At 43.3% G+C, this 57,671-nt stretch carries 47 protein-coding genes and 1 pseudogene (1 of these 48 running past the window's edge); 19 read left to right on the top strand and 29 right to left on the bottom strand.

Features of this window, described 5'->3' with window-relative positions:
• From DFP82_RS14810 to hppD, 4 genes and pseudogenes are all read right to left on the bottom strand, one after another.
• Positions 1 to 158: pseudogene (locus DFP82_RS14810) on the bottom strand (Na+/H+ antiporter NhaC); the annotation flags it as partial.
• 58 nt (positions 159 to 216) lie between these two features.
• Positions 217 to 555, bottom strand: a complete 339-nt coding sequence (locus tag DFP82_RS06145; protein ID WP_110922858.1) for a 4a-hydroxytetrahydrobiopterin dehydratase — start codon at positions 553 to 555, stop codon at positions 217 to 219.
• A gap of 107 nt (positions 556 to 662) precedes the next feature.
• Positions 663 to 1,598, bottom strand: a complete 936-nt coding sequence (gene phhA, locus DFP82_RS06150; protein WP_110922859.1) for a phenylalanine 4-monooxygenase — start codon at positions 1,596 to 1,598, stop codon at positions 663 to 665.
• A gap of 156 nt (positions 1,599 to 1,754) precedes the next feature.
• A complete protein-coding gene (gene hppD / locus DFP82_RS06155; RefSeq protein ID WP_110922860.1) occupies positions 1,755 to 2,855 on the bottom strand; it encodes a 4-hydroxyphenylpyruvate dioxygenase in 1,101 nt (366 codons plus the stop codon).
• A gap of 161 nt (positions 2,856 to 3,016) precedes the next feature.
• On the opposite strand from hppD, the gene DFP82_RS06160 reads away from it, so the two are divergent.
• The 5 genes from DFP82_RS06160 (at position 3,017) to DFP82_RS06180 (ending at position 8,857) form a co-directional block, all read left to right on the top strand.
• Positions 3,017 to 3,946 (top strand): LysR family transcriptional regulator, encoded by a 930-nt coding sequence (locus DFP82_RS06160; RefSeq protein WP_110923089.1) that lies wholly within the window; start codon positions 3,017 to 3,019, stop codon positions 3,944 to 3,946.
• 271 nt (positions 3,947 to 4,217) lie between these two features.
• Positions 4,218 to 5,414, top strand: coding sequence for an amino acid aminotransferase (locus DFP82_RS06165; RefSeq protein WP_110922861.1), 1,197 nt, complete (start codon positions 4,218 to 4,220; stop codon positions 5,412 to 5,414).
• Positions 5,415 to 5,674: 260 nt separating this feature from the next.
• Positions 5,675 to 6,964, top strand: a complete 1,290-nt coding sequence (gene fahA, locus DFP82_RS06170) for a fumarylacetoacetase (protein WP_110922862.1) — start codon at positions 5,675 to 5,677, stop codon at positions 6,962 to 6,964.
• A 124-nt stretch (positions 6,965 to 7,088) separates the two neighbouring features.
• The gene (locus DFP82_RS06175; RefSeq protein WP_110922863.1) at positions 7,089 to 7,664 is read left to right on the top strand and encodes a VOC family protein; all 576 of its coding nucleotides are present in this window, start codon (positions 7,089 to 7,091) and stop codon (positions 7,662 to 7,664) included.
• A gap of 140 nt (positions 7,665 to 7,804) precedes the next feature.
• On the top strand, positions 7,805 to 8,857 hold the full coding sequence (locus DFP82_RS06180) for a TRAP transporter substrate-binding protein (RefSeq protein ID WP_110922864.1): 1,053 nt from the start codon (positions 7,805 to 7,807) through the stop codon (positions 8,855 to 8,857).
• Between the two features lie 79 nt (positions 8,858 to 8,936).
• Here DFP82_RS06180 and DFP82_RS06185 read toward each other — a convergent pair whose 3' ends face one another.
• Positions 8,937 to 9,785: an IclR family transcriptional regulator gene (locus tag DFP82_RS06185; protein WP_110922865.1), complete on the bottom strand. Its 849-nt coding sequence runs from the start codon at positions 9,783 to 9,785 to the stop codon at positions 8,937 to 8,939.
• A gap of 165 nt (positions 9,786 to 9,950) precedes the next feature.
• Here DFP82_RS06185 and maiA point away from each other — a divergent pair, with 165 nt between their 5' ends.
• Both maiA and DFP82_RS06195 read left to right on the top strand, forming a co-directional pair.
• Entirely contained in the window at positions 9,951 to 10,598 is a 648-nt protein-coding gene (maiA, locus tag DFP82_RS06190) for a maleylacetoacetate isomerase (protein WP_220034722.1), read from the top strand.
• 210 nt (positions 10,599 to 10,808) lie between these two features.
• The gene (locus DFP82_RS06195; RefSeq protein WP_110922867.1) at positions 10,809 to 11,990 is read left to right on the top strand and encodes an acyl-CoA dehydrogenase family protein; all 1,182 of its coding nucleotides are present in this window, start codon (positions 10,809 to 10,811) and stop codon (positions 11,988 to 11,990) included.
• A 283-nt stretch (positions 11,991 to 12,273) separates the two neighbouring features.
• Here the strand turns inward: DFP82_RS06195 and DFP82_RS06200 are convergent, their stop codons facing one another.
• From DFP82_RS06200 to DFP82_RS06210, 3 genes are all read right to left on the bottom strand, one after another.
• Positions 12,274 to 17,631 (bottom strand): YadA-like family protein, encoded by a 5,358-nt coding sequence (locus tag DFP82_RS06200; protein ID WP_110922868.1) that lies wholly within the window; start codon positions 17,629 to 17,631, stop codon positions 12,274 to 12,276.
• A gap of 520 nt (positions 17,632 to 18,151) precedes the next feature.
• On the bottom strand, positions 18,152 to 19,789 hold the full coding sequence (locus DFP82_RS06205; RefSeq protein ID WP_110922869.1) for an ATP-binding protein: 1,638 nt from the start codon (positions 19,787 to 19,789) through the stop codon (positions 18,152 to 18,154).
• A gap of 14 nt (positions 19,790 to 19,803) precedes the next feature.
• Positions 19,804 to 20,490 (bottom strand): response regulator transcription factor, encoded by a 687-nt coding sequence (locus DFP82_RS06210; RefSeq protein ID WP_110922870.1) that lies wholly within the window; start codon positions 20,488 to 20,490, stop codon positions 19,804 to 19,806.
• 237 nt (positions 20,491 to 20,727) lie between these two features.
• Between DFP82_RS06210 and DFP82_RS06215 the strand changes: the two genes are divergently transcribed.
• Positions 20,728 to 21,279, top strand: a complete 552-nt coding sequence (locus tag DFP82_RS06215) for a Spy/CpxP family protein refolding chaperone (RefSeq protein WP_110922871.1) — start codon at positions 20,728 to 20,730, stop codon at positions 21,277 to 21,279.
• Between the two features lie 109 nt (positions 21,280 to 21,388).
• Here the strand turns inward: DFP82_RS06215 and DFP82_RS06220 are convergent, their stop codons facing one another.
• From DFP82_RS06220 to DFP82_RS06230, 3 genes are read right to left on the bottom strand one after another with little or no spacing between them, the layout of a single operon-like run.
• On the bottom strand, positions 21,389 to 22,273 hold the full coding sequence (locus DFP82_RS06220; RefSeq protein ID WP_181416257.1) for an exonuclease domain-containing protein: 885 nt from the start codon (positions 22,271 to 22,273) through the stop codon (positions 21,389 to 21,391).
• A gap of 53 nt (positions 22,274 to 22,326) precedes the next feature.
• On the bottom strand, positions 22,327 to 23,898 hold the full coding sequence (locus tag DFP82_RS06225) for a hypothetical protein (RefSeq protein ID WP_110922873.1): 1,572 nt from the start codon (positions 23,896 to 23,898) through the stop codon (positions 22,327 to 22,329).
• 52 nt (positions 23,899 to 23,950) lie between these two features.
• On the bottom strand, positions 23,951 to 25,996 hold the full coding sequence (locus DFP82_RS06230) for a hypothetical protein (RefSeq protein ID WP_110922874.1): 2,046 nt from the start codon (positions 25,994 to 25,996) through the stop codon (positions 23,951 to 23,953).
• Positions 25,997 to 26,387: 391 nt separating this feature from the next.
• Here DFP82_RS06230 and ggt point away from each other — a divergent pair, with 391 nt between their 5' ends.
• The 5 genes from ggt to cysE all read left to right on the top strand — a co-directional run bounded on the left by ggt (position 26,388) and on the right by cysE (position 35,076).
• The gene (ggt, locus tag DFP82_RS06235) at positions 26,388 to 28,355 is read left to right on the top strand and encodes a gamma-glutamyltransferase (protein WP_110922875.1); all 1,968 of its coding nucleotides are present in this window, start codon (positions 26,388 to 26,390) and stop codon (positions 28,353 to 28,355) included.
• 294 nt (positions 28,356 to 28,649) lie between these two features.
• Positions 28,650 to 32,348 (top strand): DNA polymerase III subunit alpha, encoded by a 3,699-nt coding sequence (gene dnaE, locus DFP82_RS06240; RefSeq protein WP_110922876.1) that lies wholly within the window; start codon positions 28,650 to 28,652, stop codon positions 32,346 to 32,348.
• 178 nt (positions 32,349 to 32,526) lie between these two features.
• Positions 32,527 to 32,904: an Hpt domain-containing protein gene (locus DFP82_RS06245; RefSeq protein WP_110922877.1), complete on the top strand. Its 378-nt coding sequence runs from the start codon at positions 32,527 to 32,529 to the stop codon at positions 32,902 to 32,904.
• Positions 32,905 to 33,774: an RNA methyltransferase gene (locus DFP82_RS06250; RefSeq protein ID WP_110922878.1), complete on the top strand. Its 870-nt coding sequence runs from the start codon at positions 32,905 to 32,907 to the stop codon at positions 33,772 to 33,774.
• Between the two features lie 462 nt (positions 33,775 to 34,236).
• On the top strand, positions 34,237 to 35,076 hold the full coding sequence (cysE, locus tag DFP82_RS06255; protein ID WP_425450595.1) for a serine O-acetyltransferase: 840 nt from the start codon (positions 34,237 to 34,239) through the stop codon (positions 35,074 to 35,076).
• A 7-nt stretch (positions 35,077 to 35,083) separates the two neighbouring features.
• On the opposite strand, the gene DFP82_RS14685 is transcribed toward cysE, so the two are convergent.
• The 13 genes from DFP82_RS14685 to pheA all read right to left on the bottom strand — a co-directional run bounded on the left by DFP82_RS14685 (position 35,084) and on the right by pheA (position 45,659).
• Positions 35,084 to 35,227, bottom strand: coding sequence for a hypothetical protein (locus tag DFP82_RS14685; RefSeq protein WP_181416258.1), 144 nt, complete (start codon positions 35,225 to 35,227; stop codon positions 35,084 to 35,086).
• Entirely contained in the window at positions 35,227 to 35,727 is a 501-nt protein-coding gene (locus tag DFP82_RS06260; RefSeq protein WP_110922880.1) for a hypothetical protein, read from the bottom strand. Before DFP82_RS06260 ends, DFP82_RS14685 begins: the two co-directional genes overlap by 1 nt.
• The gene (locus DFP82_RS06265) at positions 35,727 to 36,221 is read right to left on the bottom strand and encodes a hypothetical protein (RefSeq protein WP_110922881.1); all 495 of its coding nucleotides are present in this window, start codon (positions 36,219 to 36,221) and stop codon (positions 35,727 to 35,729) included. The genes DFP82_RS06260 and DFP82_RS06265 overlap by 1 nt, the downstream gene beginning before the upstream one ends.
• A gap of 39 nt (positions 36,222 to 36,260) precedes the next feature.
• Complete coding sequence (locus tag DFP82_RS06270) at positions 36,261 to 36,728, bottom strand: hypothetical protein (RefSeq protein WP_110922882.1); 468 nt, start codon at positions 36,726 to 36,728, stop codon at positions 36,261 to 36,263.
• A gap of 489 nt (positions 36,729 to 37,217) precedes the next feature.
• A complete protein-coding gene (locus DFP82_RS14690; protein WP_181416259.1) occupies positions 37,218 to 37,364 on the bottom strand; it encodes a hypothetical protein in 147 nt (48 codons plus the stop codon).
• A gap of 6 nt (positions 37,365 to 37,370) precedes the next feature.
• Positions 37,371 to 38,033 carry a hypothetical protein gene (locus DFP82_RS06275; RefSeq protein WP_110922883.1) on the bottom strand — a complete coding sequence of 221 codons (663 nt, stop codon included), beginning with the start codon at positions 38,031 to 38,033 and terminating at the stop codon, positions 37,371 to 37,373.
• Positions 38,034 to 38,139: 106 nt separating this feature from the next.
• Positions 38,140 to 38,328: a hypothetical protein gene (locus tag DFP82_RS14635; protein WP_146221328.1), complete on the bottom strand. Its 189-nt coding sequence runs from the start codon at positions 38,326 to 38,328 to the stop codon at positions 38,140 to 38,142.
• Between the two features lie 221 nt (positions 38,329 to 38,549).
• Positions 38,550 to 39,101 carry a 2-amino-4-hydroxy-6-hydroxymethyldihydropteridine diphosphokinase gene (locus tag DFP82_RS06280; protein WP_245905657.1) on the bottom strand — a complete coding sequence of 184 codons (552 nt, stop codon included), beginning with the start codon at positions 39,099 to 39,101 and terminating at the stop codon, positions 38,550 to 38,552.
• Positions 39,076 to 39,513, bottom strand: a complete 438-nt coding sequence (gene folB / locus DFP82_RS06285) for a dihydroneopterin aldolase (RefSeq protein WP_110922884.1) — start codon at positions 39,511 to 39,513, stop codon at positions 39,076 to 39,078. Before folB ends, DFP82_RS06280 begins: the two co-directional genes overlap by 26 nt.
• A 51-nt stretch (positions 39,514 to 39,564) precedes the next feature.
• Positions 39,565 to 40,527, bottom strand: coding sequence for an EamA family transporter RarD (gene rarD, locus DFP82_RS06290; protein WP_110923091.1), 963 nt, complete (start codon positions 40,525 to 40,527; stop codon positions 39,565 to 39,567).
• 205 nt (positions 40,528 to 40,732) lie between these two features.
• Positions 40,733 to 43,087, bottom strand: a complete 2,355-nt coding sequence (locus DFP82_RS06295) for a bifunctional prephenate dehydrogenase/3-phosphoshikimate 1-carboxyvinyltransferase (RefSeq protein ID WP_342767468.1) — start codon at positions 43,085 to 43,087, stop codon at positions 40,733 to 40,735.
• Between the two features lie 112 nt (positions 43,088 to 43,199).
• Positions 43,200 to 44,342 carry a histidinol-phosphate transaminase gene (gene hisC, locus DFP82_RS06300; RefSeq protein ID WP_110922885.1) on the bottom strand — a complete coding sequence of 381 codons (1,143 nt, stop codon included), beginning with the start codon at positions 44,340 to 44,342 and terminating at the stop codon, positions 43,200 to 43,202.
• A 135-nt stretch (positions 44,343 to 44,477) separates the two neighbouring features.
• The gene (gene pheA / locus DFP82_RS06305) at positions 44,478 to 45,659 is read right to left on the bottom strand and encodes a prephenate dehydratase (RefSeq protein WP_110922886.1); all 1,182 of its coding nucleotides are present in this window, start codon (positions 45,657 to 45,659) and stop codon (positions 44,478 to 44,480) included.
• A 520-nt stretch (positions 45,660 to 46,179) separates the two neighbouring features.
• On the opposite strand from pheA, the gene DFP82_RS06310 reads away from it, so the two are divergent.
• Both DFP82_RS06310 and DFP82_RS06315 read left to right on the top strand, forming a co-directional pair.
• Positions 46,180 to 47,121 carry a transaldolase gene (locus DFP82_RS06310; protein ID WP_110922887.1) on the top strand — a complete coding sequence of 314 codons (942 nt, stop codon included), beginning with the start codon at positions 46,180 to 46,182 and terminating at the stop codon, positions 47,119 to 47,121.
• A gap of 163 nt (positions 47,122 to 47,284) precedes the next feature.
• The gene (locus DFP82_RS06315) at positions 47,285 to 47,782 is read left to right on the top strand and encodes a hypothetical protein (RefSeq protein ID WP_110922888.1); all 498 of its coding nucleotides are present in this window, start codon (positions 47,285 to 47,287) and stop codon (positions 47,780 to 47,782) included.
• Between the two features lie 82 nt (positions 47,783 to 47,864).
• On the opposite strand, the gene DFP82_RS06320 is transcribed toward DFP82_RS06315, so the two are convergent.
• On the bottom strand, positions 47,865 to 48,380 hold the full coding sequence (locus tag DFP82_RS06320; RefSeq protein ID WP_425450596.1) for an adenine phosphoribosyltransferase: 516 nt from the start codon (positions 48,378 to 48,380) through the stop codon (positions 47,865 to 47,867).
• A gap of 405 nt (positions 48,381 to 48,785) precedes the next feature.
• Between DFP82_RS06320 and DFP82_RS06325 the strand changes: the two genes are divergently transcribed.
• Together DFP82_RS06325 and DFP82_RS06330 are read left to right on the top strand one after the other, a co-directional pair.
• A complete protein-coding gene (locus tag DFP82_RS06325; RefSeq protein ID WP_110922890.1) occupies positions 48,786 to 48,950 on the top strand; it encodes a rubredoxin in 165 nt (54 codons plus the stop codon).
• A gap of 27 nt (positions 48,951 to 48,977) precedes the next feature.
• The gene (locus DFP82_RS06330) at positions 48,978 to 50,027 is read left to right on the top strand and encodes an alpha/beta fold hydrolase (RefSeq protein WP_110922891.1); all 1,050 of its coding nucleotides are present in this window, start codon (positions 48,978 to 48,980) and stop codon (positions 50,025 to 50,027) included.
• A gap of 313 nt (positions 50,028 to 50,340) precedes the next feature.
• Here the strand turns inward: DFP82_RS06330 and DFP82_RS06335 are convergent, their stop codons facing one another.
• Positions 50,341 to 51,366, bottom strand: a complete 1,026-nt coding sequence (locus DFP82_RS06335) for a WG repeat-containing protein (protein WP_110922892.1) — start codon at positions 51,364 to 51,366, stop codon at positions 50,341 to 50,343.
• A 449-nt stretch (positions 51,367 to 51,815) separates the two neighbouring features.
• On the opposite strand from DFP82_RS06335, the gene DFP82_RS06340 reads away from it, so the two are divergent.
• On the top strand, positions 51,816 to 52,748 hold the full coding sequence (locus tag DFP82_RS06340) for a DMT family transporter (RefSeq protein ID WP_110922893.1): 933 nt from the start codon (positions 51,816 to 51,818) through the stop codon (positions 52,746 to 52,748).
• 109 nt (positions 52,749 to 52,857) lie between these two features.
• Here the strand turns inward: DFP82_RS06340 and DFP82_RS06345 are convergent, their stop codons facing one another.
• On the bottom strand, positions 52,858 to 54,207 hold the full coding sequence (locus DFP82_RS06345; RefSeq protein ID WP_425450597.1) for a solute carrier family 23 protein: 1,350 nt from the start codon (positions 54,205 to 54,207) through the stop codon (positions 52,858 to 52,860).
• A 738-nt stretch (positions 54,208 to 54,945) separates the two neighbouring features.
• Between DFP82_RS06345 and DFP82_RS06350 the strand changes: the two genes are divergently transcribed.
• A complete protein-coding gene (locus DFP82_RS06350) occupies positions 54,946 to 56,379 on the top strand; it encodes an L-serine ammonia-lyase (RefSeq protein WP_110922895.1) in 1,434 nt (477 codons plus the stop codon).
• A 117-nt stretch (positions 56,380 to 56,496) separates the two neighbouring features.
• Here DFP82_RS06350 and DFP82_RS06355 read toward each other — a convergent pair whose 3' ends face one another.
• A complete protein-coding gene (locus DFP82_RS06355; protein WP_110922896.1) occupies positions 56,497 to 56,889 on the bottom strand; it encodes a DUF4377 domain-containing protein in 393 nt (130 codons plus the stop codon).
• A 406-nt stretch (positions 56,890 to 57,295) separates the two neighbouring features.
• Positions 57,296 to 57,671, bottom strand: partial view of a bifunctional glutamate N-acetyltransferase/amino-acid acetyltransferase ArgJ gene (gene argJ, locus DFP82_RS06360; RefSeq protein WP_110922897.1) — the 3' portion only. 848 nt of this gene lie beyond the right edge of the window; the window shows 376 of its 1,224 coding nt (coding positions 849-1,224); the start codon falls outside the window, past its right edge; its stop codon occupies positions 57,296 to 57,298.

The raw sequence follows: 57,671 nt of genomic DNA on the forward strand, positions 1-57,671 counted from the left end.
AAGGCGCCAATGCCTAATAAGACACAGATGGCGAGTATCAATGAGAGATGCGGCACCCAACCAAAGCCGATCATGGTAACACCCATGATGGCGATAACGATGGCTGATATGATGAAGGCTTGCTGAGGGGAGATATGGGTGAGAATTCTTGGAGGCATCACACATCCTTATGTTGCCAGTTAAATTTAGTTTTCGAATTGACGAGTCGTTTTACGCTCAATCTAGCAAGCGATCGGTCTTAGCCGCCATGACAAAATCATTGCGATGTAGACCTTTGATACTATGCGACCACCAAGTGACGGTCACCTTGCCCCACTCTACCAGCATGCCCGGATGATGCCCCTCTGCTTCTGCAATGTCTGCCAACTGATTGGCAAATGCCATTGCCGTGACGAAGTTTTTGAATTTATATTGACGTTGTAATTGCTTGATACCATCCACTTCAATCAACGACCAATCAGGAATCTGCTGCAACAGCTCATGCGCCTTAGCATCGTCGACTTTCGGTGCGCCGATACGACAAGCTTCGCAGCTGTCTTGTGATAATGTCGTCATTATTATGTCCTTTTATATTAATTAAGAAATGTACGTCCATGTTGACGCTTATACTTCACTACTTCATTTTATATCGTATAAAAACTATCTTTAACACCATAAATCAATCAGGCATTTTTTATAGGATAACTTGGCTCAAACAGACCCATTGACATGGCCTTTTTGACCACTCCCATGATATCGCTATCGACGATGTCAAATAGCGTATCCAAATCATCAATCACATAGTAAATTGGTTGGATATGGTCGATTCGATAAGGGGTGCGGAGTACGTCGAGTAAATCAAACGCACGATGCTCTGGTTGGCGCTCTACTTGATGTAGGCTTTCACCTTGCTGATCAGAATGCTCTCTAAGCGCATAGACTGTTTCAGATGGTGAGCTTAAAATGCCGCCGCCATAGATTCGGCGATTATCTTGAGTTTGTCCGACCAGACCAAACTCGATGGTAAACCAGTAGAGCCGTGCCAGAAACCATCTTTCTTCTTTGCTGGCATTCAGACCCAACTTGCCATACGTCTCATTAAATGTCGCAAACGCAGGATGTGTCAACAGTGGGCAATGTCCGACGATTTCATGAAAGATATCAGGCTCTTCGATATAGTCCATGTCATCGAATCGACGAATAAAAGTCGCCACAGGAAACGATTTGTTGGCCAGTAATTTGAAGAATTTTCCAAAGCTGATTAAGGCAGGAACAGCAGCCGTTTGCCAGCCAGTGGTCGCTTGCAGAACGTCGTCGATATCATGCAGTTGTGGAATGCGACTGGGGGGCAAATTCAGCTTTTTCAAGCCTTCTAGATATGCAGGACAAGCGCGATTGGGTATATGCTGAGCTTGACGCGCTAGCAACGCTTGCCACATCGCATTCTCATCATCACTATAGTGAATATGACCATTACTATCTGGCTGGTGCGAGATATACGGCTGTTTTTTATTCGTCGCGTTAGGACGACTGGGCGCATCGTCGCTTTGCTTGTTAGTTGCAACGCTATTGGTACCGATGGCTGTATTGAGAGGGTCTATATGTGATAGGCGTTCCATGCCTGCATTCCTTTTATCGCAATCCGTACGTTACCTTTGCACTTGTGACATTTGTACTCGTGCTTTTAAGTAACGTACCTATTGAAGAGTACATGAGGACAAGCCAAACTCCTTTTGTCTTGTCCAGTTGTTGAATTTTTTGAGTGTAGAGTGGTTTTATGGTGTTTCAGTCTCTGGCTGACCAACCGTGCCGCGACGTACTTGATCGCGTTCTATCGACTCAAACAATGCCTTAAAATTACCTTCACCAAAGCCGTCTTCATAATCGCCTTTGCGTTGGATAAACTCAAAAAACACTGGGCTACCTAAGATGGTTTCAGAAAAAATCTGGAGCAGTAGACGCGGTGTGCCACCTTCAGTCGTGCCATCTAATAAAATGCCACGCGTTTGCAATTCAGCCACATTTTCGCCATGGTTTGGCAAGCGCTCACTCAACATTTCATAGTAAGCAGCAGTTGGTGCGGTCATGAGCGGAATGCCAGCCGCTTTTAGCTTATCGATACTGGCAAATAAATCGTCGCAAGCCAGCGCAATATGTTGGATGCCTTCGCCATTGAAATGCATCAAATACTCTTCGATTTGGCCACCGCCCTGTTTGGCTTCTTCATTTAGCGGAATACGAATTTTGCCATCAGGAGCCGTCATGGCTTTACTGGTCAGCCCTGTGTATTCACCTTTGATATCAAAGAAACGGATTTCACGGAAATTAAAGATGCGCTCATAAAAGTTTGCCCAATACGCCATACGCCCACGGTAGACGTTATGGGTTAAATGGTCGATGACTTTGAAACCATACCCGACAGGGTTTCTATCGATGTCTGCAAAAAACTCAAAATCGACATCATAGATAGACTCGCCATCTTTATAACGGTCAATCAAATAAATCAATGAACCACCAATGCCTTTGATAGCAGGTAGTCTCAGCTCCATCACGCCAGTTGGCACCTCTACTGGCTGCGCGCCCATTTCGATAGCACGCTCATAAGCTTTTTGGGAGTTTTGTACGCGAAAACCCATACTACAAGCACCAGCACCATGCTCTTCAACGAAGTAACTGGCTTGGCTTTTTGGCTCACGGTTTAGGATAAGATTGATGTCACCTTGACGGTATAGCGCAACGTCCTTTGAGCGATGGTTGGCCACATGTGTAAAGCCAAGCTGTTTGAACAATGCCTCGACAGCATCAGGTTGAGGTGAGGCGAATTCAACAAAATCAAACCCATTCAGGCCCATTGGGTTTTCAAATAAATCTGCCATTGTAATCATCCTTAATTTCAATTGGTGGTAAAAAGTCGGTTAGTAGTAAAAGTCCATAAAACGATTGATAATCAATCTTTATTGTTGACGTTGTATTTATATTAGATTAGGTTTATTTATAAGACTAATTGTTTTTTATGATTTATTTATCAGGTTTACTTATGAATATCAGCATTCGCCAACTCACCGCATTTATCCAAGTCGCTGACAATGGCAGTTTCACTCGTGCCAGCGATCAGATGCATTTGACACAATCTGCCGTTAGTGGTTTGATTAAAGAATTAGAGTCTAGCCTCGGTATCGTGTTATTCGACCGTACGACGCGCCAGCTGTCTTTGTCCGCAGTCGGACGGCATCTATTGCCACAAGCACGGCGCATCTTGAATGAGATGCAACTGTTTGAAAATGAAGCGAGTAGCTTGACCAGCCTAGCGCAAGGTCAAGTGCGACTGGCCGTTTCCCAGTTCGCAGCTTCCTCTATGCCAGCAGTGATCGCTCAGTTTGCCAAAAAACATCCCGAGATTAGCGTGTCGTTGGTAGATTGCTCTGCAGAGAACTTACTGAGACATATCCAAGATATCGAAGTAGATTTAGGAGTCGGTACCGAGCTTGACTTTACGGAGACGGAGGATAACATCAGGGCAGATTTGTTATATCAGTTGCCATTTTGCGTGGTCATGCCAGATAGCCATGCATTGGCACAAAAGAGTGAAATTACATGGCAGGATTTATTAGACATTCCACTCATCACGCTGCAAGGGCCATTTATAGAGCAAGTGACCGCGGAACTGGACGAGCGTATCACCACTCATATCCAGCAAGCGCGCTATAAAGTCAATTTTATGTCCACGGCGCTTGAGATGACCCGTCAAGGATTTGGCATTACGCTGTGCCTGCCCTACATGCCCGAAGTTATCGACTGGGTAAGTGCCAACGGTTTACAAATGCGACCACTGGCACAGCCTGTTAGAATGCGTCAGTTCTTTATCTATCAACGGGCGTCTCGTGCTTTGTCACCAGCGACCATCGCGTTTAAGATGTTTTTGCAAACGTATTTTTCGAGCCACTTTAACGATTTACAGCGTATTTGAGTATTATTGTTGGGCGACTCAGAAAATGAGCAAGGTAAAGCAAATGATAAGATGACGCAGATAATATCGAAACGCTAACTGGCTATTTGATGCTGTTTGGCAAGATTTGATCATTTTTAACCCATCTAGCTGGCCATTGATTGAGTTGAGGGCATTCCTTCGTTAATTATTTTATAAATTCACCAGAATAACTGAATCTGATATTGAGTTAACGGCCGATTTGCTCTATTCTTTTTAACGCCTCAATTTATATCTCTTGTAAGGAAAAAAAATGTTTGAACGTATCGATTATTATGCGGGTGATCCAATCCTAGGATTGATGGACAAGTTTGCAGCAGACAACAACCCGGATAAAGTAAATTTAGGCGTGGGCGTCTATTATGATGAGGATGGCAAGTTGCCAGTACTCGAGTGTGTAAAAATCGCTGAGCAGCGTATTGCAGACCCAGTATCTCCTCGTCCATACTTACCGATGGCTGGCTTACCAGGACACCGTAAAGGCTGTCAAGAATTGCTGTTTGGTAAAGACGCTCAAATCTTAAAAGACGATTTGGTTGCGACCATCGCGACTATCGGCGGTTCTGGTGCGTTGAAAGTAGGTGCAGAGTTCATGCATCAATGGTTCCCACAAGCCAAGTGCTACGTGAGTGATCCAACGTGGGGCAACCACATTGCTATCTTTGAAGGCTCTGATGTTGAAGTCGGTAAATATCCGTACTACGACAAAACAACTAGTAGCATCAAATTTGACGAGATGATTGCGTTTTTTGAAACGTTGAACAAAAACGACGTCATATTATTACACCCTTGCTGCCACAACCCAACCGGTATGGACTTGACCCGTGAGCAGTGGGATACCGTGCTAAACGTCATCCAAGCTCGTGAATTGATTCCATTCATGGACATTGCTTACCAAGGTTTTGGCGAAGACATGGACAGCGATGCTTACGCTATCCGTAAAGCCGTAGATATGGGGCTGCCACTATTTGTGAGCAACTCATTCTCTAAAAACTTATCGCTATACGGTGAGCGTGTCGGCGGTCTATCTGTCGTTTGCCCAACAGCAGATGAAGCCAAACGCGTCTTCGGTCAGCTAAATGCGACTGTACGCCGCATCTACTCAAGCCCACCATCACATGGTGGTCGTGTCGTCGATATCGTGATGAATGACGAAGTATTACATGAGCAATGGGTTGGTGAAGTTTACGCGATGCGTGACCGTATCAAATCTATGCGTACCAAGCTAAAGTCAGTATTAGAAGCTAAAATCCCTGGTCGTAGCTTTGATTACTTGACCGATCAAAACGGTATGTTCAGCTTTACTGGTCTCACTCCTGAGCAAGTCGAACAGCTACAAACCAAGTTTGGTATCTACATGGTATCTAACTCGCGTATGTGTGTTGCGGGCTTGAACAGCAGCAATATCGATTATGTTGCCAATGCGATGGTTGAAGTCTTAAAAGACTGATTTAATCACGCATTAAAAACGTAACCTAGTAAAAAACAGATACCAATAAAAAAGGCTGAGCGATTGCTCAGCCTTTTTTTGTGTGCAGTATTTAGGGCATGCCCTAGTCAAAACCATGTAGTCAAAACAACGGTAATAACTTTTCAAAGAAGCTTTTCACGAAAGACATTGCACAAAAAACTTGCAATCGATATATCAATAAATTACATTATACGTAAGTAGTTAATTATAACGTAATTAATATTAGCAAGGAGCAAACCATGTCAACGATTGACAATACTCTCACCTCATTTATCAATATCGCCTCTGACTCTGACTTTTCTATTCACAATCTTCCTTATGGCATTTTTAGCGATACCAAAAGTGGCAAACACCGCGCTGGTGTTGCTATCGGTGAGCACGTGCTTGATTTGTCTGTATTAGAGACAGAAGGGCTATTAAGTTTGAATGGTGGTCCTTATTTTAACCAATCTACTCTAAATGCTTTTATCGACTCAGGTCGAGACAACTGGACGCAGGCACGTCAAACCATTCAAACGCTACTGTCCAGCGACAATGCTACCTTACGTGACAATGCAGACTTACAGAAAAAGGCGCTGTTTAAACAAGCAGACGTCACCATGCATTTGCCTGTACGAGTGCCTGGATTTACAGACTTCTACTCTTCTAAAGAACATGCGACCAACGTCGGCACCATGTTCCGTGATCCAAACAACGCCCTACTGCCTAACTGGAACGAAATGCCCGTCGGCTATAACGGACGTGCCAGCACTGTCATCGTGAGCGGAACGGATATCGTACGCCCATCAGGCCAGCTAAAACCCAATCCTGATGACCGTCCTATTTTTTCTGCCTGTAAGCGCTTGGATTTTGAGTTAGAGACTGCCTTTGTCGTTGGTAAAGGCAATCATATCGGTCAACCAATCGCGGTGGATGATGCCTCTGATCATATCTTTGGTATGGTTTTGCTCAATGATTGGTCAGCCCGGGACATACAAAAGTGGGAATACGTGCCATTAGGTCCATTTAATGCCAAAACCTTTGCGTCTGAAGTTTCCCCTTGGATTATCACTATGGATGCATTGGCGCCGTTTAAAACAGCTTGTCCAGCACAAGAACCCAAGCCGCTGGCTTACCTCAATGAAAAATCGAGTGATAACAGCTTTGATATCCATCTGTCCGTTGAGTTACTACCTAAAGATGCAGAAAAAGCGACGGTCATTTGCGAGACCAATTTTAAATATATGTATTGGTCAATGGCACAGCAGCTCACCCACCACACCATCACTGGCTGCAAAGTTGAAGTCGGCGACATGATGGGCTCAGGCACGATTTCAGGGCCAACGCCTGACTCTTATGGCTCGATGCTAGAGATTGCTTGGAACGCTACCAAACCAGTCACGCTAAAAGGCGGCGAGACGCGCAGTTTTATCGAAGATGGTGACACGGTCATTATGAAAGGCTATAGCGAAAAAGATGGTATTCGTGTTGGATTTGGTGAAGTACGCGGCAAGATATTACCAGCGCTTAGCTTCGATTTTGATAAATAACAATCGTATATAAAAAAGGCGTAAAAGTATATTCAAACTGTCAGAAAATAATGACATACCGTCTATCAGCACTGGCAGTTTGTCTATTGATATTAACGACACGCCCTATCAAAAGGAGTTTGATATGAGCTTTACCATTGAAAAAATTCATCATGTGGCTTATCGCTGCAAAGATGCCAAAGAAACCGTTGAATGGTATCAAGAACACCTAAACATGGATTTCATCTTAGCCTTCGCAGAAGACCATGTGCCTTCAACCAAAGCCTTTGACCCTTATATGCATGTCTTCTTGAATGCTGGTAGTGGCAATGTATTGGCTTTCTTTGAAGTACCCAATCAACCTGAGATGGGTTTTGATCCAAACACCCCAAATTGGGTGCAGCATTTGGCGCTAAAGGTCAAAGACCGTAATGAGCTACTGATAGCCAAAGCGCATTTAGAACAAGGTGGCATTGACGTCATTGGCGTGACCAATCACGGTATTTTTCACTCTATTTACTTCTTTGATCCCAATGGGCATCGCCTCGAGCTGACCTATGATGATCCGACCTCAGAAGACAAAGTCTCGATGATTACAGACGCCATCAAGCAAGACATGCTAGATGAGTGGTCTCGTACCAAACGCGCGCCAGCACATACGCAGTTTTTGCACAGTGACGAATTGGCTGAAGCAAGAGAAATCGCGCCTGTCGGTGAGTAACTGCCCTATCATTTTATTTGCTACCTTTTTTCATATGACTGATTAATTATCGCTTTAAGCCTAAAAGTGATGATTAACGACACGCCTTAGGTATCAATAGGTAGCGAACCATGCCCTAACCATCATGAAAGGATTCTATGATGAAAGTAAAAACCCCTCTAGGAATACTCTTGGCTGCCTCGCTTGCAATGAGTGGCTGCTCCAATAACGACCAATCGGTCAGCACATCTACGGATACAGGTGAAGTGACGACGTTGCGATTCTCGCATTTTATGACTGCCACTGACAACATAAACACCGAAGCATTGGAACCTTGGGCAAAGAAAATTGAAGCGGAATCAAAAGGCCGATTAAAGGTTGAGATATACCCTTCTGCGACGCTCAGCAAACCAGGGTCTACTTATGATGCTACAGCGAAAGGTAGTGTGGATATTGGTATGCAAGCGCAAGGATATACAGCAGGACGATTCCCTTTGACTCAAATCGTAGAGTTGCCAGGCATCACAAATACTGCACAGCAGCAGAGCTGTATACTTCATAAGCTATATGATGAAGGTGTCATTAAAGATGAATACGAAGACACTCATTTGCTCGCTTTGATAGGGACTGGTCAAGGTGCGCTTCATACAGTTGATAAGCCGATTCGCACGCCAGCCGATATGAAAGGTCTACGTATTCGCCAACCTTCTGCGGTTGCTAGCCACATCATCGAAGCGACTGGCGCCGCACCTGTCGGCATGCCTGCCAGCGATACTTATACCTCTCTTCAGCGCGGCGTCATTGATGGGCTTAGTTTTACTTGGCAGCCTATCCAAGCTTTTCGCCTTGATGAGCTAATCAATACGCACACCAACATTCCTTTTTACAATTCCACCTTCGTTATCAGTATGAATAAAGATAAATATAACAGTTTGCCTGATGACCTCAAAAAAGTGATTGATGACAATTCTGGTGCAGAGCTGGCAGCGCATATCTCTAAGGTATTTGACGTCAGTAATGCCAAAGCGATGGCCGCCGCCAAAGCAAAAGGCGATATTATGATTGACATCCCTGATCCACTCAATGACCCGGATTGGAGAGGCCCATTAATAGAAGGCTCTCAACATTACCTTGATGAAGTCAATGCGACTGGCCTAGACGCTGACAACGTATACGAGAAGGCAAAAGCGGCCAGTAACGCCTGTATGGTTTAGAGGATAAATATCATTAGATGATGTTCGAAAATAAATCTTTTGATGCGATAGCCAGTTAGCTTATAGCACAAAATACTGGCTATGCTAGTTGATAACGCTGTGCTATCGCTAATATTTGTTCGACCACATGATGTTGCTCGCTCATCGGTAACTGCTCTGTGGTTCCGATGACCGTAATGGCATACTCTAATGGCAAGCTCTGAGTAGCTGATTCAACGGTAACCGTAGACTGACTGGTGATATCATCTGTCTGCTGAGGTACGATAATAGGAATGGTAATGGCATTAATACCCATCACCATATCACCCGTGACAGTTGCATAGCCATGGGTACGAATGTTGGCTTGTAGTTGAGTAAAGTTCCGCCACTGTTCTACTTTAGCTGTTTCATCGCTTGTATGCCATTCAGCCATCACTAGTGGTTGGATAATCGCGTCAGATTGATAACTGGCAAACAGCTGACCTGTCGCCGACGTCGTCAGTGGCATACGTGAACCAATGCGAGTAATGATACTGATTGGACTGTCTGGCTCAACAGATTGAATAATGATAGGGCCTTCGCTGAACCATTTGGCAATTTGCACCCCGCAGTTGAAGATATCTTTGATCTCATTGGCCGCATGAGTCAGTCGCTCCAAGATGTTATTTGAACTGACCCCGTTATGACTAAGTGCATTGACTCGAATACCTAGTCCATAGCGCCCATCGTTTAGCTGCCGAGCGTAATTTTTGCGGATGAGGCTAACCATATACCGGTGACACTTTGCTGGATGCATTTGCATGGCTTCAGCGATGTCCTTTAGCATCATAGGTTCATTGCGGTCGATAAGCACATCTAGTATCGACAGCCCAATCTCAAGTGACTGTACCCCACCTTGGTTTTTATTGGTGGTAGCAGATTTGTCTATAAGGTTTTCAGCTGCTGGCATGGCTTGCTCGATTAATGATTTGTTAGGTTAATTCAAATAAACATCATTGAAATAAAGACTTAATATCAAGATACTTATATTAATTGCATTAAATAAGAATGCTATAACGAATTATAACTGCTTATTTCACTCACAACATACCATAATAAAAGGGAATTCATAATGATGGCACTCTATGGCTACTTTCGTAGTAGCACCTCTTACCGTACTCGTATTGCGATGAACCTAAAGAGCCTGGATTATGACTACATCGCGGTCAACTTGGCTCAAGACGAGCAATTAGAAAGCGCATTTAAATTACTCAATCCACAAGGGTTGGTGCCTGTCTTACAAGCCGACGATTTATTACTTTATCAAAGCCCCGCTATCTTGGAATGGTTAGAGGATATTTATCCTGACAACCCACTATTGCCTAAAGATGCGTCTGGACGCATGCAAGTACGTGCCATTAGCGCCATGATTGGCTGCGACATTCACCCCCTTAATAACCGCCGTATCTTGCAATATTTGCGTAATGAGCTTTCGGTAGACGAGGAAGATGTCATTACATGGTGTAATCGCTGGATAACGGAAGGTTTTGCCGCTTTGGAAAAAATACTAGCAAAAGATAAAACTCGTGGGAAATTTTGCTACGGTGACAACCCTACGCTTGCAGATTGCTATCTCATTCCGCAAGTCGCTTCTGCTCGCCGCTTCAAAGTAGATCTCAGCGCTTATCCCAATATTATAGAAATTGATGCACATTGCCGCAGGCTAAAAGCCTTTACAGATGCAGATCCTATGGTGCAGCCTGATGCCCCAAAGTCTCAATAAGTTGCTAAAGATGACTAATCAATATCGTTACATCCCTTCTAATCATTCATCTTTCAATACAATATGGCATATATGCAAATTATTGATTATATAGTGAGCAACTGTTGAATATTTTTGATAAAATACTTTATATGTCAAATATAGAATTAATTAAAATTCATTGATTATAAATAATTACACTGTTTTATCAATTATAAAAGGTTGGGGATAATGGACGATAACACTTCGCTAAACAAGACAGACCTTCTACCTTCTGACGCAGCTACTGAGATTTTTCCATTAGCTATATCCGCTAGAGAGGATACTGAAGCCGCTAGAAAAATTGCACCGACCGTGGTCAAGCAGCTTTCAGAATCCGCCTTGTTTAGAATGGGGTTGCCAAAATCACTGGGAGGATGGGAAGGCAATCCTGTAGAAACCTTGAAAGTATATGAGACCTTAGCCAGTGCTGAATCTTCAGTGGCTTGGATCGTTTGGAATAACCATTTAGCGTGTACGTTTGGCAGGTTTTTAGACGAGTCTAGTATGAAAGAGATATACAACGACCCCTCCCACGTTTATGCCAACTCAGCCCGCCCCGAGGGCGTTGCCACAGTGGTCGATAATGGCTATATGGTATCTGGTCGATGGACACTAGTATCTGGATGTGAATTGGCGGATTGGTTTGTGCTGCGCTGTTTGGTGGTCTCAGAAGGATCTCCAACCACTCTGGGGCCAGGAGCAAATCTAAAACTGTTTTTTATTCCAAAGACAGAAGTAGAAGTCATTGATACGTGGAATGTTGGCGGATTGAATGGCACAGGCAGTCACGACATAGTCATCAAAGATGCCTTTGTAAAAGAAGCTTACGCTGTTGGGTTTGATAGCCCTGTCGCTATCGATAATGCTTATAGTCGCTTACCTATTGGTTGTATCAATGCAGCAGGTTGTGCCGCCATGTCTCTAGGTGTATTAAAGGCCGCAATGGACGACCTGATTGACATGTGTCTTGAGAGAGTCACGCCTGGTAAGAGTCCAGATCTACGCGACCGTGCAACCGTACAAGCTGCCATCGCAAAGAGTACAACTCTATTAGCATCTAGGCGCTTACAGTTACATAATAGCGTCGAGACATTGTGGGACGAATCACAGCAACAGAACACCTTTACCGATGTGCAACTTGCGGATGTCTGGGCAGCGTCGTGCGAGGCCGCAAGAGAAGCCCGAGCGATGGTATCTGAAATTTATGCGGTGGCTGGCACTGCTTCATTGTATAAACAGCATAGAATAGAAAGAGCGCATAGAGACATTCATGCGATTTTGCAACACGGCATTGTGCAGCCTCATTGGATGAATCAAGCTGGCATGGCTTATGTTGGATTAACACCAAATGCTGCGATGTTTAGAGTATAGTCAAACCCATACAAATCCGCTACATTGTCATCCTCGCTAAACATACTAACGTATAGCTTGCACTCGGCTTCCTTGTATCGAAATTGTTTGAACTCAACTATATGAATGTGACTTCTATAATAGGTACTAGCGCTTGTACAACATAAGGTACAAGCGCTTTTTATTGCTTAGAATTTACTGCTTAATAATTGTGTATAATACCTATTATTTACCCGTAAAAAAGCAAGACATTCGATGTCTTGCTTTTTTATATTTGATTGACAATCATAATTGAACGACCTCTTTAATCAAAATGGAAGCCTGCGCCAATCGCGCCGCCTGCATTGCCCTGAGTATCTGCGGTACCATTTATCTTCATGACCCAACGGCCATCATTTGATAATTTGGAAAAACCAACAGCAACCGCGCTTTCTCCATTATACGTACCGACACCACCACTAATCATTGACTTGCCTGCAATATAAGCTTGCGGTAATGAAGACATCGCCATTGCTGCTGAAATACCAGCGTTAGCATTCTCTTCGACTTCACCAATTTTATAGCCTAGATCGCTCATATTGTTATTTAGTCTACTATCTAGCGCACTCAGTTGGCTGTAGTTGACCGCATCTGTCGCTTCGACACCATCAGCGACACCTGTTATGCGCTGATTACCAGCATATAGACCTTGAGTAGTCATGCTTGGGCCATCTTGCATGCTGATGCCACTACTATTGATAACCGTCGTACCCACTGTGACACTATCAACACTGATGTTACCGTTTAAATCAAACTTGATACTACTGCCCTCTGCGGTAGTGGTTATGTTATTACCACCTGTAAAGCTTAGGACACTACCGTCTCCAACTGGCTTGTTGATATTAGCGCCACTGTCTGCACCAAAATTGAGTCCAGCATCAAGCTTGTCCGTGTTGGTTTTAATGTTCGTGGTGTTAGTCATAATATTGCTAGTGTTCGTAGCGATATTAGTTGTATTGGTAGTGATATTACTAGTATTCGTAGCGATATCATTTGTATTGGTAGAAATATTGGTTGTGTTAGTGGCAATGTTCGTGGTGTTGACCTGCACATTTTCATTGATTTCAATGGTGCCTTGTCTGATAGAAGCAATCGCACCATCTATATTGCCCTCACCTGTTCCACCGATATTACTGTTGGTGAATGTACCACTCTCAGAATTGTAGACAGTGTCACCACCGATAATGCTACTGATACCACTCCCTTGTGCATAAAGCTGGCTACCGTTTACAGCATCCTGGCTTTCTGCCGAAACTTCACCATTTTGGACGTTGGTGATTTTGTTATCAGCGGCATCAATGCCATTTTTCGTGATGCTTGGACCACCTGTAATGGTCAACCCATTGTCATTCATAATGGTATCACCAGTGGTTACACTATCTAAGATGATATCTGGGTTTAGATCAAAGCTAATATCATTAGCATTGGTAGGTATTGCTGCATCTTGTAGTCCCGTACTAGCAGCAAAGGCAGTGGCATCATTCACTGATGTTCTAGATACTTTGATATTACCATCTCTACTGTTCAGATCGAGAGCATCTCCTTGTTTGACCATGGTAGCAATATCACCTTGAGCCGTAACTCCCCACCCTTGATCTAAGGCAATAGTCACTTCTTTTAATTGCCCAACATTTACAGCATCTGTATCTAGCACACCTTCCCCAACGTTGCGGATAGTGTTGCCTCCATTGTCTAAGCCACGGCTACTCAATGAGACCTGTGAGACCATTCTACCTAAGCCATTATTAACGAAGGTAAAGCCTGCATCACTCATGATGCTATTACCTACTTGCATACTGCCAGTGTCCCCTAGGTCTAGCTGATTATTTAGCTTGACCTGAACACCGGTCTCAGAAGCAATAGTAGTCAGATTGCTATCACCTGTGACATTGATAGTATCACCCAATGCAAATTGCTGATCATTGTCGCTATTGCCATCACCTATTTTGATACCTTTAGCAATTTCATTATTGGTCGTTGTGAGCTGTGCAAAGTTGACGGCATCACTTGGTGCAATTCCTTCAGCGACTTTGATAATTCTATTATTACCATTATCAAGCCCTTCATTGCTAAGCGTAATGGTCTGATTAGGGCCATCAGTGATGGTTATGCCTGCATTATTCAGTACCGTGTTTTCCATTCTCACGCTACCATTTTTACCAAGTACTACATCTTCAGCCAATCTAACGTTTAGATTGCCTTCATCATCAGCGATGACACCGATATTGTTCTCAGTTAATTCTGTTGCGCCGCCTTGAACCGTCAATGTCTGACCTAGTTTGCGATTAACGACAACTGCGGTATCATCTCCGATAAAGTTCAAACCCAAGTCAACGGTGCTATTGGTTGTATTTAACTGGCCAACATTGACAGCATCTGTATCTTCCTCACCATCATCTACGTTAGTGATTTTATTCCCGCCGTTATTGAGACCACTATTGCTTAGGCTAACTGTACTGCCGCCAAGGAAGCTGACACCACCCGTGTTTAGCAATGTATCGCCTGTAGTAACGCTAGTGAAAACAACTTCATCTGCTGTCGCCACTTTAATACCACCGTTCTCAGCGGTGAGAACGATGTTATCACCTGTGAGGAAATTGGCCGCGCTGTCAGTTTGATCAAGCGTTTTTACCTCAGCGCCATCTATTTGAGTAATGACCGTCTGCATGGCACTGTCAGCTTTCATTAAGCTGGCTTTGCTGGCTTCACTCAAGTCAACTGCATAGTCGGTCGTATTAGTCGCCATGTCTTTGTCACTTGCGGTAACCGTGACGGCTGAAGAGCCTGCTGAGGTAGTCGCGCCATTGGCATTGACTGTGTAAACGTCTTGCCCTGTGACACTATCGGTTGAAAAATCGACACTAGATACGTTGGTTCCTTTGACAACCTTGGTTCTAGCAGCGGCAGATGAACTGTTGAGCTGACTAACATTGACGGCGTCGCCTAATGCGCTACCATCCGCTACATTGGTGATTCGATTACCACCATTATTGAGGCCACTGCTGCTCAATCTGACGGTACTGCCACCAAGGAAGCTGATACCAGCTGTGTTTAGCAATGTATCCCCTGTAGTGACGCTAGTGAAAGCAACTTCATCTGCTGTCGCCACTTTAATACCACCGTTCTCAGCGGTGAGAACGATGTTATCACCTGTGAGGAAATTGGCGGTATTGTCAGTTTTATTGAGTGTTTTGACATCAGTACTATCTATTTGAGTAATGACATTCTGTATAGCGCTATCTGCCACATTTGATACATCTTCTAATTGACCAAAATTCACTGCATCAAGAGTAGTTGTGCCCGCCTCGACGTTTGTGATTTTCTTATTAGCAGCATCAATACCACCACTCTTAGTGACACTTGGACCACCAATAATATTGACACCATCACTGGATATAAGAGTTGTAGATAAAGGTGAGGATACTGCAATACCTAAACCACTAACAGTAGTGTTGAGCAGTGCATTACCTGTTTTAAGGCCCAGTTTATTAACGGTCGTAACAGGTCCCAGTCCAAAAGGTGAGCTACTACCCATTTTGACGCTACCATAATGACCTAGATCAAGGTTGTCATTGAGTTCAACTTCGATTTTGCCATTATTTACTCGTGTGTCGATATTGTTATTAGAGCCAACCACCTCGACTGCTTGTCCCAGTGGCTTAGATACAGTGTTGCCATCAGCAGCTTTTAATGCAAATCCCAAGTCAGACACATCAGTAATCGCTTTGTTCAAGTCGCCGATGTTCGCAGCGTTGGATGCTGTTGTACCACCACTTGCCACACCTTTGATCTGTTGATGATTTGCATTGATACCCGTTGCCGTGAATTTTGGACCGCCTGCAATAGTGAGCCCATTGGCATTCAGTAAACTAGCACCTGTCGAGACACTATCTAAACCTGTGACGTCTTTTGCCAGTTTAAGAGTCAAAGTATCAGATCCATCAGCAACCACACCGATATTGTTGTTATTAGACAGCTTTGCACTATCTGTCTCGCCACCTTTTACAATGAGCTGTTCACCGAGTTTACGGTTGATAGGAGTACCAGTATCACCGCCGAAATCCATACCTTTATCAAGTGTGCTGTTGATACCGTTTTGCAAACCCTTTAGCTGCGCGACATTCACTGCATCACTATTACTGGTGCCCGCTGCAACGTTGACAATCTGACGGTTACCGCCTTCTGACCCAGTACCAACTGATACAGCGCCGAGTGTCACACTTTTTGTCGCAATAATGGCATTTTCATCGATGAACAAAGTCCCTATTGGCACAAATCCAGTGGCTCCGCCTGCGACATTAGCAATAGATTTTGATCCCAGTGCCACTCCATTTTGGGTAGCAGATTGAGCACCTGCACCAAGTGCTAACGCGCCTTTTTCGGTAGCAGAAGACGCCACACCGAATGCGGATGAGGCGGTTTCAGAAGCGCTAGCATGTGTACCTATCGCTGTCGCAAGATGACCTTCTGTACGGGCTTTAACACCGATTGCTATGGAAGCCGCACCACCCGATTCGGTATGTCCAGCATAGGGGTCGCTTAGATCCAATAAATCTCGACCAGCATATTCGTTAAATGCGGTATTTACTGTCCCACTATTCAGAGTGGTGTCAGTGATAGTCCCGTCGAGATTGTATATCGATGCTAGGTTTAGATCGTCTCCACCGATGGCAATAGAAGAGCCACCTCGTGAGACGACATTTGCGCCGATAGCAATAGATTGTTCACCACTCGCCATCGTCTGTTGCCCAGATTCCGAGCTACCAATCGCAATGGTTTGACTGCCAGTTGCTTTTGCGTTGCCGCCCATGGCCATAGCGTTATAGCCTATTGCCCCACCATTGTTTACGTTACCGCTAGCGGTTGAATTTACGCTATAGTATTTGGTTTTATTCGCTGCTACTGTGTTGCTTAAGCTATGCAGTTGCGAGCCATTAACCGCCTCTTTGCTACTAGCACTAATCAAACCACTATCTACGTTAACGATTTTTTTATGACCAGCATTGATACCAGTAGATGAAATGACAACGCCGCCATTGAAGATCGCACTTTCTAGATCGGTTAGATTTTTTGCCAGTTTGATGGTTAAGGTATCACTTCCATCAGCCACCACACCTATGTTATTGCCGCTAGCAAGCTTGGTGGTATCAGCTTCGCCACCTTTAATATTTAACGTTTTGCCGTGTTTTCGTATGATGGTGCCACCAGTATCACCATCAAATTTCAGGCCATTATTGCCATTATTGCCATTATTGCCATTATTGCCATTATTGCCATTATTGCCATTATTGCCATTGTTATTATGACCATAACCGTTACCATTTCCATGGCTTTCGTGGCCATAACCATTTCCGTTGCCATGGCTTTGGTGACCCGTAATATGAATGATATTGGAATGATTGACCTCAGCATTTGCTTGCACGCCAAAGCCAGCCGCAAGCAGCCCAAGCCCTATCGCGCTCAAGCGCAAGGTATGAATAGAAGACAGGTTAGATGTTGTATTGATGGTAGCATTAGCGCTCACACTAGATTTGGAAGACTTACCACGCCCCTTCGCATACTCACCGACTGCGGTAAAGCAACTTAAGGCTTCATTCCAGATGACTTTATAAATGCGGTTCATGACATGTACTCCCTTACAGAATGGTTAGAATTAAAAACCAAAGACAAGATCCATCTTGTAGAGAGTTGTTATGACGAAATAAAATGATTTATGAGCTTATAGCAATGAGGCCTTTATGGGTTATTGTTTGTGTTAATCATTGAAAAATAAGACATTTTATTTCTTGAAATCTTTATTACTCTCTGTATATATTAGTATTACCGAATATATACAGAGAGACAATGCCGTTTGTCTTGACTTTAATACCGACTGTCTTATATATGTCGAAAAATGAATATAAAGAATGGTATGAAATCATAAAAAAATACAATTGTCTACTTTTTTCTCTAAAAATATGCTCTTATCGATATATCAAAGATATAAGATAAGAGCGTATTTACTATGCTAGTAATAGTCGATCCAGGGTGTTTATGGATTTAGAATTTAACTATAGATAATACAAATGAGAGCATTATAGAAATTTAAAATAAGTAAGCATCACACTGTACTCAAGTTATATAGAATTGATTAAAATGACTTCTCAACCCTCTTTAGATCCTATCGGCAATACTATTTGTACCACCAACCCTTGTATTCCGTCTTTGCGATTATAAGTATGGATATAGCCCTTATGGGCGGTCACTACTGCATGAACGATGGCCAGTCCTAGCCCATAACCACCCGTTTCACGATGCCGCGCAGAGTCCAGCCGTACAAATGGTTGAAAAATACGCTCTAAATCCTTTTCTGCCACACCGCCGCCTTCGTCCGTTATGCTGATCTGAATCGCAGGTGTCTTATCCTCTGTCTCTACTTCTTTAATTTCAGCAATGACTTTGGAACTAGGAGCAGTATGCATAAAGGCATTGCGAATAATATTTTCAAGGGCACTATGCAGCTGTTCTTGATTGCCTAACACTGTCAAAGAAGTTGTTGATGCTGCTAATAGTGCAGAATCGGGCGATTGCCATTGCCATTGCACGTCTTTATTTTGAAACTCGAAACAGACGTCTTGCCCAATCTCACTGATAATTTCAGCAATATCGACCGTGTCGTTTTCTAAGTTGTCGATGGTATATTGCTGCATTTGCAGTGACTGGATATGAATGATTTGTTCAATTAACTCATTCATTCGTGCTGACTCTTTGTCTATGCGGTCTAGATAGCGACTGGCATTAGGGGCAAAATCTCGAGTCAGCTCAGTCGCGACATCCAGACGTGCCAATGGCGAACGCAGTTCGTGCGAGATGTCACTCAACATCTGCTTGCGTGCCAGCTCGCTTTCAGCCAATCGTGTTGACAGCTTGACCACATCATTAGCAAGTAAACCCAATTCGTCATCTCCCATTTTCGATAAATTTGGATGGGCTTGATAGTCACCATCAATCATACGGTGCACGGTGTTTTGTACACGGCGAATACGCTGAGTCATCGTACGACTGAGCCAAATACAAACCAAGATACTAAAGATAATAATCAATAACAGACGTATGGGAAAATTACTATGCTGCAGCTCCACTACGTCAGAAAAACGCAAATGCGGACGCAACTGTATAATAACGGTTTGTTCATCTGGTAGAGCCACAGTCACATCGGCCAGTTCAGGACGATTCTCAGAATCAGCTATCGTCGCGCTACTCGGAATCATAGGCGGCAAAAGATAGCTTAATGCCGATGGTTGAGCATTCAGCATATCTTTATCACGTCTAGGCTGTATTGGCAGCTTTGGCTCTAGTGATGGTGGCTCTGTTGCCTGCTGACCCTCTGGTCTACTTTTTGGTCTTGGCTCCTCTCCCTCTCCATCACGATAATAGTCTGGCTCTATCGCCTGCTGACCATATGGCCTAAGTTCCGGCCTCAGCTCATCCCTATCGCGATAACGCGGAAATATAATGGCACCTTGCTCATCATAGACTCTAATTTGATTCATCAGCCATCGGTCTTGATGGTACATCTGCTTGACGGCTGTCAAGTCGCCAGCTTCTAGTGCCGTAACCATCTCTTGACGCTTAGTCAATAACGTATCGACCTGCACATCCATAAGAGCGGTGAGCGCTTTTTCACTCAACCAACGCTCTACCATGACCGATAAGATAGAAGTGATAAGGATGGTGACTAATAGGCTCAAAAACAGCCGCCAAAACAGGGTGATTCGCACCTTAAATTTAGGAGTATTCATCGATGATTCCATTATTAAAGTACTAGCTGATAACCTTTACCACGAACCGCTTTTATTGGCTCATCATGAAAAGGTTGAAGTTTTTTACGCAGGCGTGACACATGCACATCTAAGCTTCGGTCAAAAGGCTGAAGTTCACGTTGCAATACATGCTCTGATAGCCATTCTTTACTGACCACCTCGCCTTTTTGTTTGAGGAGCGCCACCAATAGATCAAACTCTGTACCCGTCACTTGCAACTCAATACCATCTATTTGACAAATTCGCTGATTTTGATCGAGATGCAAGCGACCTTCTGGTAATGGTGTGTGATCTGACACCGCCGCATTGGTGCGTTTAATCACTGCATTGATACGTGCCAGCAGCTCTCGAGGATTACAGGGTTTGGTAATATAATCATCAGCGCCAAGCTCTAGACCGATGATACGATCAATCTCCTCGCCTTTTGCTGTCAACATAATGACAGGGATATCAATAATATTCGGTAATTGGCGCAGTACGCTGAGCCCATCCATTTTTGGCATCATAATATCAAGCACTAGCAAATCATAAATAGGCACCTGAGTACTCGCCATTTTCAGTTTTTTTATGACTGCCTCACCATCATGAACGCAGTCACATTGGATGCCGTGATTGTGTAAGTACTCTTGTAATAATTGAGTCAACTCTTCGTCATCGTCGCCTAATAATATATTTGGCATATTTTTCTCCTTTAGCTTTGAATCGCTTTGTTATCTATATTATCAGGCAAGAGCTTATCGATTCGCTATAAACGTTACTTTTCTTAATACTTCATAAATGTTCGTAACCTTCAACTGTCGTAAGATAGCACCTATCAACAGCAGGTATTGTGTTTATCTACAGCACTTAAAAATAGTATTTGCTAGATGACCGTTTAATGTTTACTTAACCAAATCAATCAAATAAAAGGTATTGTTATGAAAAAATTACTATTGGGCTCAGTATTAGCATTGTCTAGCGTATTTACTGTCACAGCCTGTACCAGCGTCAATGCAAACACGGATACCACACCATCGGCCACTAAAATGCAAAAACAGCATAAAGCCGGTATGAAAAAGGGCGACATGAAAAAAGGTGGTATGAGAGGCCCATTGTCACAACTGGATCTGACCGAAGCACAACAAACACAAATTAAAGCCATCATGGAAGCGAAGCATGGCGATCGCAAAACAGAACGTGCACAACATCAGGCAGAACGTGCGCAAATGGATCAGCAGATTCAAGCATTGACCAATGCCCGCACATTGAATAGTGCTGCTGTAAACCGTCTGGCTGATCAACAAGCAGCAAAAGAGAAGCAACGCTTTATTGAACGTGTACAAACCCAGCATGCAATTGCTCAAGTATTGACTGCTGAGCAACGTGCCGAACTTGCACAAATGAAAGAAGAAAGAAAAAATGACAAAAAAGGTGATCGTGGTTCAGACCATCGTGAGCCACGTGGCGAACGTCCACAACCAGGCATGTAATAATCTACTCCGGAAAAGTATGATTTTTATCTAGCGACATAAGTTTTGAATAAAAAAGCGCCCCTATTTAATAGAGGCGCTTTTTTGTTTGCTAATATAAATATTTAAATCAATCTGATATTTTAATTAATTTCAAAAACTCTTTCTCTGCCAAAACCTTAATATCTATACCGCTCTGTATAAGCTCTTCTACTTTTCGATGCTTACTACTTTTTTCGTGGCCTGCCAGCAATGTTAAATCTTGAACACCAACCACGAGGTAATCTAGCTTTTTTGAAGCACCTGCTTTCACATTAAACCCATTCTTGGCTGCTATCTCAGCAATCTCTGCTCTACCAATACTCAAGTCTCCCGTAAAACAAATATTAAGTCCTGCGTATTGACCTGCTTCATCTCCAGTTTTGGTAATATTACGTGGATAACTCTTATTGTTTACACGTCGCTGTTGATGATAAATACGATTATATTCACTAGCTTCTACCCAATCACGGATCGATAGACTATTCTCTCTGAGGATAGTTACGGTGATAAATCCACATGCTTTAGCATCCTCTAAGGCATCGTGATGAGTGAATCGATAATTCCATTCTTTACATACATTCGCTAGATTATAACCTTGAACCGCAAAGCGCTGACAAGTCCTACGCACTAATACAGTCGCATCTACCCACTGTAGCTCTGGTACCGGTAACTTATGGTTGTCAAGACTTTGCCTTAAAGCTCTTTGGTCAAAATTCGTATAGCTAACAACAATATTTTCACCAATAAACTTCAGTATATTTCCATAGATGTCATGCATGGATGGGGCATCTTTCACCATACTGCTAGTAATACCATGCACTTCTATATTTTGACGACTGAAGGAGGTCTGAGGTGCAACTAAAGTGCAATAGGTATCAATCAACTTACCGTTTAAATATTTAGCCAACCCTATTTGGCAAATAGATCCTATATCACTATTTGCAGTTTCAACATCAATAGTCACAAAGTTCACTATATATTCCCTTATTTAATATAATTTCCCACACCACCCTCAATAGCATTAAACTATCTTTCAGCCATCAGTAACCTATCAAATACCATCTTGCCTATTGTCGTACCATTGCCATCACGATAATATTGCATCAGCTCACGACCATACTGTCGCGCATCAATACTATTACTGGCATTCGGCACTTGCACATCACTTGGCAAATTTGGGAATGCCATGTCTTTAGAGCTGATAGAAGAATATTGCTGCAAAGCGTCTATTACGATGCCGCCTGATTTATTATCAGCGGACTGATATTTGCTTGGGAACGCACTACGCGAATGCTGCCACTTGAGCTGACCACGTTTGTCAAACCCATACAGCTCTTGTACGGTCGTATTGTCTAATAATTCTGACTCTTCCGTCTCAGCATCCTTATTCATACTGTCTTTCAGCATTGCCAATACTTGCTGTACCAATGCTCTACTGGTCAATTTATCAGTCTCTGTGTCGCTTGCCTCATAAGAAGCATCACTATCTTGGACCAGTTCAGGATATTGCTTACTGATACGATCGTAGAAGATCTGCATATAATCTTGATAAAATTGCTCATAGCTCTCAGCACTTTGCACACGGCGAATCACTTGAGCACTTGCTTGCATAACTGGTAACTGATGTTCCGGTAATTTAGGAGACAGTGATGCCAGTGTATTGGGCGCGACATAATCAAACTGGCTAACAGGTGCCGCTTCAAAGGTACGGTCTAACGCCTCAAAATGGCTCTTTATCACCTCACTACCGAAACCTTTTGGTAGCGTACCATCGTCAATCGCTATCTTTAGCCACTTATTTCGCCACTTCGTACCGAGCTTGTCATCTAATAAATCTGAATTAAACATCGCAAAGTTATCTGCCCATAGGTAGATATCGCCGTTTTTGAAATCGATATAAATAGGCTGATTGATGCTACTGTAATGATTGCGCGCTTGGTACTGCACACTGGCGAGCATGGTAGCCTTGCCAGCCATTGGCTGATAGACACCTTGAGAGTTGATAGACAGCGGCTTTAATAGATAAGCATCTAGTAGCTTCGCTTTTTTCACGTCTACTGGTTTTGATTGCTCATCATAATTATCAAACAGCTGCTGGTACGATGCTGGCACGGTAATATCGCTATCATACTGACTGTCTACCCACGCTTCATAAGCATCTGAACATTCAAGGTAACTGTCTTTTAGCGTCGTTCTCTGAGCGTCATACTCCGTATCCAAAACATCTTTATTTTGCGTGTCGGCCTGAGAAATCAAGTCAGCATAAGCTTGATCGTGTGTGTCTTCGCAGTAATCATCTATATAACCTGACGTGACCGACTTTTCTTCTTTTGCATTGGCAATCTGCTGATCGTTGTTAATCTCAATATTGCCGTGGTAACTGAATGATTGGCGACGCTGTTTTTGTAACGCGGTTGCCAATGCTGTTTTGGCCGCGGTTGGCGTTTGCTGTGCCGTGATAGCCGTAGACTGGCCGAGACTAGTAGATTGACAACCTGTTAATAATAATGCGCCTGTTATGAATGCACTGGTGAATAAAGTGTGGCTTTTGAGCATTGACGGCAGACGACCTACGATGGCTTGTTGTACTGTTTTCATTTTTTGTCCTTAATAAATATGGGCTTGAACCGACGATAGTGCTAATGACGCTCTATCGGTTGTCCGTATCATCTTCAGCATCGTTGTAGTCTTCGCTATAATCAGTGTCATAGTCATCATAATCACTAGAATCATACTCTGACGCATCACTGGCATAATCGTCACTGGCATCAGTATAATCACTATCGTAATCATAACGGGCATAACGGGCGGTATCTAGCCTATCTTCTGCTTGACGTTGTTCTGCCATCCACGCATTGCCATCGATAGCAAGTTTGGCGTTTTCACCGAAAGATTCTGCCAATAAAGGCGTTAATACATGATTTTTAAAAATGGTTTTATCGTAGCGCACCTGATTTAATACAGTGGTGGTAGATCCCATCAAATCACCGCCAATATTCATGCGCTGTTGCTTGGCAAGCAGACGGTCTGAGTTGTCTAAATAGTAGTAGTTTATTTGATTAAACGAAATAGGACCGATGGCCTCAATCAACTGTAATAGCGACCCCACATCTGCACTTTGATAGCCCTTATTGTATAGCTGCAATTTATCAATGGCTGTTTTTAGCATCGCACCATCAGGATACTTTTCTGGATTGGCATCGACATAATCTTGTAATGACTTGGACATGTACTTCAGCGTTTTACCGATCATCTCACCGCTTTGTTGACTACCGAAATATACTTTTACGGCTCGGCTAGCGCCAACTTCTTTGGCAAACCGATCATTACGAATATCGACCGCGCTAAAATGCTCAGGCGCCAGCTCTGCCATACTGTCCTGTATCGCAGAAATCGCCGCATCATAAAGTACTGCTGGCGGCAGTTGTTCCGTGATACTCTCGGGCAAACCAAAACTGACGGTATGCGATGCCATCTCATTAGGTAGTGGCGTATGGTCAGGATTGGCAATTGCCATGATGGGCATAATGACTGAAGGATCGACTGTGATACGACTGTTGTCAAAATCAAGCGCGAGTGGTATTTGCACCGATGCGCTAATCGTTGGTGTCACATAATCATAGCTGTAGACGCTTTGTATTTGTCGCTGCTTAGGATTGTATTGACTGACACTGCTGAACATGAGGTTTTTATATTGATATTCATTTGATGCAGCTATCTGCTCAGGCGTACGATTCATCATATTGAGTAGCTTGCCAATCACGCCTGCTGCTGAAGAAGAACCTGAAAACTCATCTTCTACATTAGTAGTCTCTCCTCGCTGCTTAGCCGCTTGCATGGCTTCATATTGTTCTGTCATGCTTTTGGGGTTTAATTCTGATAACTTTGAAAAAGCACTGTCCGATTCATAATCATCGGTTTCATAGGCTTCTGTAGCATAGTCACTGCGACTATAACCGTTTTCATCATAGCCATCTTGGTCGTAACCTTCATCATCATAGCCGTACTCGTTGTATCCGTCTTCATTGTAGCCATACCAGTCATAGCCATTTTCATCATATGCAATGTCATCTGACTCCTCAGCATATTCTTCGACGACGACTTCATCTGCAGCATCGACATAACTATCATAATCTGATTCAGCTTCATAAAAGTCCCCGTTATCTGAGTCGTAGTCCGAATCATAGTCGCCTGAGGTTTCTTTTTTATAAACATAGGTCTCTAAAATAGTCTTAAACAAACTGCTAGCGCCGGCATCGATACTGTCTGGACTAATAAAAGGGGCTGCTTGATAGTTGGCTTGCGAGACTGACACATGCTCAGTGGTCAAATGCTGACGAATAGCGGTCAATAAATGTGACTTGGCTTGATTCTCTGTACTGGGATATTTTTCTTGGTCAAACAGCTGGGCATAGCGCTCAGATTTGGCATGTAAACTGGCATTAAATGCACGGCCCTGTGCTTGGCTTTGTGCGGTATCTGCCGTTTCAAAATCAATCATCTTTCCTGATACAGTAGCAGATGATAAGACGGTCGGGTTTGATTGACAGCCTGTCACCATAGTCGTCGCACCCACAGACAAAATGGCACAGCCAGCAATCATTATAGACTGACGCTTACTAGTGCTCGATGATTGGTGAGCGGATGATTGAGGTAAAGTTGGCTGGTCATTTTTACGAAAAATAGGCGGTGACATGAGACTTCCTTAATCTAAGCTGACAAACAATTGTAAGTATCGTATTGGTAGCGTTATTTATATCACAAAACATTACTAGCTAGCGATAATAGCGCAATTTTTCATTTAGTTTCCATAAATCATTGGGTTTCACCATCCTATTTATTCACTGAACACTTAAAACGCTCTCGTATTAGACAGCTATCTGTCTCTATGAAAATAAAAAGCTGTAGCACAATGAACAAAATATATTTTAAAACCACCATTTCTTCATATTTTTATAGACATATGTAGATAGCAACTCCCTATTCTCATGTTATTCTGTTATTTTGCGTGACATACCTCTCTATAATCTACCTATTGCTTGTCTATATACTTGTTGATTAACTTCTCTCATAAAAAGGAATTTACGATGTCACACCTGCCCTCACACTTACATCATGCTACTCAGCAACCCAAACTCAAGAAAAAGTTATTACTTAACCATAGGACGCTACTGATTACTGGGGCGTTATTACTGTCTGTATCCGCTCATGCGCTGGAACCAATGGCATCGACTAATTCCATTAATAACAGCTCAATCAATAACACCTCAATTAATACCAGTGCAATAAACCTAGCCGTAATGGCTGATAACCCAACCGTACTATCTGAAACCAAACGCATTACGACCACCAAATCAAGTAAGCTCACCGCTACGACTAACACGACTAATAACACAAATGGTGACCAAGCCATTTATTCTGCTGATGCCATTCATCATCCAGTATGGGCAAAAAATGGCATGGTTGCCACGCAAGAAGCGCTCGCTTCAGATATTGGGTTACAGATTCTTAAACAAGGCGGTAATGCCGTTGATGCATCGGTTGCCGTTGGTTTCGCATTGGCTGTTACTTTGCCACGTGCCGGTAATATCGGTGGCGGCGGGTTTATGATGATTTATGATGCCAAACAGGGCAAAACAGTGGCGTTAGATTATCGTGAAAAAGCACCCAGTAGTGCCTCACGTGACATGTATCTTGATGCCGAAGGCAACGCCGTCAGCGACTTGTCTCGTTATCATGGTTTAGCCGTTGGTGTACCGGGCACAGTGGCAGGACTGCTCAAAGCGTTAGATGAACACGGCACGATGAGCCGCGGGCAAATCATGGCCCCAGCGATTGCACTGGCAGAGGACGGTATCGAAGTCACAGCAGGATTGTCCGAGTCGCTCACCGCCTTAAGTGATCGCTTGCAAAAATGGCCCAGTACTAAAAAGGTGTTTTTTAAACCCGACGGCAGTGTCTATCAACCGGGTGAACGCTTAAAGCAGCCAGAGCTTGCCCGCTCGCTGAAGCTGATAGCAGCACAAGGGGCTGATGGATTTTATAAAGGAGAGACGGCCAGTAAAATTGTCAAAGCTGTCAATGAAGCAGGTGGCCGTATGAGCCTACAGGATTTGGCCAACTATAATGCCGTGGCCCGTACGCCTGTAAAAGGCAACTATCGTGGTTATGAGATTGTCTCTATGCCACCTCCTTCTTCTGGTGGCATTCATATCATTCAGATTTTAAACATATTAGAAGGCTATCCACTCAAAGACTACGGACAAAACAGCGCCCAGACCATTCACTTAATGGCAGAGGCCATGCAATTGGCTTATGCCGATCGTGCCGAATATTTGGGTGATGCTGATTTTGTAGATGTCCCTGTGAGCGGTCTAACAGCCAGACCGTATGCCGATAAACTGCGCACATTGATTGATCCCAATAAAGCCACGCCAGCCGCGACCATTAAAGCCAATAACCCGCTACCGTACGAAAGCGATCAAACCACGCATTTTTCTATCGTGGATAAAGACGGTAATGCCGTCGCCAACACCTATACGTTGAATTTCTCTTATGGCACTGGGCTGGTTGCTGATGGCACAGGTATCTTATTAAATAATGAGATGGATGATTTTTCTGCCAAACCTGGTGTGCCCAATGGCTATGGACTATTAGGCGGTGAAGCGAACAGCGTCGAAGCGGACAAGCGACCGCTGTCTTCTATGAGTCCAACGCTCGTATTCAAAGACAGTAAGCCTTATATCGTCACTGGCAGTCCTGGTGGTAGTCGTATTATTACGACCGTGACGCAGGTTATCTCTAACGTGATTGATCACGATATGAATATTGCAGAAGCCACGCATGCCCCGCGCATTCATGATCAATGGTTGCCTGATGAAATCCGTATCGAAAAAGCATTAAATATCGATACCATCAAAAAGCTCGAATCTATGGGGCACACGGTGAGTCCGCAATCAGCCATGGGTTCAACGCAATCTATTATGATTACGCCAAGTGGTGTTTACGGCTCGTCTGATCCACGTATCGTTGATGCAGCTGTGGTTGGGTATTAAATTAAACCATTCTAATTATCAACAATATAGCCCTCTGCACTTCATTGTGTTGAGGGCTTTTTAATACTATTTCTAACCGAATATAAGCCGCTTACTGACTTTATCTCACTCAGATTAAACCCTTTGAATCAGTGGCTGTCTGCGGCAAATAATGCTATTATTAACGACCTGATTTGAAACCAGAAAATACGGTGAACAACATATTTTCAGACTAAATTAAAATCTTAAGCCATTGATAATTAAAAATTTATTTCTTATCAGCCTATTTTCCGATCGTATCCGTAAGAGTCTTCTATGGCATTTGTACATCTTGGCATTCACAGCGAATATTCAATTACTGATTCTATCGTGCGTATTAAGCCGATGGTTAAAGCAGCGGCGGCTGACAATCAGCGCGCGCTGGCATTGACCGATTTATCCAACCTTTATGCTACAGTGAAATTCTACCGTGCCTGCCTAGGCGCTGGTATCAAGCCTATTATCGGCAGCGAAGTCATCATGGAAAATGAAGACACACGACTGACCTTGCTGGCGATGGACAACGAAGGTTATCAAAACATTACCCGTATCGTATCTCTTGGCTTTACCGAAGGGCGTGCCGATGATGCCAATCACGGTGTGCCAGTGGTTAAGCGCAGTCATATTTTGGAACATGCGGCAGGCGTGATTGTATTATTTACCGAAAAATCCGATGTCGGCCAAGCATTGGTTAGCTCGATGCCAGAAAAAGCTGATGAACTGATTACCGAGTGGCAGTCACAGTTTGCTGATCGATTATATTTTGCCATCAAGCGCACCAGTCGCTCAGGCGAAGACGCCTTTATTCAGGCTGCTATTCACTCGGGTGCCAAACACCACATTTCTATCATCGCGCACAACGATGTGCGGTTTTTGGAGCAAGATGATTTTGATGCCCATGAGGCACGTGTCTGCATTGCAGGCTCTTATGTTTTGGCTGATCTCAATCGTCCACAGACTTACTCTGATGAGCAGTACCTAAAGACTCAAGCTCAAATGGAGCAGCTATTTGCTGATATTCCACAGGTTATTGATAATACCTTGCGCTTAGCCACCCGCTGCAATGTGACGTTGACACTAGGCATTAACGTCCTGCCCGACTTTCCTGTGCCTGAAGGTGAAACGATTGAATCGTTCTTTCGGGCAGAGTCTGTACGTGGTCTAAATAATCGCTTGGATAAGCTATTCCCTGTCGCCGAGCGTACTGAACATTGGAGCGACTTTCGCCAGAGGTATGACGAGCGCCTAGAATATGAGCTTGAGATTATCCTATCAATGGGGTTTCCGGGTTATTTCTTAATCGTTATGGACTTTATCCGTTGGGCGAAAGCCAATGGCGTACCCGTTGGACCGGGTCGTGGTTCTGGTGCTGGCTCGCTGGTCGCTTATGCGCTAAACATTACCGACCTTGACCCTATCCACTACGATCTATTATTCGAGCGCTTCTTAAACCCTGAACGCGTATCGATGCCCGATTTCGATATTGACTTTTGTATCGAAGGTCGTGACCGAGTCATTGATTATGTGGCACAAACTTATGGCCGTGACGCGGTCTCGCAGATTATTACCTTTGGTACCATGGCGGCAAAAGCCGTGGTGCGTGATGTAGCTCGGGTACAAAGCAAGTCGTACTTCCTCGCTAATAAAATATCTAAGCTGATTCCTAAAACACCCGGTATCACCCTCAGCCAAGCGCTTGAGCAAGAGCCACAGCTCAAAGACTTAATCTCTAATCCTGACAATATGGATTATGAAGATGCCATTGAAGTTTGGGAGATGGCAATCAAGCTAGAAGGGGTCTGCCGAAACGTCGGTAAGCATGCCGGTGGCGTACTGATTGCCCCGCACAAGATTACTGACTTTAGTGCCATCTATTGTGATGATGAAGGACATCGCGTCAGCCAGTTTGACAAAGATGATGTCGAGGCCGTTGGGCTAGTGAAGTTTGACTTCTTGGGTCTGCGTAACTTAACTGTCATCAATGCTGCGGTTGAGAACATAAACTTGCGCCGTGTTAAAGAAGGCAAAGACGCATTAATCCTAGAAGACTTGCCGTTAGATGATAAAAAAGCTTATAAGCTATTGCAAGACGCCAAAACCACTGCTGTCTTTCAGTTAGAAAGTATGGGTATGAAAAAGTATCTGGCCAAATTGCAACCGACCAATATCGAAGATGTCATCGCCATGTGTGCGCTATATCGTCCCGGTCCGCTCGATGCGGGCATGGTAGAAATGTATATCGACCGTAAGCATGGTCGCGAGGAAGTCATTTATGACCATCCCAATCTTGAGCCGATATTAGAAAACACCAACGGCGTTATTGTCTATCAAGAACAGGTGATGCAAATATCACAGGTCATGGCGGGATATAGCTTAGGCGGTGCTGATATGCTACGCCGTGCGATGGGTAAAAAGAAACCCGAAGAAATGGCAAAGCAGCGTGACATCTTCGTCACTGGTGCCACTGCGCAAGGCATCGATGAGGTCACCTCAGGTGGCGTATTTGATTTGATGGAGAAGTTTGCCGGTTATGGTTTTAACCGATCGCATTCTGCCGCTTATGGTGTCTTGGCTTATCAGACTGCCTATCTAAAACAATACTACCCTGCCGAATTTATGGCAGCGGTCTTAACCTCTGATATGAACAACACGGACAACGTGGTGTTCTTTATCAATGACTGCCGCGAAAACTTTGAATTGACCGTGGTGAATCCATCAGTGAATCGTAGTGAATGGCACTTTGTTGCTGATACGCCAACCAATATCATTTATGGCTTGGGTGCTATTAAAGGCGTTGGTGAAGGTGCGGTTGAATCTATCGTGGATGCACGCCGCCGCGAAGGCCCTTTTAAAGACTTATATGATTTTTGCCGCCGTGTGGATATCAAAAAAGTCAATAAGCGCACGCTTGAAGCATTGGTCAGCGCGGGCTGTTTTGATGACTTTGCCGCAATCTTACGACCTGACTTGCCAGCCGATGAAGCTTACGAGATTCGCGGGGCCTTAATGAGTCAACTGCCAAGCGCCGTACAGGCCGCTGAACAAGATCGTCAAAACCGTGAAATCGGTATGATGGATTTGTTTGGTGAAATGGATGGTGTGGTCGCCGCACCGCCACTCGTCATGACACCAGAGCTAATCTGGGGTGACAAGCATCGCCTAAAAGCAGAAAAGAACACCTTGGGACTGTACTTAACAGGGCATCCAATCAATGAATACTTAGAAGAGCTCAAACGCTACACGTCAGGTGCTCGACTCGATAAACTGACAGATACTGGTTACAACGGTAGCTGCTATTTTGCAGGTCTAATTATCGATATCGCAAACTTTGGTACTCGCAACGTCATTACCTTAGACGATGGTACCTCAAGGTTAGAAGTCAGCTGCTATGCAGAGCGCTTTAACCGCGTAAAAGACCAGTTAAAAGTCGACGAAGTGGTTATCATTAAAGGCAGTATTCGTGAGCGTGACGGTCGTCTCTTTGCCCGTCTTGATAGTGCCATGAGTATGGTTGATGCGCGGCTGCGTTGGCTCAAAAAAATAAGCATTAAAGTTCATGGTAGCGACATTAAGTTGCTCATGCATCTACAACCACTACTCAAATCAGCACAAGCCGACATCATACCTGCACCGCGCTTGGCTTATAATAGCGATCAGGATGAGCAAGACAGTAACAGTGGTAATGGCGCTTACGATCCTGCGATGGGTGGCAGTTTGTACGATGAAAACGGTAATGATTTACTGGCAGTAGACAATGGCAGCCCTACCGACCAGAATTATGCTAATAGTGCCTTAAGCAATACGGACACTTCTATTAATGATAATTGCCTACCGCTTGGGCTGAGCATTTATGAAGCGTTTGGTATTGCTAATGTGGGACTATCCGAGCATTGGCGTATCTACCCTAACGATGATAATTTACAGCAGTTGAAAAACTTGATTAGTGAAGACAACCTACACTTTCATTATAGTTAATGTCTTCCGTAGCTTAAAAAACTATTATCGTTAATCAAGGGCACGCTCAATACATCTTATAGTCTGTTCAATATAATTTAGATACAAGGAAGCCGAGCGAGGCTGACACCGTATTCAATTTATAGAGGATTTGACTATAACCTTATTGCTTTAACTTTTAACAATTGGACATAACACCATGGAAAATAACCCAAATAACAATATGACTCAGCAAACTGAAGAAATTATCAATCATGAGCAGTTTGAAGACATGCGTGACCTGCTCGAAGAAGACTTTGCCGACTTAATACAAGTGTATCTTATAGACAGTAAAAAACGTGTCGCAACGCTGCGAACTGCTCAGCAAGAAAACGATCATGCCAATGGCTATGAGACCGCTCATGCCCTAAAAGGCGCTAGTGCTAACTTGGGAACGACTCAATTGGTCAAGCTTAGTAGCCAATTACAAGAGTGCTGCCGTGAGCGCCGTATCGGTGAGCAGGCCGCACTTATTGAAGACATCGCAGCCGCATTAGAACGCGCTGCACAAGAAATAAACTTAAGATTGGAGCAATAAATGCGTAGCGAGACTCCATCATCTGAAGCATTAACACCTCTCTCAGAACCGTCGGCTCATAGCGTGAGCGATTACCTAGACGCTGTGCAAGTTGTCATGGTCAATACGACTTTGCCTGCTAATATTGGTTCAGCAGCACGCGCAATGCACACTATGGGGCTCTCGCACCTAACGGTCGTTGAGCCCAAACTGCCGATTGATGACACCAGTGTCTCTCATGCCGCAGGTGGCAGTGAGCTGCTTTCATCAGCGACTATCACCCCAAATCTTGAGTCTGCTATTGCAGACTGCCAGATCGTGTTCGCAGCCAGCAGTCGCAGCCGTCACTTGCCTCGACCTGTGGTCACACCCACGCAGGCAGCCAAAATCATGTTCGACTTTATTGATCAGCAAGAAACAGCCATTCACGGTAAACCAAATATCGCTATCTTATTTGGTCGTGAAGATCGCGGTTTGACCAATGAAGAGTTGGCTTATGCAGATTATCATATTCAAATCGATGCCAATCCTGCTTATCCTGTATTGAATGTCGCATCAGCAGTGCAAGTGATCGCCAGCTTTATCTTTGCTTACGCACAGACGCACACGAAGATAGCTGATAATCATTCAAATACCGATGTCAGTACAACTGCTCAGCCAATGATAGATATTCATTTGCGTCAGCAGTGGGACGAGCCAGCCATCACTCAGCAGCAACTACTACAGCTCACTCAGCGTATGACTGACCTCATGGTTCAGCGTAATTTGGCAGATAGCGAACATCTAAAGTCATTGCCATCACGACTGTCTAGACTGGGTTCGCGTGTACAGCTTGATCAAAAAGAGTATCAACTACTAAGTGCATTGATTGCCAAACTGTCGAAAAACTAGATGTCTTATCTAGGGCGTGTCATCATTTAGATTGTGTGGCTTAAAATGAGAAAAATTGCAGTCAAACAAGGAAGAACTCGCCGTAAATATGAACATATTGACAAGATTTCTGACGATGTTTGACAAAATTTAGCCATTTTAAGGCCACTAAATGTATCAATGTGCTAATTGATGACATGCCCTAGGACTACTACCAAATATAAAATCGATACTCACAAACTTATATTATGTGATGGGTTTGTGAGTATTTAATAGCTCATCACTATATTTTATCGTGTAAAACTGCTATAACTTGAAAGACCTGAGCGTAAGTGCAACCCAATATTTACGCAGACTTAATAACGATTAAAATCTAACAACTATAAATGAAAGAGATCGCTATTTCAGTAACGACACTCTACCGACAAATAGATAGGACGCTTTATGTCATTGCCAACCAAATTTTTGAAGACGCTTACCAGCATCAAAAAGGATTTAAAAGAAGATATCGATGCGGTATTCAAACGTGATCCTGCTGCACGTAATAGTCTGGAAGTTATATTAACCTACCCTGGCATCCATGCGCTTATCTTACATCGCGGGGCGCACTGTCTCTGGAATAACGAACAAAAACTGGCGGCACGTGTGGTCTCTTATGGCTCACGTATCATTACGGGTATCGAGATTCATCCTGCTGCCAAGATCGGCAGACGATTTTTTATCGATCATGGTGTCGGTGTGGTGATTGGTGAAACGGCTGAGATTGGCAACGATGTCACCTTATACCATGGCGTTACCCTCGGCGGTGTCTCATGGAATAATGGCAAACGCCATCCCACGCTAGAAGATGGTGTGACCGTTGGCGCTGGTGCAAAAGTATTGGGCCCATTTACAGTCGGTAAAAACGCAAAAATCGGCTCAAATGCCGTGGTGGTAAAACCTGTACCAGCAGGTGCTACGATGGTTGGCAATGCAGCTCGCATGATATCGGATCATCATGATGAAAAAGGCAATCCAATTGTCGAAAAATCACCAGACGCTAAGTCACAAGAAAAAATAGCAACCTCAAAACAAGCTACTGCACGCGATACGGCATTTCAGGCTTATGGTATTGATCCAACCTCACAAGATCCCGTTGCAGAAGCGTTTGCTAAAATGCTAGAGCACATTCAGCAATCAGAAAACCGCCTCGATCAACTACAAGCTGCCATGTGCAAAATCGACCCTAACTTTTGCAAAAAAGAATATGATAAATTGTGCTTAGAAGAGTTCGATGTGATTGGTAAAGATGAGGCTGATGAGAGAAGTTCTAAGCAGAAGTAAGTTTTATTTAATATGCTGCATCATCAGCGGCGCCTTCGATGCTTGCTGATGCTTGCTGAATAATGTCTTTTAGCTCTTGAATCGTGAACTGCTTATCAGCATTGTTAATATAATCAATCAACTGCTGTCCTGACATCTCATTAATATTCATTAGTAGTATTTCCCGTAGTCGTTAGGTGCTGCCATTTTGTATGAGATAATAGGATCTTCCCAAAAATCTGGTTCAGCGTCACCTGTTAAGTAGTATCCACCTTGCCTACCCAAATCAACAACTTGTTCACAAATCTGTTGAATATCATTTTCAAGGGCTTTGGAGCAATACAGCACCACAAACTGTTGCTCACGGTTATCATCTATTGAATATATTTCATAAGGTGGCGGCATAGGAAATCTATCTTGCATGATTAATATAGAGCCGTCTTTATCCAAGTAAACAAACCAATCTGATATTTCATTTCCTCTTTCGTAATTCTCCATATAGCGAAATACCTTCCATGTTTTCGCTACATTAGGTTCTGCTAAAGTCGCACCTCGTCTATTATCATAATGTCGTATTAGCCACTTTTCAGCCTCTGGTGAGCTATAGAGTTCATCGAAGTCTTCCTTTCTAGCCCTCCGGTATATATATTTACTTATTTCATTGATATTCATTATAAATCTCTTCCTGTATCATTAGGCTCTGCCATTCTGTAAGTAACAATTGGATCAACCCAATAATCAGGTTCGGGTTTTCCTGTTAAGTAGACGCCCCCTTGGGTGGCAATATTAACCACCAACTCACAAATCTTTTGAATCGTATTTTCAAGCGATTTAGAATAAAAAAGAATAACGAACTCTTGCTCTCTATTGGGATACATAGGGTGTTTATCGTTTTCTAATGGCCATCTATCTTGCATGATTAATAAGGAACCATCTTTTTCCAAATACATAAACCATGCTGCTGTATCATAACGTTCGAAATTTTCTGAAAAACGAAACAACTTCCACTCTTCAGACGCTATAGGTTCTGCTATGCTTTCCTTTCCAACATCGTTGTAGGTCTTTGGACCCTGATAGTATGGAATTAGCCATTTCTCAGCATCTCTCGAAGCATATAATTGATCGATATCTCGTTTGGTGATTTCTCTATAGATATAATCACTCATCGTATTCTCTTTTAATCATTGGTTTAAAAGTGGCTAGAATTAACGAAAGTGCCGCTGCTTGCTTTCAATAAATGTATAAGTTCTACTCATAGCGATACGTTTTATCTCTTCAGGCAACCCCTTAAGATTGTTTCCCGTTAGCGTTTCTCCACCATAAATAAGCGCTTGCGTCATTACTTCTTTAATGTGAGGCAGGCCTTCCCGCAATATAGAAGAACAATAATATATGGATAGCTCATAACCCTCTGCTGTTTCAATGATAGTGCAGATGCGTCCCTCAAATAGATAAGCGTAACGTGGCGATTCTCCCTCTAGACCCGAAAAACCGCCCAAACTAAAAATCATTTCTCCTGTTTGCTTTACTACGGTCATACTCCCACCATTTTCAACTCTGTCTTCGGCATGTTGTCTGTCAAAAAATATACCATAGAGCGCTTCTTTAACATCTGGTGAAGCGAAAAGTAAATCTAAGTCGTCGTCCGTAATTTTTCTAAATATAAAAGTCATTCAACCTTACCCTTCTGAAAAATATAATGTAGATATGAAAGATTCATAAAGAACTTAGCCCAAAACATCGATCCTACACCCTCGAAATTCAATCATTTAACTGTCAGTATTTTGACGCTATAGATTTCGATCATAATGCAGATACAATAATATCAGTCAGTGCTAACGATAGCACTTGTGAAACTGAAGTCATTGAGTAGGAGGCTATTGAAAGCATATCTAAGACAAGAAAAAGAAAGGAGACAAGCTTAATGATTAATTTCGGCGAGCGTTATGCAACTTAACTTCTTCATCATATTCAATGGTCATGGTTTTGGGCTTAAATAATGAGCTGCAAGATGATAACGGTAGCAAGCACAAAGCCAGTAGTACCGGTTTGAGGAAGGATTTTATGGTCATGTGAGGTTTTCTCTAATAGTGAGAGTGATTTATTATTCTTGTTTACACCGCTTGCATAGAACAATCTGATGCTAATGAGTCAAATTGGTCCTATACTGTCCAACCCTCAGGCACAGGAGTCCAGTTGGAGTTGGTGAAGTCATCTGTTTTTTCATCATAGCCATATCGAACATCCCAATACACGTTATCTGCTAATAGGGCATAAGTAGCTTTTTGTTGATTAGTTAAATCTGACATAATTTGTTACTCCTGATTTTCGAGAATCGCTATAGGCTTATTAATTTTTTGTAAATGAGGTTTTTGATGACTTTGTAGCTCTATCTTTTCATTCCATATAAGACTTCTTTTATTTAAGGGATTGGGAAATAATCCCCAATCTTTAATACCTACTGGATTAAGGATATTCATACTATTGAAATTTACGATTTCGTTAGCACTAGTTTTGATAAATTCACCTTTAACATTAATTGCTACTATGCATAGCTGTATTTTTTTCGCACCTACTTTTCTACAATTAACAGAGTTCGGTATGTTATTAACATCTGAATAAGGTAATCCCCCAACTACATACCACTTATCTTGATATTTATTAATTAGCATAATATCTTCTTGAAAATAAACCGATTTTCGCCCCACCCCCTCAAAGCCCGTATCCCAGCTAATCTCCACTTCTTTAGGCTTATAACTGCTCTCTAGACCACCAGGATCGCCTAATGCGCCTAATGCGCCTGAATATCGGTAATAATGTCTTGTGATATGTACCCATATCATCTCACCATCGTGAAGCTTGACCTCTTCATCGTATTCGATGGTCATCGTTTTGGGTTTAAATAATGAGCTACACGCACAGAGTGGTAGCAGGGTTATGGCTAGCAATAACGGTCTAAATAAGGATTTTAATGTCATGTGATGTTTTCTCTAATAGTGAGAGTGATTTATTATTCTTGTTTACGCCGCTTGCATAGAATAATCTGACGCTAATGAGTCAAACTGACCCAATACTGTCCAACCCTCAGGCACAGGTGTCCAATTGGCGTTTACCAACGGTAAAATTAGTTAACTTGGGATTAACGACGACTGAATGTCCTAACGGCATATTTGCTACAGGATATTTGTCTTCAGTCAAGGATTGAAGATGCTCGGAAGGGGATTTATCACAGGCAGACAAAGTAAACATCATGAGTATGATTGCTAAACTCATGATTGGTTTTATCTTCAGAAAATTAATGAGTTTTTGCATGAACGGAAGAATTTCAGAGATAATTAGTAACTAATACTAACAATTGTTTACATACGTGTATAGTTTTTTAGTTTGCGATTACTACACAGATGAAATTGATATTGTTTTAAAAAACGAGGATTTTCAAGCAAGAAGAATCTGGCAGGCACTAACCATGGGAATACGGGTAATAAACCACTAAATTAAAAACGATCCGAAACTAACTCCTCAACCCCTGCGCGTTCATGCGCTTTAAATGGATAGCGATCTGCCATGATTAGCCATTCGGATTTTTGATTAGACGATGAATTATTGCTTAGGCTATTTTTATCAGTAACTACTTCTATCAACAGAATATCGATATCCATCGTAACTTTTTTGACTGACGTTTTTGCTACTGCCAAACGTTCTCTACCACACTCGCCTTCCATCTGCTTAAACAACGCTTGTAACTGTTGCAATATCGCAGGTTTGGCCAAACGTAAACAGGCACATTGATTGGTATAGTCAGGTTTCGGTAGCTCGATAGTCGCTGTAAAGTCAGGATTTTGAAACGGCGTTGATAACTGTATTTCGCCTAGGGCTGCTAAATCCTTACGAACACGTGGCAAGTGCTTATCGGCTTGGTAATTACTGCCCAATGCTAATATCACCGCCGTCACAGACTGCGCTTGCAGCTGTTCAGGCAGGCATTGTTTTAGCGTTGCTAAATTCAAATCCATTGATACTTTATGCATCATCGGCTTGGCTGTCATTAACTTCTTTGGCAGCTTCTTTAGTAGTTAGCTCGTCTGTTGACGCTGGCGCATAGCGCGTGATTTGCACCCCAACCGCATCCGCTTGTGCAATAGCAGTTGGCTTAGCAACACTTAACGTGATTTTATGACAAGCATATTTTGTGAGCAATTTATCCACGATAAGACCTGCCAAATGCTCAAGCAGTTTCGCTTTAATCTCTTTACACCACTCGCTGACATCATCGCAGACTGCTTTATAGTTCAGTGCATCATCGACATCATCTGACACAGCAGCAGCGCTAATATCCGTTTCCAGCGCGATATCAATCAGCAGCGGTTGCGTAATCGCCCGCTCCCACTCGTAGACACCGATGACGGCCTCTACTTTTAGACCTTTTACAAATACCACATCAGATTCAGTATGAAACATGCTCTCATCCTTGCTTGCTAAATGTTTAATTAGAGTTTTGAACTCAGTTTTTTATTTGGTTTGCTGCAGTGCTTCTTCACGCAAACGTGCCGCTTTTAATGCCTTACTAGGGCGATGGCGCCATAAATCAATGCTGAATAGTAGCAGACCTAGCCAAATCAAGCCAAAGACCGCTAAACGATGTAAGTCAAATGGCTCTTTATAATAGAACACAGCCAAAAAGAAAATAAAGGTTGGGGTCAGATAATTCATAAAGCTTAAAATACTAAACGCGACCATCTTAGTCGACTTATTAAATAGCAGTAAAGGTATCAATGTAATCGGGCCCGCAATCATTAATAGCCATATGTTTGAGGTGAACCAAAAGCTCAACTGGCTACTGACCACATCCGATTGCCAAAACCACCAAAGAAAAATAGGGACGAGCATCGTAGTTTCGATAAACATCGCATCGACAGGCGTTAGCGGTGTTTGACGCTGAATCGTACCATAGGTACTGAAACTAAAGGCTAGCACAAGCGATAGCCACGGTAAACTACCGATCATAACCACTTGAATGACCACAGATAACAGTGCAAATCCGATAGCAACCCACTGCAAGCGTCGCAGGCGCTCTTTGAACAAAATCATCGATAGCGCGACACCAACGAGCGGGCCAATAAAGTAACCCAAACTCGCCTCAAGGATACGATCATGATTGACCGCCCATACGTATGTGAGCCAGTTAGTCGCAATGATAATACCTGATATAAAAGTTAATGCGATCCATTTTGGATTTTGCTTCAGGGTATCTATCCATTGCCAACGCTTGGTCACGACCACTACGATGAGTAAACATGCAAACGTCCAAACAATACGATGACCGATAATTTCTGTCGCATTGTAGGCAGCTAGCTGTTTGAAATAAAGGGGAAAAGCGCCCCAAATACAGAAAGCGATAAGTGCAGTGATAATACCGCTTCTCGTCGTTTTGATAGGGATTACGGGTTTTTTGACAACATTCTGGGTGGTCATAATACAATACAACGTGTTAGAGCAAAGCGCGATCTCACCTGCTTCTACGAACAATAGAAGTATCAAAGCAAGAACGCAGGGTTACTACAGATAAGGTAAAAAGTAAAAAAGCAATGCGTTGATACCAGTTTGGGCATCAACACATTGCTAACGATAAACGCTGTTTTAAAAAACTATTTTACGTAAAGCTCAATCAATAATCATACTAGGCATTAGTGCTATCAACTTGGATAGACATACCAATATGATTGGCCAATTCTGCAAATCCTGGGAAGCTGGTATTAACAGTCTCAACCCCTTCGATAGTGATCTGCTCAGACGCACGCAAACTAGCAACAGCGAAACTCATGGCAATACGGTGGTCATGGTGCGAGATAATGTGACCACCACCGAATACAGGCTGGCTGTTATTGACTTCGCCGTTCTCGCTTTCTGTGCCTTGACCCTCAATAATTAGCCCATCTTCTGTAACGGTACAATCAATACCGAGAGTGCGCAACCCTTCAGCCATGACCGCAATACGATCAGATTCTTTAACGCGCAACTCTTTGGCACCAGTCAATACCGTACGGCCTTTTGCACAGCTAGCAGCGATAAACAATACTGGGAACTCATCAATCGCCAACGGTACGAGATGCTCTGGTATCTCAATACCCACTAAGTTTGAACCACGAATCGTAATATCAGCGACTGGTTCGCCACCGACATGAGTCTCATTGCTCAAGCTAATATCAGCCTGCATCAGCTTTAAGATATCGATGATGCCCGTACGCGTAGGATTGATACCCACTTGTGTTAAGGTCAACTCGCTCCCTTGGCTAATCGCAGCAGCGACCATAAAGAATGCCGCAGAGGAGATATCAGCAGGCACAGCGATATCACCGCCTGTTAGCTGACCACCGCCTGTGACACTGATACGATTGCCTTCTACTGTCACTGGATAACCAAAGGCTGAAAGCATACGCTCGGTATGGTCGCGGCTGACTTCAGGTTGGATGACAGTCGTTGTGCCCTCGCTCCACAGTCCCGCCAGCAATAAGCAAGACTTGACCTGTGCAGATGCTACTGGCATATCATATTCCGCACCTTGCAGTGGCTTACCAACCGTATCACGACCAGTGATGCTAAGTGGTGCAGTACCACTATGCCCTGTGCTTTGAATCACAGCACCCATGGCGCGAAGTGGTGCAGCCACACGTTCCATCGGACGTTTGTTTAAACTGGTATCACCTGTCAATACGCTATCAAAGGGTTGTGCCGCCAAGATACCCGATAGCAGACGCATACTGGTGCCTGAGTTGCCCATATATAACGGCGTCTTGCTTGGTTTGAGTCCATTCATACCAACACCATGAATGGTCAATTTGCCGTTATCAGGCCCTTCAATCGTCACACCCATGTCACGAAATGCTTGCAAGGTCGCAAGCGCGTCTTCCCCTTCCAAAAACCCAGTGACATGCGTGATACCTGTTGCAAGGCTGCCAAGCATGATACTGCGATGAGAGATAGACTTGTCACCAGGAATGGTGATGGTGCCTGAAACGGTATTGCTAGGAGTAATATTATAAGATGCTGACATGGCAGAAGTATCCGTATAAGGGGTGCTGGCTAACATATGGCCAAAATGTCGCCGTGCGGCTTGCGCTCGGCCTAAAAGTCCCATCAGGGCGGTTGAATCTTTATCAATGATAAGCTGACGCATGGTCTGTAGATAGACGCCATACTCATCAAGGGCGCTAACAATCGCGCTTTCGTTGGCAAAAAATATATCGTGCCACATTTTAGGATCACTGGCAGCAATGCGGCTGAAATCACGAAAGCCGCCCGCTGCATAGCGAAACATATCTAAATTATCATCATGACTGGCTAACTGCTCAACCAGATTAAAAGCGAGCAAATGCGGCAAATGACTGGTATGCGCTAAGATCGAATCATGATGCTCGGCTTCCATTGCCATCACGCTAGCACCCACTGCTTCCCATAACCATCGTAGCTTATCTATCGCGACGATACTGGTCGTCGGTAGCTCACAGATAATAACGCTATGGTTGGCAAATAAAGTGGCGCGTCTGGCATGATATCCTGAATTCTCAGCACCAGCAATCGGATGCGCTGGCACTAGTCCTGTCGGTAGCGAACCAAACACCGATTTGGCGGCATCGATGATATTGACCTTGGTACTACAAACATCACTAATAATGCAATCAGTCGCCAGTTGTCCATTGTCCATCGCAGTTTTGATATCGACGAGCACTGCTTGTACAGCTTGTACTGGCACAGCGATGACGATCAGATCACTACCAGCGACCACATCGCTCAATGCTGAGCTACCCGCGTCTAACAAGCCATGTTGAATGGCCTCCTCGATGCTTGGCGCGTGTCTATCAACAGCGACCAAACGCTCACTGAGACCATTGTCTTTGATGGCTTGAGCAAGACTGGCACCAATGAGTCCAAGTCCAATGACACAAACTTGCTTGAATCGTGGCATCTGCATATTGGTAAGCGATTTTTTATTATTTTGTTGACTGTCTTTTTGGCTATTCACGGCTTTTCTCATTGAACAAATTAACGTCCGTTTAGATATATCAGTTTCAAAAAAACTCACGTGCTTGTTATAAAGCTAAGGATAGTTTGACTTACTTTAAAAATACACGAATAGTATTTATTATTTAATCGTCAGTTAAAATAGAGCGTAACGTATCGATCAAGCGTAGATTGTCTTCTGCTAAACCAACAGTGATACGTAGCCAGTTATGTAGACCATAAGCAGCTAATGGACGGATGATAACACCTTGCTCTAGTAACGCTTCATGGATAGAAGCAGCAGTTATGTCTTCCATTTCAACCTCTATTTTTACCATAATAAAGTTAGCATGTGACTTGATAAACCCTAACCCTAGCGCATCAAACTGCTTTTCCAACCAACGCATTTGCTCATCATTCATCAGACGCGTTCTTTCAATAAAGTCCTGATCTGCAAGTGCGGCGGCTGCGGCTGCCAAACCGATACGACTGACATTAAATGGCTGACGAATACGGTTCAGTAGATCAGCAACGGCGACTGAGCTCAGTGCGTAACCTACGCGCAAGCCAGCCAATCCATACGCTTTGGAGAAAGTACGTACGATGACGACATTATCAAACTCGTCGAGCAGCGCCCGATTGTTACTTTCAGGGCTGTACTCGATATAGGCTTCATCTAGCACCACCAAGACTGAGCTTGGCACACTCGCCACAAACGCATGCAACTCTTTATGCGCAAGCTGAGTACCCGTTGGGTTATTAGGATTAGCAATGAACACGAGCTTAGTATTAGGATTGTCTTGAACTGCTTGGCTCATCGCTTTTAGATCATGACCAAAGCGCTGTGCAGGTACTTCAACATCCATAGCACCCTGCATCTTCGCTAGCATCGAATACACCACAAAGGCATATTGACTATAAACGATGGCATCACCAGCACCAACAAAGCTACGCGCCAAGATATCAAGCAAATCATCAGAGCCATTACCCAAGGTGATTTGGTCGACATTCACATCATTAAAATCAGCCAATGCTTGCTTGAGATAGTAACCATTACCATCAGGATAGCGTGCCAACTGACCTAGTTGCTCAGTAATCGCTAGCGTGACCTTCGGCGAGCACCCTACTGGATTCTCATTACTCGCAAGCTTCACCACATCTGAGATGCCATATTCACGCGTGAGTTCTTCTACTGGCTTGCCTGTCTGATAAGGTGCCAATGATAAAATACTGGCATAGGCAGGTACAAGCGGTGACAAGCTTGACTCTATCGACTGAGATGATTGCATGATTTATCCTTAGATGTGAGAACGCATCTATTATGGGTTAAGCCTGTGAATCTTAGTGGTGGCCAGTTGTTATACGCTACGACTTAAAGGCAATAGCTTAAAGACAATAGCGTATAACGATAGCGCTTAAGAAATTTATAATACTGCTTTTGGATATGAGCCCAACACGCGTAAATCCTTCACTAATGGACGGATATCGTTGATGGCAGCGCTGACATTTGGATTGTCAATATGACCGTCCATATCAATAAAGAAAACGTATGCCCACTTATTAGGACGTTCAGGACGTGTTTCGATACTGGTCATAGACACGCCATGATAAGACAATGGCTTGAGTATCTCGATTAGCGCACCTGCTTTATCATGGGCAGAGACGACGATAGAGGTTTTGTCTTGTCCTGATGGCGCAATCGCTTCATGACCAATGATGAGGAAACGTGTGGTATTACTTGGATTGTCTTCGATGTTTGAGTAGAGCTTATGTAGGTCATACTCTGCCGCCGCTACATCACCGGCAATCGCAGCTGAGTGCCATTCGTTTTTCAGACGACGTGCTGCTTCACCATTACTCGATACAGCAACACGCTCAACATTAGGGAAATTCACATCGAGCCAATGACGACACTGTGCCAATGATTGCTGATGAGAATAGATACGGCTTAGCGCCTCTACCTTAGTGTGTTCAGCGACCAAGAAGTTCTGATGAATAGGCAGCTCAACTTCACCAATGATCTTTAAGGTAGACGATAAGAAGCCATCTAAAGTATGGTTGACCACACCTTCTGAAGAGTTTTCAACAGGTACCACACCATACATCGCTGTACCCGCTTCCACTTCACGGAACACATCAGTAATGGTCGTCATCGGTACCGTATCAGCAGCCTTGCCAAAATGTTTGAGCGCGGCAGCATGCGTAAAGGTGCCAACAGGTCCCAAGAACGCAATGCGTTGCGGCGCTTCTAAATCTAAGCAAACTGACATGATTTCACGGAACAAACGTGCCATCTTTTCATCAGCGATTGGGCCCGCGTTACGCTCCATGACGGCTTTTAGCACTTGCGCTTCGCGCTCAGGGCGATAAAAAATGGGATTGCTACTTTCGGTCGCAGAGCTATTAGCAATATGGTTTTTCTTGACTGCAGCCACTTGCTGAGCCAGCTTGGCACGATTATTGATCAACGTCTGAATTTCGCAGTCTACTGCATCGATGTTTTGACGGATATTATTCAAAAACTCTTTTTCAGTCGCGGTATCGCTAGTGCCTGCAATGCCCTGATTTAGGTTGTCTATATTTTGCTCTGGTGACTGCTCACTCATTACCGCCCATCCTTTTTCTAATATTATTACTGAGTTTTATAACTGTTAGGTACTGCTAATAAATACTAATATATTGGTTCTAAATGCTTGGCGTATCGTCAAAATTCATAAACGTTTAGGTAGCAGCTATGAAGTTATCGTTATTGAGATAAAGCATTCTAGCAATAATGCTTAAGATAAATAAAATTCCATCGAATAATCTATCAAAAACACGTTAACTGCCTAAACCTGTCTAGCACTGTTACGACAGGCCAACGACACGTCAGCTAGCAAATGTAGCGGCCAAACCACTGACCCGCTCTACTATAACAAAAACTATGGTCAGTGCCCATGTGTAAATACGTGTAAACCCGCGAATATTAGCAAAGTTATAAGATATGACAGAAATGCACGGTCAAACTATGGGGCAATATTGGCTCAAAACTGTGTTACAGTTTAAAACCAACAACAGATAGCACTATAAATAAGAAAACAACCAATTAATAAATGGCATTATAAATTGAAAAATAAAGGACATTAGATGAACGCATTACAACAGCTTCGTACCATGACCACCATTGTCGCTGATACCGGAGACCTTACCGCCATTGCGCGTCTAAAACCTATCGATGCAACCACCAACCCAAGCTTAATCACCAAGGCACTCATCCATCCTGACAATCAAGGCATGCTATCAGAAACCATGAGCCGCCATAATGGCGATATAGATGCTGTGATTGACGCACTTACCATTCAGATCGGCTGTGATATTCTAGAACTCATCGAAGGCCGAGTATCTACCGAAGTCGATGCCCGCTTGTCTTATGACACTCAAGCGACGATTGATAAAGCCTTAGCGTTTATGGATGCTTACCAAAAGGCAGGTATCAACTCAGACCGTGTGTTGATTAAGATGGCCGCGACTTGGCAAGGCATTGAAGCCGCACGCTATCTTGAGACCCAAAATATCCACTGTAATCTGACACTATTGTTTGGACAGCACCAAGCGATTGCCTGTGCCGATGCTGGCGTAACACTGATATCACCATTCGTGGGCCGTATTCTAGACTGGCAAAAACGCCAACAGAATCGCCAAAACGTGCCAGCCTCTGACGACATGGGCGTACAGTCAGTGAAGCGTATCTACCAATACTACAAACAGCATGACTATTATACCCAAGTCATGGGTGCAAGTTTCCGCTCAACAGAGCAGATACTGGCGCTAGCAGGTTGTGACCTATTGACCATTGCACCTAATCTCATTGATGAACTCGCAGCGATGGACACTGAAGTCGTGCAGCAGCTGTCATCGAGCATGTCATTGGATATGGCAGATATGACCCGTGTGAGCTTGACCCACGAAGAGTTCAGTGCAGCCTATCAAAAAGATACGGTCACACAAGACTTACTACCAAAAGGTATCGATGGTTTTATCAATGCGCGTGATGAGCTTGCTAAGATGCTAGCGACTATACGCAGTTAAGACACGAAGTTAAGATTCACAATCACTGATGCAGTCACTGACGCAGCCACTAATAGCGATAATACTCTGCAAACTGTAACAACAGGCAATAAAAGAAAGTTGCCTGCTAATAGCAAGTTGGCTATTATGGCCCATTTCCAACAACCAGAAGCAAGGCTTGATTATGAAGCGGCTATCAATGTTATTAGTAAGCGGTGCTCTCGCAGTCAGTGCGCATGCAGTGGACTGGTCAAAAGTATCAGAGAGTCAAACTGGATCAATTTTTAGCTTAGACTTGGAATCTATCGAAGGCTCCGACATCAATATCATAGACGAAAAAGACGTCGAAAATATTACCGTGTCTATTCGTCGAACCTATCCTACACAAACGAATGAGCCAAAAGAAGATAACGCAAAAAAAGACAACGTCAAGAAAGACAAAGCAAAAAAAGACAATATTCATCATAGCGACCAGCAACTACTAATCTCTTGCAAAGATGCCAGTTACTACAGACGTGCCTATGTGAACTACGGGGCTAAAGATAAAGTACTGGCCTCTTGGCAGTCAGAAAAGCCAATACTAACCACCAAAGACTTTAAAACCACGACACCCAATACAGTCGGACGGACATTGGTAGAGCAAGCTTGTGAAAACTACGAGCAAACCAAAGAGACCGCTTAAAATAAAAAAGCGCGCTGATATTATTCAGCGCGCTTTTTTATTTTAAATACTTAGCGTTTATTTTAGCTTGTAAATACTACTGCTAAGCTTTCAACACCGTATAAGTCGGTACTGGAAACTCACCATGCAAATCAACCAAGTCTAGCAATACCAAAGCGCCGACGACAGTATGTTCTGCTGAGCGGCACAGCTCATAAGCCGTGGTTAACGTACCACCAGTCGCTAAGATGTCGTCAACCAGTAATACACGCTCAGGTGGCAAATTGTTTTGCATTTCCAGCGTATCTTTACCATACTCTAAAGCATAGGCTTTATTTGCAACAGGTGGTGGCAGCTTACCGGGTTTACGTAGCAAAATCATACCTTTGCCCAATCGACCTGCCAGCAAACTTGCAAAAACAAACCCACGTGCTTCTACAGCCCCAAAACAATCTACCTCGTCCATCAACCCTTCTGGCAGTACGGCAAGTAATGCATCAATGACCTCGTTGATATGACTGCGTAGTAACGGTGTAATATCATAAAAATCAATGCCAACTTTTGGGAAGTTTGGTACTGTGCGAATAACTTGCCAAAATGGATGATCGGTATTGAGCATATTAGACGGCTCGTTTTCGGTGTTTGTAGATGTAGCAGCGGCACTAGTGCTCATGGACAACCCTTAGCTTATATGACTTAGACAATAACTGAATAGTAACTGGACGATAATATATCAACGATAAATGATGGCTAATACGGTGAGTTTAGTGGCAGTCATTATAGCATAATCGATATTAGCATCTAGGCTAGGCTCTGAGGCTCGTCGCTTCTCAATTCGGGACAGAACAAACATCCTTATTGATACAAGCAAAGCAATCTCAATATACAAGTGTAAACTTAACTACGAAAATCACGGTTATATGCTAAACTACGTGCGCTTTCGCAGTCTAATATAATGACTGTAATCCCAAATATAAGTGTCAATAGCGCACTGTAACACTAGTAATGATCGATAGGACTATTTATGAAACGTTATGAATGTATTGTCTGTGGCTGGATATATGATGAAGAGCTCGGCTGCCCAGAAGAAGGAATCGCACCAGGTACCAAATGGGATGACATCCCTGATGACTGGACGTGCCCAGAGTGCGGTGTAGGCAAGCTTGATTTTGAGATGATTGAGCTGTAGTAGACGACTCGTTAATTAGGACACTTCATGACTATATCAAATGATATCAATAATGCCAAAGTAAGTGCCAAACCATCTGTAAGCCTTGATGACAGCGTAGGGAACTACCCCACTGCTGAATGGCAAAAGTTTGGCGCGCATCAATGGTGCGATTCTGACTTGAGCAAACACCTGTATCAATCGATGATTAACATCGGTGACGGGATTGAACTCTGTGTCGAGGCTGGTGGTAATCCTAATAATCCACCACTGCTAATGATTATGGGGCTTGGCTCACAGATGATATTTTGGCCAGATAGCTTCATCAAGCGCCTTATTGATGCGGGATTCTTTGTGATTCGTTTTGATAATCGTGATATTGGCTTGTCCTCTAAAGTTCAGATTGAAGGCCTACCGCGTATCAGTCAGCTAAAAATGATGATGCGTTTGCAAACAGGTCTGTCTAATAAGAGCACGCAAGTTGCTTATAATTTGACTGATATGGCAGAGGATACCGTGCGCTTGATTAAGGCACTGCAGTTGGGTAAAACACACATTCTAGGTGCATCTATGGGTGGTATGATTGCTCAAATCGTGGCGGCACGTTATCCGAGCCTAGTACAACGCATGGCATTGATGTTTACCACGACCAACCGTGCCTTCTTAAAACCACCAAAACCAAAGCAGCTATATACACTCATTAATCGTCCTGAAAGCCATTCTGAGCGTGATATTGTGCGTCATAGTGTCTGGTTTATGAAGACAGTCGGCACACCTGGACATGTCAATGTGCGTATGGTGCGTGAAATTGCCAAAATTCGCTATCAACGCAATTTTCATCCGCTCGGTACGGTGCAACAGCTCAACGCTATTTTGGCATCAGGTTCTATCAGCCGATTTAGCAAACAAGTCAAAGCACCGACTATCGTGCTACATGGTAGCGCAGATGGCTTAATTCCTGCGTCACAGGGCCGAGTCGTTGCCAAGACCATTCCTAATGCCACATTCCATCTAATCGAAGGAATGGCACATGACATTCCTGAGTACTACCAGCCATATATGGTTGATTTGATTGGCTCGCACTTATTAGAAAAATAGTTTTTTAAAGCACTAGGGCGTGTCTTCATTTCAAAAATGGTGATAAAAATGAGATAAATTGCCGTCAAACAAGAAAAATAGCGCAGATAATATCGGGATATTAACCAGCTATTTGACGATGTTTGGCAAGATTTAGCCATTTTTAGCCCATTTAGATGACTATCGAGTGAATTGAAGACACGCCATAGTAGCTTAACGGCTTCACATAAAAAAGAGTGTAAAGCCTATCATCAACTCATAGGGCTACACTCTTTTTTATTGCTAGGATACGACCTAAATATTTTACATGTGTCTTTAAACATAAGGGCAGCCTCTACTCACAACTGATACTAGTCCCTTCTTTATCAATGCACATCTTATTGCCATTTTTTAGATTGCCAATCCATGCCTTACCCTCCGTAAATACAAACGCAGGCTTGCCCTTGTAGCTATCATTAGCAGACACACCGCTATCAGAAAAACGAAACGGAATTACAAGCTCACCACCAAGACTGAGAAAGCCCCAGTCTTTACCAATTCGTACGCCAGCTAAGCCTTCGGAAAACGACTGCACCTCATCAAACGAATACGTAATCATAATCACGTTATTGTCATCGACAAATCCCCACTTGCCATCTTGTTGGCTCGGCTGCAATGTCGTAAAACGATTGAGAGGTGCTGTCTTTGATTGGGCAAGACCGGATTGGGCAGAATTAGATTCTGATGAAGAGGGTTCATCACCATCTTTGCCATTTGGATCACTGGTCGTGTTGCCGTTTTTGTCCAACCAACTGATTGCTCGGCTTTTATTGACGCGAGCTACGCCACCTCGATAATCATCGATATCACTAATCGCTGCCGAAAATGGCACAATGGTTTTATTGGCGGTGTTAATTACTCCATAGTTACCATTTTTTTTCACGACGATACGGCCTTCCGAGACTCCTCTTGCCCAGCCTGCTGACTCGCCTAATAGGTCATAAACGACTGGTACAACCTCACGACCCTGCATATTGATGTAACCAACTTTGTTGCTACGTTGGACAGGGATTAGGCCGCCAGCAATTTTATCTGCCTTAATCTCTTGATAGCGTGATAAATCAACGACAGCTTTACCTTTACTATTAATCAAAGCCACTGGCGCACCGAAATCTTTTATTGCCAAAAAATAACCGCTACTTGACGTACAAGAGACGTTTTTATAATAGCTCTTGGGCAATTTACAACTTGCAGCATGCGCGGGCATACCCATCACAATGGCTAATAAAATCCCAAGACAAAGGTAAAGCGCATATTTTGGAGATGACCAGAAACGGACTAAAGCAGGTAGTGGCAAAAAAGACAAAGAACGTTGACGCATAAATAACCCTAAGCTAAAAGTATGGTGGCGTTTTAAACCTTTGCGACTGGCTGACAATTCACTTAGCACTAATATCGCACTTAATAATGTATTAGTGTGCTAATTGATGACACACCCTTATGATTTATGATCATTATAAACCTTCACATTGATAAATAGCGAATAGCTACTTAGTGTGGCTCGCATGACCATACTATGGTGCAGCCATCAAAATGAACTGCAATCTTATCTTCCTCATAGGTTTTTAGTTTTCCCTGTAAAAATATTTACTAATTACTTAGCAGGGCATTCATTTTTTAAGCCAAAACGTTTACAGTGAGACTTATATAAAATCGAGCATTACTCAAATTAGCTTGTCGTACTATGACCATCATTTTATTGTCTATAAATGATATCACTCCAACAACGTAACATCACTTTAGTCATAAGTATTAAAGTAAGGATAATTTATGGCAGTGACCTCTTCGCGCTCTGCATCTATCGGCTTGGTCATCGGCTGTATCATTTTTGGTTTGGGCAGTTTGATTGTGGCTCATGTGGATGTGGGCGGTTGGGCAATGGCATTTTGGCGGCTGGCCATTTCCGGTATCATATTTACCATACTGGCCAAACTAACAGGGCAACATTTGCCACGTTCGAGGCGTGCCATCATTTATGGTTTATTGTCAGGGGCATTTTTGGGGTTAGATTTGGCGCTATGGCATGAGAGTATTTATGCGGTCGGACCTGGTATTTCAACCCTGCTTAATAGCTTACAGATTTTCTTTTTAGCCGCTATCGGATTTTTGTATTTTGCAGAGCGTCAGTCTATTTTGCAACTGATCAGCTTATGCCTTGCCATGTTGGGTGTGGCCATGATTGGCAGCCCTGAGTTTGCACATAACACAGATGCTATTTGGGGCTTCGTCACTGGTATTCTATCAGGAGCCATGTTAGCCGCTTCTATGACCTTTATTCGCAAAACGCACGATACAGAACCCACATCCATATTTGTATTGATGCAGCTGGTGAGTATTGGTGGCGTATTAGCGATGATTGTGCCCATGTTTGTGTTTGATATGGGACACATATTACCCAATACATGGTCTGAGATTGGTTGGATACTGATTTATGGAGCCGTCATGCAATGCTTGGCATGGGGACTCATTGCTTACTCTATCCCTAAAATGTCTTTGGCATTAACAGGGCTACTTCTGTTGAGTGAGCCGGTGGCCGCATTAATAATTGACTATAGCTGGCTAGACAAACCTATCAACACCTTGCAATGGAGCGGTGCCTTATTGACCATGTTTGCCATTTATTTAGGCTCACTAAAGCCCAAACCACGCGCCCTACGCCGTTATCGGTTTTTTGCACGCTTTTATAAACGTAAGTATAAATAATCTTGGCAATTTCATCCAATAAAAAGCACCCATGCTATCGATAGCATGGGTGCTTTTTTTCTTACTTGAATGATCTAAAAGTGTAAAACCCAAATGGTATAGAAGCTGACTATTTAGCCAATAATTTATTAGCAGCCTTCATCTCAGAACTTTGATTAAACAATGCATTTAATACGATAGCTGCCAACGTAGCTGTACCGATACCGCCCAAATCAAAACCACCTAGGTGTAAGCTGAAGTTACCGGTACCCATAATGACAGTCACTGCCGCAATGATCAGGTTGCTGTTTTTGCTAAAATCAATATGGTTGTCTATCCAGATTTTCACACCTGCAAGTGCAATCAAGCCAAACACGACGATGGACGCGCCGCCCAATAATGCCCCTGGTATCGTCTGAATGATGGCACCAAACTTTGGTGATAGCCCAAGTATGATGGCAACCACACCCGCTACAACAAATATCGTCGTGCTATATACTTTAGTCACCGCCATAACACCAATATTTTCGGCATAAGTGGTCACACCTGTACCACCAAATCCTGCTGAAAAAGTCGTCGCTAAACCATCTGCAAAAAATGCGCGACCCATATAAGGCGTTACACGAGCCTTGGTCATGCCTTCGACGGCCTTAAAATGCCCTAAGTTTTCAGCGACCAAAATAAAGGCCACAGGCGCAATCAGAATAATGGCGTTTTTGTCAAAACTAGGCGTATGAATCGTTGGTAAACCGAACCATGAAGCGGCTGCAACACTACTAAAATCAATCGGCGACCCAAAGCCTAGGACGTTAGTCATTACAAAATAGGCAAGATACGATAGTATCAGACCGACCAGTAATAGTAAGCGACGCAGCATGCCGCCTGTAAACACAGCCACACCGCTGATCAGTATGACTGTCAATGTCGCCATCCAAGCATCAAACTGATTACTAGACACTCCCTGAATAGTCACTGGTGCTAAATTAAGACCAATAATCATCACGATAGCACCAGTAACGATAGGTGGCATCAGACGCTCAATCCAGCCGGTGCCTGTTTTCATCACCAACAGTCCAATCAACGAATAGATGATACCGCACGCCATAATGCCGCCCAAAGCGACACTTAAATTATCATTGAACCCTGCACCTGCATACGCGGTAACAGCAATAACTGGACCAATGAAAGCGAAGCTTGAGCCCAAGTAACTTGGCATACGCCCGCCTGTGATCATAAAGAACATCACAGTACAGATACCTGACATCAAAATAGCCAAGTTAGGATCAAAACCCATTAACAATGGTGCCAGTACCGTCGCCCCAAACATCGCAAACGTATGCTGTACACCTAGCAATACACTTTTTGATGGCGGTAGATATTCATTGATACCAACTGGATCACGATCCAAATCACCCTGATAAGAACGCCATGTTGGAAACCAACGACCGTTTTCAAAATCTGGGTTTTTTGGATAGCTCATGGCTGCTGAATCAATACCTGCAGCTTCTAGTGCGTTGTGAGCCGATGGCTCTTGGGCGCTATTTTCTGAATGTGAGGAAGGGTCTTTTTGAGATGGCATGCGCTTATCCTATGTGAGCTGAGCTAAAATAATAGGCGACAATAAATGATGGAATCAAAACTGAGTCAAATCGTGAATTCAGTAGACAAAAATATGTAGGTAAAGATGAATATAGTCGATTCAATTTAAAAGTGGTACAAGGCAACCGTGTGCAGATGTATATCAAATACTTCAAGCGAGGTTAACGCTGTAATGCTTTTATAGTGGAATGACTATAGCAAGCTCCACATCCTTTCATTTATAATATGTCGCCCTAATTCATTCATTTATGTTGCAATATGGCAAACCAAAAGTATTATTTGGTATGATGACCATGTTTTGCTAGATGTATCAGGTCGGATATGTTCTACTAAAAACGATTTCGGCCGTTATGTACTCAACGTACTTTATAGCGACAACCAACTTACAGGATGTTACACGGCAGTTGACTCCGAGCATGATAACGGAGTTTCAAAATAAATAAAAGTTATTATTCAATCACCAGTTGTACCCCTTTACGCTCATACTTTCATAGGTGTTGCCCTGCACACGTTTACTTTCGGTGCATAGGGGTGGTGGCTGTCTATCATATTCTCAATAAAAGTGCCTAAAGCAATCAATACAACAGGCTAAAGCACTCAAAACTTTTGGTAACTTATTATGATCAGTGTTTTTGATTTATTTAAAATCGGCATAGGACCATCAAGCTCACATACCGTCGGGCCGATGCTTGCTGCAAATCTTTTTTTGGCTTCACTAAGTAAGCATCAAGAACTGACAACGATTAAAGCGATTGAAATTGAACTTTATGGGTCTTTGGCTGCGACAGGCAAAGGACATGCCACCGATACTGCCATCTTGCTAGGTCTGCTTGGACACGCTCCTAGCACCATTGATACACGCATGACCAGTAGTTATTTATCGCCTATATTTTCTGACAAGACATTGAATGTATCGGGTACTCATGCCATTAACTTTGATACGGAACGCGATATTTATTGGTATGACGATACGGTGCTTCCTTATCACCCCAATGCCTTGATGCTTCGAGCCATATCGACAGACGGTACTCACTATCAGCAGACTTATTACTCAGTCGGCGGCGGATTTGTGATTAATGAAGAAGATGCCACCAATCCAGATGAAGATCATGCCAGCCCAACGATTGATGTGGTTCCTTACCCATTCAATAGCGCCGGAGAGCTTTTAGAGCAGTGCCGTCAGCATGGTCTAAGCATCAGCGATCTGGTACTGGCCAATGAGTGTCACTATCGCAATCAAACAGAAGTATTTGCCTATCTAGATTCTATTTGGGCTTCTATGCAGGATTGTGTGACACGAGGGTGTCAAAATAGCGGTATATTACCTGGTGGCCTAGATGTGAAGCGTCGTGCTCAAGCGCTGCATCTACAACTGTGCGCTGAAAAAAACCAACCTGTGACGAAAAACGATAAGCTTGCGGCAATGGATTGGATTGATCTATACGCGCTAGCCGTCAACGAAGAAAACGCCAATGGTGGTAATGTCGTGACCGCTCCTACCAATGGCGCTGCAGGTATTATTCCTGCTGTCATGCATTATTACCGTGACTTCCTATCAACTTACAGCATTGAAGGCGCTCGCAAGTTTTTATTAAATGCCACTGCTATCGGTAGCTTAATCAAACAAAACGCTTCTATATCTGGTGCTGAAGTCGGCTGTCAAGGTGAAGTTGGATCAGCCTGCGCGATGGCCGCATCGGCATTAGCTGAAATCCTAGGTGGCGATCCTGCCAAATGTCTCAATGCTGCCGAAATTGGCATTGAGCATAATCTAGGTCTCACCTGCGATCCTGTTGGTGGACTAGTACAAGTGCCTTGTATCGAGCGCAATGCGATGGGTGCCGTAAAAGCTGTGAACGCAGCGCGCCTCGCTTGCCGCGGTAATGGACAGCACTTCGTTTCTTTAGATAAAGTAATCGAGACGATGAAAGTAACCGGTGCTGATATGCTTGATAAGTATAAAGAAACATCGCGTGGCGGACTTGCTGTCTATGCTGATAATCGTATTCCTACGGCAACCCGCGGCTTTACCGTTAATTACAGCCAGTGTTAAAGCTACTCCATGATTGATTAAAAAAAGACAATAAAAAAGGCCTCTAATTCGTTAGAGGCCTTTTTTATTGTCTTTTCTATAGTAAAGTTACAGAACATTCAGTAAACCAAGCAAGTGTTACTCAGCAGTTTTTGAGATAACTTTATTTAAGATCCAAACAGGCTGTACGACGTCAGAGCCTTCTTCAGTCATTGCTTCTTGGCGTATATCTAGCATATAGCGATAGTTAGGCTCATAAGTAAAGCCTTGGATGTTACCGTTTAAAGTGGTGTAGTTTTTCTGATAAGTTTGACGATACTGCAAGCACTGAGATTCAACCATAGAGCCATCAGTTGCCGTCAAATCACATACGGCTTTGCGCGGTGCAATTTCTACTTCAAAACTTGGAATATTAACCACTTTTACATTCATAGGCTGCCCTTCAACAACCATCGTACGTTCATTGTCCATGGTAGAACAACCAGAAAGTGCAAAAGTCGTCATCAATGCTGCGAGTGCTAATTTTTTCATTATAAAATCCTCAGTGAGTTGTTATTAATTATAAGTGGCTTATTTTATAAGTAGCTTATTTAAATTTATTTTTTTACATCTAATCTTTGTAATAGTTAGCCTTTGTAATAGCCAATCTTTTTAGTAGTAAGTACGGCACTACAAGTACGTTATAAAGAAACGTGTCATCAAGAGTTATGAGCCCTGCCGTGTGTTATTTACTAAAATTAGTATAAGGTGCGAGCCCTCTATCCCTCTATAACTGCTTTGTAAAGTAACGTCAGCTTTTGCAACTGATGTTAATGACACGTATTAACTAGTAGGGCAAATTGATACTGAGTGAGCGTCAGATAGCAAAAAGCCAGAGTGACAGTCACTCTGGCTCAATCGTAAACCTGTTCAACGATAATTTTACACCTAACAACTTCTAGCTACGATAATCAGCATTTATCTTAACGTAATCATAAGATAGGTCACAGGTATATACCGTATCGCTGGCATCGCCGCGTGCAAGATTAATATGAATGGTAATCTCAGGACGACTCATGACTGCCTTGCCCGCCTCTTCTGTATAGCTAGGCGCAACACCACCACTTTGGCAAATCATCACATCATCCAGATACACATCGACTTGCTCTGTATCTAAATCTTCGATACCCGCATAACCAACTGCAGCCAATATACGACCCCAATTGGCATCACTGGCAAAGAAAGCAGTCTTTACGAGTGGTGAATGTGCCACTGCATATGCCACATCACAGCACTCTTTAGTCGTCTGACCGCCAGTGACTTTCACTGTCATA

This window comes from Psychrobacter fozii, assembly GCF_003217155.1.
Taxonomy (GTDB): domain Bacteria; phylum Pseudomonadota; class Gammaproteobacteria; order Pseudomonadales; family Moraxellaceae; genus Psychrobacter; species Psychrobacter fozii.

Bases quoted from the DNA above. Each gene is read 5' to 3' on its own strand.
- DFP82_RS14685 (WP_181416258.1), bottom strand. From the start codon at position 35,227: ATGAATATTAATGAGATGTCAGGACAGCAGTTGATTGATTATATTAAC.
- DFP82_RS06200 (WP_110922868.1), bottom strand. From the start codon at position 17,631: ATGAACCGCATTTATAAAGTCATCTGGAATGAAGCCTTAAGTTGCTTT.
- maiA (WP_220034722.1), top strand. From the start codon at position 9,951: ATGGCACTCTATGGCTACTTTCGTAGTAGCACCTCTTACCGTACTCGT.
- DFP82_RS14690 (WP_181416259.1), bottom strand. From the start codon at position 37,364: ATGTCAGATTTAACTAATCAACAAAAAGCTACTTATGCCCTATTAGCA.
- DFP82_RS06265 (WP_110922881.1), bottom strand. From the start codon at position 36,221: ATGAGTGATTATATCTATAGAGAAATCACCAAACGAGATATCGATCAA.
- hppD (WP_110922860.1), bottom strand. From the start codon at position 2,855: ATGGCAGATTTATTTGAAAACCCAATGGGCCTGAATGGGTTTGATTTT.
- rarD (WP_110923091.1), bottom strand. From the start codon at position 40,527: ATGACCACCCAGAATGTTGTCAAAAAACCCGTAATCCCTATCAAAACG.
- DFP82_RS06230 (WP_110922874.1), bottom strand. From the start codon at position 25,996: ATGTCACCGCCTATTTTTCGTAAAAATGACCAGCCAACTTTACCTCAA.
- folB (WP_110922884.1), bottom strand. From the start codon at position 39,513: ATGTTTCATACTGAATCTGATGTGGTATTTGTAAAAGGTCTAAAAGTA.
- ggt (WP_110922875.1), top strand. From the start codon at position 26,388: ATGTCACACCTGCCCTCACACTTACATCATGCTACTCAGCAACCCAAA.
- DFP82_RS06325 (WP_110922890.1), top strand. From the start codon at position 48,786: ATGAAACGTTATGAATGTATTGTCTGTGGCTGGATATATGATGAAGAG.
- DFP82_RS06215 (WP_110922871.1), top strand. From the start codon at position 20,728: ATGAAAAAATTACTATTGGGCTCAGTATTAGCATTGTCTAGCGTATTT.
- DFP82_RS06180 (WP_110922864.1), top strand. From the start codon at position 7,805: ATGAAAGTAAAAACCCCTCTAGGAATACTCTTGGCTGCCTCGCTTGCA.
- dnaE (WP_110922876.1), top strand. From the start codon at position 28,650: ATGGCATTTGTACATCTTGGCATTCACAGCGAATATTCAATTACTGAT.
- DFP82_RS06175 (WP_110922863.1), top strand. From the start codon at position 7,089: ATGAGCTTTACCATTGAAAAAATTCATCATGTGGCTTATCGCTGCAAA.
- DFP82_RS06330 (WP_110922891.1), top strand. From the start codon at position 48,978: ATGACTATATCAAATGATATCAATAATGCCAAAGTAAGTGCCAAACCA.
- DFP82_RS14635 (WP_146221328.1), bottom strand. From the start codon at position 38,328: ATGAGTTTAGCAATCATACTCATGATGTTTACTTTGTCTGCCTGTGAT.
- DFP82_RS06270 (WP_110922882.1), bottom strand. From the start codon at position 36,728: ATGACTTTTATATTTAGAAAAATTACGGACGACGACTTAGATTTACTT.
- DFP82_RS06250 (WP_110922878.1), top strand. From the start codon at position 32,905: ATGCGTAGCGAGACTCCATCATCTGAAGCATTAACACCTCTCTCAGAA.
- DFP82_RS06280 (WP_245905657.1), bottom strand. From the start codon at position 39,101: ATGACAGCCAAGCCGATGATGCATAAAGTATCAATGGATTTGAATTTA.
- DFP82_RS06335 (WP_110922892.1), bottom strand. From the start codon at position 51,366: ATGCGTCAACGTTCTTTGTCTTTTTTGCCACTACCTGCTTTAGTCCGT.
- DFP82_RS06205 (WP_110922869.1), bottom strand. From the start codon at position 19,789: ATGAATACTCCTAAATTTAAGGTGCGAATCACCCTGTTTTGGCGGCTG.
- DFP82_RS06145 (WP_110922858.1), bottom strand. From the start codon at position 555: ATGACGACATTATCACAAGACAGCTGCGAAGCTTGTCGTATCGGCGCA.
- DFP82_RS06355 (WP_110922896.1), bottom strand. From the start codon at position 56,889: ATGAAAAAATTAGCACTCGCAGCATTGATGACGACTTTTGCACTTTCT.
- DFP82_RS06295 (WP_342767468.1), bottom strand. From the start codon at position 43,087: ATGAGAAAAGCCGTGAATAGCCAAAAAGACAGTCAACAAAATAATAAA.
- DFP82_RS06185 (WP_110922865.1), bottom strand. From the start codon at position 9,785: ATGCCAGCAGCTGAAAACCTTATAGACAAATCTGCTACCACCAATAAA.
- hisC (WP_110922885.1), bottom strand. From the start codon at position 44,342: ATGCAATCATCTCAGTCGATAGAGTCAAGCTTGTCACCGCTTGTACCT.
- DFP82_RS06315 (WP_110922888.1), top strand. From the start codon at position 47,285: ATGAAGCGGCTATCAATGTTATTAGTAAGCGGTGCTCTCGCAGTCAGT.
- DFP82_RS06275 (WP_110922883.1), bottom strand. From the start codon at position 38,033: ATGACATTAAAATCCTTATTTAGACCGTTATTGCTAGCCATAACCCTG.
- DFP82_RS06320 (WP_425450596.1), bottom strand. From the start codon at position 48,380: ATGCTCAATACCGATCATCCATTTTGGCAAGTTATTCGCACAGTACCA.
- DFP82_RS06350 (WP_110922895.1), top strand. From the start codon at position 54,946: ATGATCAGTGTTTTTGATTTATTTAAAATCGGCATAGGACCATCAAGC.
- phhA (WP_110922859.1), bottom strand. From the start codon at position 1,598: ATGGAACGCCTATCACATATAGACCCTCTCAATACAGCCATCGGTACC.
- DFP82_RS06165 (WP_110922861.1), top strand. From the start codon at position 4,218: ATGTTTGAACGTATCGATTATTATGCGGGTGATCCAATCCTAGGATTG.
- DFP82_RS06340 (WP_110922893.1), top strand. From the start codon at position 51,816: ATGGCAGTGACCTCTTCGCGCTCTGCATCTATCGGCTTGGTCATCGGC.
- DFP82_RS06195 (WP_110922867.1), top strand. From the start codon at position 10,809: ATGGACGATAACACTTCGCTAAACAAGACAGACCTTCTACCTTCTGAC.
- DFP82_RS06260 (WP_110922880.1), bottom strand. From the start codon at position 35,727: ATGAATATCAATGAAATAAGTAAATATATATACCGGAGGGCTAGAAAG.
- DFP82_RS06160 (WP_110923089.1), top strand. From the start codon at position 3,017: ATGAATATCAGCATTCGCCAACTCACCGCATTTATCCAAGTCGCTGAC.
- fahA (WP_110922862.1), top strand. From the start codon at position 5,675: ATGTCAACGATTGACAATACTCTCACCTCATTTATCAATATCGCCTCT.
- DFP82_RS06310 (WP_110922887.1), top strand. From the start codon at position 46,180: ATGAACGCATTACAACAGCTTCGTACCATGACCACCATTGTCGCTGAT.
- DFP82_RS06345 (WP_425450597.1), bottom strand. From the start codon at position 54,207: ATGAGCTATCCAAAAAACCCAGATTTTGAAAACGGTCGTTGGTTTCCA.
- DFP82_RS06245 (WP_110922877.1), top strand. From the start codon at position 32,527: ATGGAAAATAACCCAAATAACAATATGACTCAGCAAACTGAAGAAATT.
- DFP82_RS06210 (WP_110922870.1), bottom strand. From the start codon at position 20,490: ATGCCAAATATATTATTAGGCGACGATGACGAAGAGTTGACTCAATTA.
- DFP82_RS06225 (WP_110922873.1), bottom strand. From the start codon at position 23,898: ATGAAAACAGTACAACAAGCCATCGTAGGTCGTCTGCCGTCAATGCTC.
- pheA (WP_110922886.1), bottom strand. From the start codon at position 45,659: ATGAGTGAGCAGTCACCAGAGCAAAATATAGACAACCTAAATCAGGGC.